The following is a 57,482-nucleotide window of genomic DNA, read 5'->3' as shown; positions in this document are numbered from 1 at the left end:
CTGAACTTCATCGACACCTATTTCCGCAGTGGCCTGTATGCCCCACCAGCACTGCCGTCCGGCCTCGGCGCCGAAGGCGCCGGGGTGGTGGAAGCGGTGGGCAGCGCTGTGACGCGCTTCAAGGTAGGTGATCGCGTGGCCTATGGCAGCGGCCCACTGGGCGCCTACAGCGATGTGCATGTACTGCCGGAAGCCAATCTGGTGCATCTGCCAGAGGCCATCAGCTTCGAGCAAGCCGCCGGGGTGATGCTCAAGGGCCTGACCGTGCAGTACCTGCTGCGTCAGACCTATGAACTCAAGGGTGGCGAAACCGTACTGTTTCACGCCGCAGCGGGGGGCGTCGGTTCCCTGGCCTGCCAATGGGCCAAGGCCCTTGGGGTAAAACTGATCGGTACCGTCAGCTCGCCGGAGAAGGCCGCCATTGCCAAAGCCCTCGGCGCCTGGGAAACCATCGACTACAGCCATGAAGACGTCGCCAAGCGCGTGCTGGAACTGACGGATGGCAAGAAGTGCCCGGTGGTGTATGACGGTGTCGGCAAAGACACCTGGCTGACCTCCCTGGATTGCCTGGCACCGCGCGGGCTGATGGTCAGCTTCGGCAATGCCTCGGGAGCGGTGGACGGGGTGAACCTGGGGATTCTCTCGGCCAAGGGCTCGCTGTACGTGACCCGGCCGACCCTGGCCAGCTACGCCAACAATGCCGAGAACCTGCAGCTCATGGCCGACGACCTGTTCGGCATGATTGCCAGCGGCAAGCTGAAGATCGAGATTGGCCAGCGCTTCGCTCTGGCGGACGCGGCCAAGGCCCATATCGAGTTGTCGGCCCGGCGTACTACCGGCTCGACCGTGTTGTTGCCTTAAGCGCTTTCGCCGGCAAGCCGGCTCCTACGGATGTTCATAGGAGACGGCTTGCCGGCGAAGCGGTTCAGGAAGGCCGCACCACCTTGCCGGTGGCCAGATCCCGAATCAGGCTCGGGTTCTTGCGCCCGCCCAGGCTACCGGTGAGCACCAGGTCCAGTTGCCCACGGAAGTACTGCTCGATGCGCAGCCGCGTACGCGCCGCCGGCCGCCCCTGGGGATTGGCCGAAGTGGAAATCAACGGCCCCACCAAGGCACAGAGTTCACGGACCAGCGGATGGTCGCTGACCCGCAACGCCACCGTGTCATGCACCCCGGTCACCCACTGCGGCAGCAGGTTCTGATGGGGTACCAGCCAGGTGTTGGGACCCGGCCAGGTGCTGGACATGCGCTCGATCCAGGTATCCGGGAAATCCTCGAAGAGGAAGTCGAACTGGTGGATGTTGTCGGCGATCAGGATCAGGCCCTTGTCCACCGACCGTGACTTGATTGCCAGCAGGCGATCCACCGCCTCTTCATTCCACGGATCGCACCCCAGGCCCCAGACCGCTTCGGTTGGATAGGCAATCACCGCCCCTGCGCGAATCTCTCGTGCGGCTTGCTGCACACGCCAACTGCTGACCATTGCCGAATCTCCAGATAAAAGCTGTGCGCAGTTTACCGATCCTGCCTATAAAACCTAGCTCAGACGCGCAAACCAGCGGCCGTTTTCATTGACGGCCCGCGCCTCGATTTCCAGCTCGGTCAGCGCCGCCAGCACCCGGGGCAGGGACCAGCCGCTGGCAAGCGCCAGGGCCTCGCTGCTGTGGGGGGCCGCCTGAAGCAGCGCCAACAGCGGATGCTCGCTGGCCTCCAGCGGCGCGGCGGCAGGCGGCGGCAGGTGTTGCCAACCTCTCAGGGTTTCCAGGATGTGCTGCACGCTTTCCACCAGCACCGCGCCGTCACGGATCAGTTGATGACAACCCCGGGCACCGGGGTGATGAATCGAACCGGGGATCGCGTACACCTCGCGACCTTGCTCGGCCGCCAGGCGGGCGGTGATCAGCGAGCCACTGGCGACACTGGCTTCCACCACCAGTACCCCCAGGGACAAGCCACTGATGATCCGGTTGCGCCGGGGGAAGTGCTCCGGACGTGGGCCAGTGTCCAGGGGGAACTCGGAAATCACTGCGCTGCCCTGCTCGATCATCGCCCTGGCCAAGGCCCGATGTCGCTGTGGATAACATTTTTCCAGGCCCGTGCCCAACACCCCCACGGTACGCCCACCCACATCCAGGGCCGCCTGGTGCGCAGCGCCATCAATCCCCAAGGCCAGGCCGCTGGTGATCACGAATCCGGCGGCGGCCAGACTCCGGGAAAACGCCGCGGCCGTGTCCAGTCCCGGACGCGAAGCCCGACGGCTGCCCACCAGCGCCAGCTGCGGCCGTTGAAGAATCGACGGATCGCCGGCCACGAACAACAGCGGTGGCGCATCCTCCAATTGCGCCAGCAGCGGGGGATAGTCGGGCTGGTCCCACATCAGCAAATGCTGGGCCTGGTTGTCTATCCAGGCCAGTGCGCGGCGGGCGCCTTCCCGAACTTCGACACTGCGCCGGGCATCGGTACAGGCCGTCGGCAGACCCAGGGAGTGCCAGGCGCTGGCCGGAGCACTGAGGGCCTTGGAGGCTGAACCGAAGGCCTGGAGCAAACGCCCAAAGCGCATGGCGCCCAGGGCGGGCAGGCCATGCAAACGTAAACGGGCTTCCAGTTCCGCGGGGGAAATGGCGGCACTGATCGAGTGCGACATGGATCATCCTTGATCGTCATCGGTCCGGCGAAAGCCGGAACAAGCTGTGGATAAGTCTGTTGGTAACTTGTTGAGGAAAGGTTTCCTGCTGCGCCAGGGAGATGCCCTGCCGAGGTCGGTCTTGCTCTGCCCAACCACCCGTGCAGCCAACCGCAAGCACGCCAATCAAGCCTGGCGCAGCCGCTTGCAGGTCCGACCGATGGCGGTCCAGCCCAATAGCAGCAGGGCGAACAGACATTTCCTCAGGGGCTGAATCCCTTTATTATGTGCGTTCGCGTAAAACGCCAGAGCCTGCGCGGCTCGCTCCTTTGCAGAGCACGTTTTGCATCGGCGGCCCAGGTCCAGGACCTGCCAGGACGCCGACTCCGCCCTTACTTCACACGTGTAGCAATTACGCTTATGGCCATTTTAAACATCCTCGAATTCCCCGATTCGCGCCTGCGCACTATCGCCAAACCCGTGGCCGTAGTGGACGACGAAGTGCGTCAGTTGGTCGATGACATGTTTGAAACAATGTATGAGGCCCCAGGCATTGGTCTGGCGGCGACCCAGGTCAACGTGCACAAACGCGTCGTGGTCATGGACCTGTCCGAAGATCGCAGCGAGCCCCGGGTATTCATCAACCCCGAGTTCGAAGCCCTGACCGACGAGATGGACCAGTATCAGGAAGGCTGCCTTTCGGTGCCGGGTTTCTACGAGAACGTCGACCGTCCGCAGCGCGTCAAGATCAAGGCCCTGGACCGCGACGGCCAGCCCTATGAGCTGATCGCCGAAGGTTTGCTGGCGGTGTGCATCCAGCACGAATGCGACCACCTCAACGGCAAGCTGTTCGTCGACTACCTGTCCACGCTCAAGCGTGACCGGATCAAGAAGAAGCTGGAAAAGCAGCATCGCCAGCAGGCTTGATGACCGTCTTGCAAAGGCTTGCCACGGCAAGCCTTTTTCTTTTCCGCATGTTTAACATCGAGAATTCCCATGACTGAGCCACTGCGCATCGTCTTTGCCGGCACCCCCGAATTCGCCGCCGAACACCTCAAGGCCCTGCTCGACAGCCCTCACCAGATTGTCGCGGTCTACACCCAGCCGGACCGTCCGGCGGGGCGCGGGCAGAAGCTGATGCCAAGCCCGGTCAAACAGCTGGCCCTGGAGCACCAGATCCCGGTGTTGCAACCGCCCACCCTGCGCAATGCCGAGGCCCAGGCCGAACTGACGGCGCTCAAGCCGGACCTGATGGTGGTGGTGGCCTACGGCCTGATCCTGCCTCAAGTGGTGCTGGATATTCCGCGCCTGGGCTGCATCAACAGTCACGCCTCCCTGCTGCCGCGCTGGCGCGGTGCCGCGCCGATCCAGCGCGCCGTAGAAGCCGGTGACGACGCCAGCGGCGTGACCGTGATGCGCATGGAAGCCGGCCTGGACACCGGGCCGATGCTGCTCAAGGTCAGCACACCGATCAGCGCCCAGGACACCGGCGGCAGTCTGCACGACCGCCTGGCCGAGCTGGGCCCGTCGGCAGTGCTGCAAGCCATCGAAGGCCTCGCCGCCGGCACCCTGGAAGGCGAAATCCAGGACGACAGCCTGGCCACCTACGCCCACAAGCTGAACAAGGATGAAGCGCGCATCGACTGGAATCGCCCGGCCGTGGAGCTGGAGCGCCTGGTCCGGGCCTTCAATCCCTGGCCGATCTGCCACAGCACCCTCAATGGCGAAGCCCTGAAAGTCCTGGCAGCCACCCTGGCCGAAGGCCGTGGCGCCCCGGGCGAGATCCTCGGCGCCAGCAAGGACGGCCTGATCGTCGCCTGCGGTGAACAGGCGCTGTGCCTGACCCGCCTGCAACTGCCCGGGGGCAAGGCGCTGAACTTCAGCGACCTGTTCAACAGCCGCCGCGAGAAATTCGCCATCGGCACCGTCCTCGGCCAGACGGCGGACGCCCAATGAACCCGCGCCTGGCCGCCGCCAAGGCCCTGACCGCGGTCCTAAACGGCAAGGCCTCGCTCAACAGCTCGCTGCCGGTCCAACTGGACAAGGTCGAGGTCCGTGATCGCGGCTTCACCCAGGACCTGGCGTTCGGCACCGCGCGCTGGCAGCCGCGGTTGTCGGCGCTGGCGGCCAAGCTGCTGCAGAAGCCGTTCAAGGCCGCCGATGCCGATGTCGAGGCGCTGCTGCTGGTGGGTCTCTATCAGTTGCTCTACACCCGTGTGCCGGCCCACGCCGCCATCGGCGAAACCGTGGGCTGCGCCGACAAGTTGAAAAAGCCCTGGGCCAAGGCTCTGCTCAACGCCGTGCTGCGCCGCGCCCAGCGTGAAAGCGAGGCCCTGTTGGCCGAGCTGGAACATGATCCGGTGGTGCGCACCGCCCACCCACGCTGGCTGCAGAAGTCCCTCAAGGCCTTCTGGCCCGAGCAATGGGAAGCCATCTGCGCCGCCAACAACGCTCACCCGCCGATGATCCTGCGGGTCAATCGCCGTCATCACTCCCGGGATGCCTACCTGAAGCTGTTGAGCCAAGCGGGGGTCGCGGCCAAGGCCTGCGTCTACAGCCAGGACGGCATCGTCCTCGACGAAGCCGGTGATGTGCGCAGCCTGCCGGGCTTTGCCGAAGGCTGGGTCAGCGTCCAGGACGAAGCCGCGCAACTGGCTGCCGATCTGCTGGAACTGGCCCCGGGGCAACGGGTGCTGGATGCCTGCTGCGCCCCGGGCGGCAAGACCTGCCACATCCTCGAAGTGCAGCCGCAATTGGCTGGCGTGGTGGCGGTGGACCTGGAAGCCAAGCGCCTGGTGCGAGTGCGAGAAAACCTCGACCGCCTGGGGCTCGATGCCCAGCTGATTGCCGCCGACGGCCGGGATACCCAGGCCTGGTGGGACGGCCAGCCGTTCCAGCGCATCCTGCTGGACGCTCCCTGCTCGGCCACCGGGGTGATTCGTCGCCACCCGGATATCAAACTCACTCGCCAAGCCGAAGACATCGCCGCCCTGGCGCAATTGCAAGGCGAACTGCTGGACGCCCTGTGGCAGACCCTGGAAGTGGGCGGCATCCTGCTCTACGCCACCTGCTCGACCCTGCCCACCGAGAACACCGAAGTGATCGAGGCCTTCCTGTCCCGCACCCCGGGAGCTCGTGAGTTGGACATCGGCGGCCAACTGGGGCAGCCTGCGGCCGGCCTCAAGCAGCCCCACGGACGCCAGTTGCTGGCGCAAGAGGGCGGCCACGACGGCTTCTATTACGCCAAACTGATCAAGATCGCCGCAGCTCGCGGCTAAACGGTTTTAAGGGAGTGACTGGATGAAAATCATCATCCTCGGCGCCGGGCAAGTGGGTGGCACGCTGGCGGAACACCTGGCCAGCGAAGCCAACGACATCACCGTGGTCGACACCGACGGCGAACGCCTGCGCGACCTCGGCGACCGCCTGGACATCCGCACCGTGCAGGGCCGCGCCTCGTTCCCGACGGTATTGCGCCAGGCCGGCGCCGACGACGCCGACATGCTGGTGGCGGTGACCAACAGCGACGAAACCAACATGGTTGCCTGCCAGGTCGCCCACACCCTGTTCCACACCCCGACCAAGATCGCCCGGGTACGCGAAGCCGCCTACCTGACCCGCGCCGGGCTGTTCGACAACGACGCGATCCCGGTGGACGTGCTGATCAGCCCCGAGCAGGTGGTGACCAACTACATCAAGCGTTTGATCGAACACCCCGGCGCCCTGCAGGTGATCGACTTCGCCGAAGGCAAGGCACAACTGGTGGCGGTCAAGGCCTATTACGGCGGTCCGCTGGTGGGCCAGCAACTGCGCCAGTTGCGCGAGCACATGCCCAATGTCGATACCCGGGTGGCGGCGATCTTCCGTCGCGACCGGCCGATCATGCCCAAGGGCGATACGGTGATCGAGGCCGACGACGAAGTGTTCTTCATCGCTGCCAAGGCCCACATCCGCGCGGTGATGAGCGAGATGCGCCGCCTGGAAGAGTCCTACAAGCGCATCGTCATCGCCGGTGGCGGGCAGATCGGCGAGCGCCTGGCCGAGGCCATCGAAAGCCGCTATCAGGTGAAGATCATCGAGATGAACCCGGCCCGCTGCCGCTACCTGTCCGACACCCTGGACAGCACCGTGGTGCTGCAGGGCAGCGCCTCGGACCGCGATCTGCTGCTGGAAGAGAACATCGCCGACGCCGATATCTTCCTGGCCCTGACCAACGACGACGAGGCCAACATCATGTCCTCGCTGCTGGCCAAGCGCCTGGGAGCGAAGAAGGTCATGACCATCATCAACAACCCGGCCTATGTCGACCTGATCCAGGGCGGCGATATCGACATTGCCATCAGCCCGCAACTGGCCACCATCGGCACCCTGCTGGCCCACGTGCGCCGCGGCGATATCGTCAGCGTGCACTCCCTGCGCCGTGGCGCGGCGGAAGCCATCGAAGCCATCGCCCACGGCGACGCCAAGTCGAGCAAGGTGATCGGCCGCGCCATCGAGAGTATCGGCTTGCCGCCGGGCACCACCATCGGCGCGATCATTCGCGATGAAGAAGTGCTGATCGCCCACGACGACACGGTGATCGAAGCCGGCGACCACGTGATCCTGTTCCTTGTGGATAAAAAGCACATTCGCGACGTGGAGAAACTGTTCCACGTCGGCCTGAGCTTCTTCTGATCAACCACTGTGTAGCCGCTGCCGCAGGCTGCGATCGACTGCACCGCAGGCGCTGACCTTGCGCAGCCTGCGGCAGCGGCTACATGAGCCCACAGGAGTGACGACGATGCTTGAATCGCTGGAAAAAATGCTCGCCAAGGGTGTGGATAACGCCTTGCTGCGCTTTGGCCTGGGCAAGGGCTATCTGGACCAGGGCGATTTCGCCAAGGCCGCCGAGCACCTGCAGCACTGCGTGAGTTTCGATCCCAAGTATTCGGCGGCCTGGAAGCTGCTGGGCAAGGCTTGCCAGGGACAGGGCGACCTGGCGGCGGCGCGTCAGGCCTGGGAACAGGGCCTGGAAGCGGCCCGGGGGCATGGCGACAAACAGGCAGAAAAGGAAATGACCGTGTTCCTGAAAAAACTCGACCGCCAGTCTCAAGGCTGACCTCTATCCCCTGTAGCCGCTGCCGAAGGCTGCGAACGGCCCGCAGGGACGCAAATATCTTGAGACGACACAGGTTCGGCTGGAGATCGCCAAGCAAGGCCCTTCGGTCCTTTTCCCAGCCTCGCGGGCTCGGCAGCGGCTACAGGACGATTTCACAGGTAGCGCAGGGCGATCCCTTCCGCGTCCGCCTGGACCACTTCCATGCGCACCCTGGGCGCCGCCGCCGGCAAGCCCTGCACCTGGCCATAGACCACCGCGCCCTTGGGCAACTGCGCCAGGACCGGGCTTTGCACATAGACGCCACTGGCAGACAGGTTGCGAGTCTGCCCCAGGCATTCGCCAATGCTCTCGTGGGAAATCTTGATGCGAAACGACTTGCGGTGCTCGGACATCTTCTGCGCCCTTGTTGTGTGTGCTGTGGATAACGCCCTACGCGAAGTTATCCACAGATCGTGCCAGCTCGGTCAGTACCAGCGTGCCTCACCCGGCGGGCGCTTCTTGAAGCGTTTCATGCTCCACATGTACTGGCTCGGGTAAGCCCCGACATAGCGTTCGACCACCTTGCTCATGGCCGCACAGGAGGTTTCGGTGTCGGTGCTGTACATGTCGTCCGGGGCCGCTTCGAGGATCACCTTGTAGCCCGAACCATCCGGCAGGCGCAGGGCGTGAAGGAAGACCCCCACGGCCTTGCCGCCGGCCAGCATGTTCGGCACGAACTTGCTGGTCAGCGCCTGGGTGGCGAAGAAGGGCACGAAGATCCCGGCGGATTCGGCCGGTTCCGGGTCGGCGGGAATGCCCACCGCACCGCCTTTGCGCACTTCCTTGATGACGCTGAGGATGCCTTCCTTGGTGGAGGCGGCCACGCGGTTGCCCAGTTGCACCCGCTGCTTGCGCAGCAGCTCGTCCACGGCCTTGAGCTTGGGCGGACGATAGAAAATGATCGGTTTGCACTGGCTGCAATAGAAGTGGTTGAGCACTTCCCAGTTGCCCAGGTGGCTGGTGATGCCGACCACGCCCTTGCCCGAGGCCAGGGCGTCCTTGAGTACGTCCAGGCCCTCGACCTCCCGCACCAGAGCAATGGAGCGCTCCGCCGGCCAGATCCAGGCGCAAGCGCTTTCGGTCAGGGACTTGCCGATGTCTTTCAGGCTCTGTCCCACCAGACGCTCGCGCTCGGCGGGGTCCATCTGTGGAAAACATTTGGCCAGGTTGATGCGCACCACGTCGCGGGAGCGATTGGGGGTCTTCCACATGATCCAGCCGATGGCCGCGCCGACCGCCTGCACCGCGCGCCAGGGCAGCAGGGCAAACAACCGCAGAGCGCCCACCAGCAGGGCGCCTTTGAACTTATCCACAAATGACTCCTGATCTGTCGGTCTGAAGCGTGTCGCGAGCCGGCTATTCTAACCGCGCGTTGGAGAGGATGGCGTAACGATCACAGTCGCGGGTGTGATCCATGACCATGCCCGAAGCCTGCATCAGCGCGTAGCAGATGGTCGGGCCGACGAAGGTGAAACCGGCTTTCTGCAGGCCGCGGCTCATGGCTTCGGCCTCCGGGGTCACCGCCGGCACTTCGCTGCGGTCCCGGAAATGATTGATCTTGGGCACACCACCGACGAAGGACCAGAGAAAGGCCACCGGGTCTTCCAGCTCCAGCCAGGCCTGGGCATTGCGCCGGGCGGCGTTGAGCTTGAGGCGGTTGCGGATGATGCCGGGGTCCTGCATCAGGTCCTCGATCTCGGCGTCGCTCATCTGCGCCACGCGCTGCACATCGAAGCCGAACAGCACCTGGCGATAGCGCTCGCGCTTCTTCAGCACGGTGATCCAGGACAGCCCGGCCTGGAACCCTTCGAGCAATAACAACTCGAACAGACGCTGCCCATCGCGCAGCGGCACGCCCCACTCCTGATCGTGATAAGCCATGTACAGCGGATCGTCGGAACACCAAAAGCAGCGTGGCATAAGGCTCCAGGGGGCGTGCGCAGGACTGAATCGGGTATACTCCCGCTCCTTAAATCGCAGCCCAAGTAACAGGTGAATTTCGTGAGCCAGCCTACGCCAGCCGTGCGTACCTTCCAAGACTTGATCCTCGCCCTCCAGCAGTACTGGGCCGAGCAAGGTTGTGTGGTACTTCAGCCCTACGATATGGAAGTAGGCGCCGGCACTTTCCACACCGCCACATTCCTGCGGGCCATTGGCCCGGAAACCTGGAACGCCGCTTATGTGCAGCCCAGTCGTCGCCCGACTGACGGCCGCTACGGCGAAAACCCCAACCGCCTGCAGCACTACTATCAGTTCCAGGTGGTCTTGAAGCCCAACCCGGAGAACTTCCAGGAGCTGTACCTGGGTTCCCTGAAGCACGTGGGCCTGGACCCGCTGGTGCACGACATCCGTTTCGTCGAGGACAACTGGGAATCGCCGACCCTGGGCGCCTGGGGCCTGGGCTGGGAAGTCTGGCTCAACGGCATGGAAGTGACTCAGTTCACCTACTTCCAGCAGGCCGGTGGCATCGAGTGCTACCCGGTGACCGGCGAGATCACCTACGGCCTGGAACGCCTGGCCATGTACCTGCAGGGCGTGGACTCGGTGTACGACCTGGTCTGGGCCGACGGCCCGTTCGGCAAGGTCACCTATGGCGACGTGTTCCACCAGAACGAAGTGGAGCAGTCGACCTACAACTTCGAACACGCCAACGTCGAGAAGCTGTTCGAACTGTTCGATTTCTACGAAAGCGAGGCCAAGCGCCTGATCGAGCTGGATCAGCCGCTGCCGCTGCCGAGCTATGAAATGGTCCTCAAGGCCTCGCACACCTTCAACCTGCTGGATGCACGCCGGGCGATCTCGGTGACTGCGCGTCAGCAGTACATCCTGCGTGTGCGCACCCTGGCGCGTTCCGTGGCGCAAGCCTACCTGCTGGCTCGCGCCAAGCTGGGCTTCCCCATGGCGACCCCGGACCTGCGTGATGAAGTGTTGGCTAAGTTGGAGGCGGCACAATGAGTGCGCAAGATTTTCTGGTTGAACTGGGCACTGAAGAACTGCCACCCAAAGCCCTGAACACCCTGGCCGAAGCCTTCCTGGCCGGCATCGAGAAAGGCCTGCAGAGCGCCGGCCTGAGCTTTCAGGCCAAGCACGTATACGCCGCGCCACGGCGCCTGGCGGTACTGATCACCCAGCTGGACACCCAGCAGCCGGATCGCAGCATCAACCTCGACGGCCCACCACGCCAGGCGGCCTTCGATGCTGAAGGCAACCCGACCCAGGCGGCCCTGGGTTTTGCCAAGAAGTGCGGCGTCGAACTCAGCGAGATCGACCAGAGCGGCCCGAAACTGCGCTACAGCCAGAGCATCAAGGGCAAGCCGACCGCCAGCCTGCTGCCGACCATCGTCGAAGATTCCCTGAACGACCTGCCGATTCCCAAGCGCATGCGCTGGGCGGCGCGCAAGGAAGAGTTCGTGCGTCCGACCCAATGGCTGGTGATGCTGCTGGGTGACGACGTCATCGACTGCACCATCCTGGCCCAGAAGGCCGGTCGCGATTCCCGTGGTCACCGCTTCCACCACCCGCAAAGCGTGCGCATCACCTCGCCGGCCAACTACCTGGCCGACCTGCGTGCCGCCTACGTGCTGGCCGACACCAACGAGCGTCGCGAGCTGATCAGCAAGCGCACCGCGGAACTGGCGACCCTGCAGGAAGGCACGGCGATCGTCCCGGCGGACCTGCTGGACGAAGTGACCGCCCTGGTGGAATGGCCAGTGCCACTGGTGTGCTCGTTCGAGGAACGTTTCCTTGAAGTGCCCCAGGAAGCCCTGATCACCACCATGCAGGACAACCAGAAGTACTTCTGCCTGCTGGACGTGGACGGCAAGCTGCTGCCGCGCTTCATCACCGTGGCCAACATCGAGAGCAAGGACCCGCGCCAGATCATCGAGGGCAACGAGAAAGTCGTGCGCCCACGCCTGACCGACGCCGAGTTCTTCTTCAAGCAGGACAAGAAGCAGAAGCTCGAAGACTTCAACCTGCGCCTGCAGAACGTGGTGTTCCAGGAAAAACTCGGCAGCGTCTACGACAAGGCCGAGCGGATTTCCAAGCTGGCCGCCTTCATTGCCCCGCGCATTGGCGGCGACGCCCAGCGCGCCGCCCGTGCCGGCCTGCTGTCCAAGTGCGACCTGGCCACCGAAATGGTCGGCGAGTTCCCGGAGATGCAAGGCATCGCCGGCTACTACTACGCCCTCAATGACGGCGAGCCGGAAGACGTGGCCCTGGCCCTCAACGAGCAGTACATGCCGCGTGGCGCCGGCGCCGAGCTGCCAAGCACCGTGACCGGTGCCGCCGTGGCCATCGCCGACAAGCTGGACACCCTGGTGGGGATCTTCGGCATCGGCATGCTGCCCACCGGCAGCAAGGACCCCTACGCCCTGCGTCGCGCTGCCCTGGGCGTGCTGCGTATCCTCATCGAGAAGAAGTTCGACCTCGACCTGAACGACGCCGTGGCCTTCGCCGTCAGCGCCTTCGGCAGCAAGGTCAAGGCCGCCGGCCTGGCCGACCAGGTGCTGGAGTTCATCTTCGACCGTCTGCGTGCCCGTTACGAAGACGAAGGCGTGGATGTGGCCACCTACCTGTCGGTACGTGCCCTGAAGCCGGGCTCGGCCCTGGACTTCGACCAGCGCGTGCAAGCCGTGCAGGCCTTCCGCAAGTTGCCGGAAGCCGCCGCCCTGGCCGCGGTGAACAAGCGCGTGTCGAACCTGCTAAGCAAGATCGAAGGCAATGTGCCGACCACCGTCGAAGCCAAGTACTTCGACAACGCCAACGAGTTCTCCCTGTACTCGGCGATCCAGCAGGCGGACCAGGCTGTACAGCCGATGGCCGCAGCGCGTCAGTACAGCGAGACCCTGGCCCGCCTGGCCGCCCTGCGCGAGCCGGTGGACGCCTTCTTCGAGGCGGTGATGGTCAATGCCGAGGACGCCAAGGTGCGGGCCAACCGCTATGCGCTGCTGGCGCGTCTGCGGGGCCTGTTCCTGGGTGTGGCGGACATTTCGGTACTGAGCTGATCAGGTAAGGAACTGCTGTGAAACTGCTGATACTCGACCGTGACGGCGTGATCAATCACGACTCCGATGCCTACATCAAATCGGTGCAGGAGTGGATTCCAATCCCCGGCTCGATCGAAGCCATTGCGCAGTTGAGCAAGGCCGGCTGGACGGTGGCGGTCGCCACCAACCAGTCCGGCATCGCTCGCGGCTACTACGACCTGGCCATCCTCGACGCCATGCATGCGCGCCTGCGCGAGCTGGTGGCGGAGCAGGGCGGCGAGATCGGGCTGATCGTCTATTGTCCCCACGGCCCCGACGAAGGGTGCGCCTGTCGCAAACCGAAACCGGGCATGCTGCGGACCATTGCCGAGCATTACCAGGCAGAACTGACAGGTCTATGGTTTGTCGGTGACAGTCTCGGTGACCTGGAGGCCGCAAAAGCCGTCGACTCTCAGCCAGTATTGGTAAAGACCGGGAAAGGCGAAAAGACCCTGGGGAAAACCCTGCCGGTAGGCACCTTGATTTTTGACGACCTGGCGGCCGTTGCCGCTGAACTTATCCACAATTAGGCCCCTTCTGGCATCCTGACCAAGGACTGTTCGGGAGAGCGCTTTTTAACAGGCGGGCATGCCCGCAATGGTAAATGCCGCTATGTCGATCCTGCAGGCCATCAGAACCTTCTTCTTTTACCTGCTGTTGGGCACCAGTTCCTTGCTGTGGTGCTCCCTGAGCTTTTTTATCGCGCCGTTCCTGCCCTTCAAGGCGCGCTACCGCTTTATCAACGTCTACTGGTGTCGCTGCGCGCTGTGGCTGACCAAGGTATTTCTGAACATTCGCGTGGAAGTGAAGGGCGCTGAAAACGTCCCCGAGCGGCCCTGCGTGATCGTCTCCAATCACCAGAGCACCTGGGAGACCTTCTTCCTCTCGGCCTACTTCGAGCCTCTGAGCCAGGTCCTCAAGCGTGAGTTGCTGTATGTGCCGTTCTTCGGCTGGGCCATGGCCATGCTGCGCCCCATCGCCATCGACCGCGACAACCCCAAGGCGGCCCTCAAGCAAGTGGCGAGCAAGGGCGACGAACTGCTCAAGGACAATGTCTGGGTGCTGATCTTTCCGGAAGGCACTCGCGTGCCCTATGGCACCGTCGGCAAGTTCTCCCGCAGTGGCAGTGCCCTGGCGGTAAACGCCGACCTGCCGGTGCTGCCAGTGGCCCACAACGCCGGCAAGTTCTGGCCGAAGACCGGTTGGGCCAAGCGGCCCGGTACCATCACCGTGACCATTGGCGCGCCGATGTACGCCGAAGGCAGCGGCCCACGCGCCATCGCCGAGCTCAACGACCGGGTTGCCGCCTGGAATGAACAGGCCCAGCGAGATATGGGCTCATTGCCACCATTGGCGACTTCCACGGATAAGGTTGCTGTATGAGCTTCTGTGGATAACCTGTGTACGACTATTCGTACAACGGCTGAAATCGACGCATAAATCACTGATTTATATATATATTTCCCAAGCTCATAAAATGTGGAAAAACGTGCATAAGTTTTACCGCAGCCAAAAAAACCGGCCTTGATGCCGGTTTTTTTTCGCCTGGAATATCCCCGCGCCCTTATTCCTCCAACACGGGCAGCTCAAGGATGAAACAGGAACCCTGGCCCACCTCGCTGCGGCAGCTGATCCGCCCTTGATGCCGGTCCACCACCGCCTTGACCATGGACAGTCCCAGGCCCAGGCCATCGATGCCCTTGGCCGAGGCAAACCGTTGGTACTGACCAAACAACAGGGGCAGTTCCTGGGCCGCAATGCCCCGGCCCTGGTCGATGATTTCGCAACGCAGCCAGCCCTCGGCACAGCTCACCCGAACATTAACGGTGGAATTCGCCGGGCTGTACTTGATGGCGTTTTCCAGCAGATTGAACAGGGCCCGGGTCAGCAGCGGCTGATCCGCCAGGATCATGCTCTCGCCATCCTCATCCAGGTCGTGCACCAGGTGGATATGCTTCAACTGGGCCAGGGTCGTGGCCTGGTCGAAGGCGTCCAGGACCAGCATGGCAAACATGCTCGGCGCAAACTGATAGGCCTCCGACTCGGCCTTGGCCAATTGCACGAATGCCTCGGTCAGCCCCAGGGCTCGACGCACCTGCTGCTCGATCTGGCTGTAGACCTGCCTGGGCGGCGATGGCTGGCGGCTCTGCACGTCCAGCAGCGCAAGGATCGCCGAATGGGGCGCGCGCAGGTCATGGGAAAGAAAACGCAGCAATACGCCCCGTTGCTGTTCGGCGTCCCGCTCGACGCTGAGGTCGGTGAGGCTCAACAACCAACCGATGGCGTTGTCACTGTCCACCGGCAGCAGCGGCGCCAGTTCCATGCGCAGGCTGCGTTGCTGAATGTCGCGAAACTCCAGCGCCGTCAGTTGCTCAAGCCTGGGATACAGCGCAGGTTCCGTCAGGCCCGGATAGCCCAGGGCGGCCAATTGCGCGATCAAGGGCTGCCCGACCAGTGAGTGGGCGAACACTTCCCGGGCATTGCGATTGGCCAGCAGAATCTTGCCGTCCGGGTCGCTGATCAGGGTCGCCACCGGCAAGTACTCCAAGCCGTCGGCGATAAAGCGCCGGGTATCCCGGGTCCGGCTCAGGGCCTGTTCCAGGGCAACGATCTGCCCTTGCAGCACATCACCGGCGGGGGTCTGGCCACGACGGCGCTCCGGCAACACCTTGGGCTCGTTGTCCAGGCGCTCCAGCTCCCAACCGAAATAGGCCAGGATCACGCTGAGCCGACGCCAGTTCCAGATCAGGTACGCCAGCAGCATGCCCAGCAGGCTGGCCACCGGCGACCACCAGTAGCCCAAGCGCAGCATCAGCACCGATCCCAACAGGGCCAGGCCCATGCAGCCCAGGGTTATCCACAAGGCGTGGCGCGGACGCCACAGCAACAATCCGAGCAAGGCTGCGGTCAGGGCCATGGACCACAGCATCCCCGGCCACTGGCCCAGGGCGACGATGCTGCGATGCTGCAACAGGCCATTGAGCAGGTTGGCCTGGATCTCCACGCCCGGGGTGGTGCCCTGGCTGCCGGATTGCGGGGTGACATAACGGTCGCCCAGCCCCGGGGCGGTGGACCCCACCAGGATCAGCCGGTCACGCAGCAACTCTGCAGGCACCTCGCCACGCAGCACGCTGACATAGGGCACGCTGGGAAAGCCCGCCGCCTTGTCGATAAAGGCAATACGTACCGGGTTGGCTCGCAGCCAGCCCCTGCTGATCTGCGCAGTCGCGGGGCCCGGCATCAGCGACGACAGCGGGTCGGCTTCGGTGAGCTGGTAGAGCAACCAGGTCAGTTGCGCCCGCGGCGCCTGCTGCGGACCTTCGCGCAGGTAGACACTGCGCACGGTGCCGTCGGCATCCGCTTCTGCGTTGATATGCCCGAGCCCCCGAGCACAGTGGCGCAGCACCGGCACCGGAGGGATCTCCTCCAGGTCCTGGCCATAGCGAGCAACCCCCTCGCGCAGCACCGGCAGGAACACCGTGCCGGAGCGACACAGGGCGGCGGCCAACTGCGTGTCGTTTTCTACAGTGCTGCCGGGTTCGCTGAGGATCACATCGAACAGCACGCCCTTGACCTTGGCGTCCGTCAGCCGGTCCAGCAACTGTCCATGGAGCGCCCGTGGCCAGGGCCAGCGTCCCAGTTGCTGCAGGCTGTAGTCGTCGATGGTCACCAACAGAATGCGCGGGTCTACCGGCAGCGGGGTAAAACGTCGCAGGTTGTCATAGAACAGGTTGTTCAAAGCCAGGCCGTGGCTCAGGGACAGTAAGGCAGTCAGGGGCAGAAGAATCAGGCCAACCCACAACCATTCACGTACCAGGCGGCGAAACAGGCGCTGGGCCTGGGTCGGTTCACGGCCGTTGGCCCTTTGCTTCCAGAGACTCATCGGCGGCCCGCCGACGGGTTATTGAACACGAGTGGTCCTGGGGTAGTAGAAGATGTCATAGACCCCGGTTTCTCCTTCCAGGCCATGCTCGTCGAACGCCGAGAGCCGTACATGATAGAAAAACGCCTTCAGGCCAGTGAAGTTCACTTCCGGGGTGCTGGAGAACTGTTCTTGCTTGATGTTGAGGAAACCCTTGTCGGTTGCCACCTGTGCCCGATAGCGACGGGCACCCGGCAAAGGTTGCAGGATCAGCTGCCAGACGGGCAGGGCGCCGGTTTGTCCGGCCTGCCCCAGCAGCCGGGGCGCGGCCAGCAGTTCCACTGGTTTGAGCTCGCCCTGCTTCTGAATGCGCAAACCCTGGCGCGCCATGACCTGGACTTCCCCTGGCCGCGGACCTGCAGGTTTATCCACAACGCGCTTGCCGGAACGTCGAGCAGCCTTGCTCGGCGGCTCGTCTTCGCGGCTCACCGCCACCTGGCCGTTGAGCACCTCCACCAGGGATTGCTGATCGTCATTACGCACCCGGAAATGAGTCCCTCGTACCCCCAACACGCCCACGGGGGTCACGATCTGGAAGCGGTCGTGGTCGCTGTTGCGCTTGATCACATAGGACTCGATCTGGCCCTGTTCCAGGACCACCTGAGGAATGCTGTATTGCGTATTGAGTTGCAGGGTGATCTGGGAACTGGAGGGCAACACCACTCGCGAACCATCTCCAAGGGACAGGCTGACGAAAGCCGATGGCGAAGTTTTCACCCCTTCTTTCTCATCGATGCTCATGCCTTCTTCCAGGGTCACCTCGCGGCCCTTGGCATCCAGCTTCCAGGCGTCACCCGTCAGATGCTCGACGGTAGCCGGCAAGGGCTGGCTACGGCATTGCTGGTTGTCATCTATATAGGGAAGGCGTTGCGGGGCAGCCTGCACGGCGCACGATGGCAGGATCAGACCCGCTAGCAGCAATGCGGCGCACGCCACCTGCAACCGGCCAACGGACGGAGAAGGGCAGAGGTCATTCATGAATATGCTTTGAGCCTTTGGGAAAACCACGGCGAAATCCTACGCACCATACCTGAGGCAGCGCGTGGGCAGAAAGCCGGACGCTGCGCGGCGTCGCCCAGAGGAGAGAGGACGAGTCGGAACCGGGAGGGAAGCGCACAGGGAGCGAAGAAAGTGACACGTCCCTGTGTCGGAACCGAGGCGACAGGTCGCCCGGCCCAAAGTCCTGAGGAGGCACTCCCTGTATTCCCCTTCAACGACGCACGCAAGCGCGCGTTGTGCCGCCAGCCTGGCGGTTGACACTCCCTGTGTCGGAGCACTTCCAGGTGCCCCCGTGTGCCACTCAGCGAGGAGCAATGTAACGCTGGCCGAGAGGCTGCGACGGATTTGCAATATTTGTTCAGAATCATCGCCCCGCCTGCTAAAAGACCCAGCGTGGTGCAGGTGCCTGCCAATCCGCAGGCAGGGCTGTTCTGCCCAGTACCGGTTCGGCATCCAGGGTCAGGCGGGTTTCATGGCTGTCGGGCGAGGCCAGTGTCGAGTAAACCTCGGCCTTGGCCGCCTCACAGCAGGAAGCGGATGGCGACGGCAAGACGCTGGCACTGATCCCCAGATAAGCCGCCAGCATCAAACTGACCAGGCGCAGCGGATCATCGCCGCTGAACATTCTGACCAACGCGACCTGGCCTTTGCTGAACATGTTCCCCATGGTTCTTTTCCTTGCTTGAGCGAGCCGGTATCGTGCTGCTGCGATAGCCCCCCAGGCACCCGTGCTCCAGGTGCCTTACCGGCTATTTGATATCAGCGTACCGAGGGAGCAGGGGCTCAAGAGCAATTCGCCACAATTGTTCAGAATCAGCCAAGACACCTAAACTTCCCCCAGCCTGAAGCCGCTGGATCTGCGTCTCAGGTGCTCTTCGAACCATAAGGAACTGCCTGGCATGCGTGTCGCGATACTGGATGACGAACCCGCAGAACTGGCACGGGTGGAACAGACACTGCGAGAAATTCCCGGCCCCGGTGAAGCCGCCTGGTCCCTGCATCGCTTCGAACGGGGCGAAGACCTGCTACGCCAACTGCGGCGGGAAACCTTCGACCTGCTGATTCTCGACTGGCAAGTGCCAGACCTCAGCGGCCTGTCGTTGCTGCGCTGGACCCGGGAGCACATGGACTCGCCTCCGGCGGCCATCATGCTCACCAGCCGTGATGCCGAGAGCGATATCGTCCAGGCCCTGAACACCGGCGCCGATGACTACCTGAGCAAGCCTTTTCGTCCCAACGAACTCAAGGCCCGGGTCAATGCGGTGCTGCGCCGCCACGGCTTGCAGCGCAGCAATAGCGAGGAGGTCCTGACCTTCAATGACTTGAGTTTCGATGACGCCGAACTGACCGTCACCCGCGCCGGTGCCCCCATCAGCCTGACCGAGCGCGAGTACCGCCTGGCCCGCTGCCTGTTCGCCAACCTGGGCCGGCCGCTGTCCCGGGAGTACCTGTACGAACGGTTCTGGACCCACGAGGAAATCATTTCCTCGCGGCCCCTGGATACCCACATCTACCGTCTGCGCAACAAGCTCGGACTGACCGCGGACCGTGGCTGGCAGTTGCTGACGATCTACGGTTACGGCTACCGGCTGGAAAGTGTCGCGTCGCCTGACGAGCAGGGCAACTGACTGCTTGCCGTCAAAAGCGGCTTGAAATCACTGCGGGTCCTGCCAGACATCTTCATAGCCGGCGCGGTCGATGATGAAACGCGTCCCGCTTGGCAGATACAGGTAATCGATCACCTCCGGCAACAGCTCGGGCAGGTGCTCGACGCACAGCGGCTGGTAGAAATCCACGGCTGTGGAATGTTCGCCGCAGTGGATAAACCAACTGATCGTGCCGTTCTCCGGCAACTCGACCCGGGTGCCATAGATGGGTGACTGCGCCAGGGAACCGGTGGCCAGTGCGATCATCGGCTCCGGTGCCTGGGGAGCTAGATCGTAGCGCTCACAGATAAGCTGCTGTCTTTCGTTCATTGCTCCAGCCACCAATTGAGCAAGGTCTCGTCATCGGTGTCATCGAGGTTTTTATAGATGTTGGCGTAGTACCACTCGATGCCCGTGGTCTCGCAGAAGCGGTTGAAGAACCGGGCGATGTTGTCCATGCCGTTTCGCGCCGGCACCGACAATGTCAGATTGCCCTTATAGCGCCCGTCGAGCATGCCGCCCAATTCGCTCGCCACATCCGCCGCCAGGGCAACGATGTGTTCTTCAGGAATGTGATCCGCATAAATGTGGATACAGAAGTTGCCGCCTCGCTTGAGCACCACGGCGGGGGCCAGGGGGTCCTTGATCGAAATGATGTCGCCCTTGGCCAGGTTCAGTGTCAGCCCCGGTGAGTAGAGAATCTCGTAACTGTCCTCATCGATCCGCCGTACATGCAGCGGCTCATAGACCGGGCCGTGGCTGTTCTGCCCCGCAACAACCCGGATCGATATTTCCTGGTTTTCATCATCCATAACAAATTTCCGAGCGATTGCTGTTATAAAAAAGAGTGAAAAGAGCCTGGCCGGGCCCAGCCGCCGCTCGAAGAACAATGACGACTCACAGCGCTGGGCAAAATCCAGCGTGGTTTTTTCATGGCATTAAGACAGGTTGGGCACCGGTCCCACAGCACCTGTGACTCTGCCTGATCAAACAGCACAACGCGCTGTTTGTCGTCAGCACTCAGACCACAATCTGCGGCATTGAAACGCCAGGCGATGGGGAAGCGTACTTCATCGCATAGGTGGCTGCTTGTACCTGCCAAGGTCAACGTCCTTACTGTCCAGTTAGCCTTCCACTTCCCAGGCCAGATCGGGATCAGCCGAGCCATAGGCCGAGAAATAAGCCAGGGCCTGTCTCGCTCGCTCTTTAACCACACACTGATACCGAGGGTAACTGCCGGACTGGCCGCCCGCGACCAATTCAATCCGCTGATCGTCAGGACTGTCTGCGCTGAGCAGGGTCTGCAACGATTGGTCGACGTCCTGGGCAATAAAGACCACATACTGATCGGCCGCACCGCCCCCGATATGCATCAGGGTCTCGTCGCTGAAGAAAAAAACCGTCGAGCTGAAAGCCTTTCCGTCCAGGCGGTTGAGCGCGGACAGCACCTGCGTCGAGTCGGGGTTCAACCACTCATGGGTGTGGCAACGATTACCGGCATATTCATCTTCAATGATTTTCTTGAGCATTCGCCATGACTGCCTTGTCCGGATAAAAACGTAAATCGTTATGGATGAGGGATTGAACAATCTGCCAATAAAAAAGGCCAACGCAAGCGTCGGCCTTTTTATTTTCAGCTGTGTCCCTGGATCAGAAGTCCAGGTTGGACACCGCCAGGGCGTTGCTTTCGATGAAGTCGCGACGTGGCTCGACCGCATCACCCATCAGGGTGTTGAAGATCTGGTCGGCGCCGATGGCGTCTTCGATGGTCACCTTGAGCATGCGGCGCATGCTTGGGTCCATGGTGGTTTCCCACAGCTGGTCAGGGTTCATCTCACCCAGACCTTTGTATCGCTGGATGGTGTGGCGCTTGGTGCTTTCCGCCATCAGCCAGTCCAGGGCTTCCTTGAACTCGGTGACAGCTTTCTTGCGCTCGCCACGCTGCACATACGCGCCTTCGTCCAGCAGGGTGCTCAGTTGAGCGCCCAGGGAGACGACGGTCTTGTAGTCGTTGCTGCCGAAGAAGTCGCGGTTGAAGGTGACGTAGTTGGACAGGCCGTGGGAGATCAGCTCGACCTCTGGCAGCCAGACATTACGCTCACGGTCTTCCCGCAGGCTGGCCTTGTAGACCAGGCCGGACTTCTCGGAGGTGCGCAGGCGGGCGTCGTACTTGGCCAGCCAATCCTGCATGGCGGCGTGGTCGGACAGTTGCTCCATGGTCACGGCCGGCAGGTAGATGAAGTGCTCGGTCAGTTCCTGCGGGTACAGACGCGACAGGCGCTTGAGGGTCTTCATCACCATGCGGAAATCGTTGACCAGGCGCTCCAGCGCCTCGCCGGAGATCCCTGGAGCTTCGTCGTTCAGGTGCAGGCTGGCATCTTCCAGAGCCGACTGGGTCATGTAGTCTTCCATGGCCTCGTCGTCTTTGATGTATTGCTCTTGCTTGCCTTTCTTGACCTTGTACAGCGGCGGCTGGGCGATGTAGATGTAGCCGCGCTCGATCAGCTCCGGCAACTGACGGAAGAAGAAGGTCAGCAGCAGGGTACGGATGTGCGAACCGTCAACGTCAGCATCGGTCATGATGATGATGTTGTGATAACGCAGCTTGTCGATGTTGTACTCTTCGCGGCCGATGCCGCAGCCCAATGCAGTGATCAAGGTGCCGACCTCTTGCGAGGAGATCATCTTGTCGAAACGGGCTTTCTCTACGTTGAGGATCTTGCCCTTGAGCGGCAGGATCGCCTGGGTCTTGCGGTTGCGTCCCTGCTTGGCGGAACCGCCAGCAGAGTCACCTTCCACCAGGTAGAGTTCGGACAGGGCAGGGTCCTTTTCCTGGCAGTCCGCCAGTTTGCCCGGCAGGCCGGCGATATCCAGCGCGCCTTTACGACGGGTCATTTCACGGGCTTTACGCGCCGCTTCACGAGCACGAGCAGCGTCGATCATCTTGCCCACCACCAACTTGGCTTCGTTGGGGTTTTCCAGCAGGAAGTCGGAGAAGTACTTGCCCATTTCCTGTTCGACCGCGGTCTTCACTTCGGAAGACACCAGCTTGTCCTTGGTCTGGGAACTGAACTTAGGGTCCGGCACCTTCACCGAGATGATCGCGGTCAGGCCTTCACGAGCGTCGTCACCGGTGGTGGCAACCTTGTGCTTCTTGGCCAGGCCTTCAGCTTCGATGTAGGTATTCAGGTTACGCGTCAGGGCCGAACGGAAGCCCACCAGGTGGGTGCCGCCGTCGCGCTGAGGAATGTTGTTGGTGAAGCACAACAGGTTCTCGTTGAAGCTGTCGTTCCACTGCAGGGCGATTTCCACGCCAATGCCGTCTTCACGCTGGACGTTGAAGTGGAACACCTGGTTGACCGCTGTCTTGTTGGTGTTCAGGTATTCAACGAACGCCCGCAGGCCACCTTCGTACTTGAACAGCTCTTCCTTACCGCTGCGCTCATCCTTGAGGATGATGCCGACACCGGAGTTGAGGAAGGACAGTTCACGAATCCGCTTGGCCAGGACGTCCCAGCTGAAGTGGATGTTCTTGAAGGTTTCAGCCGAAGGCTTGAAGTGGATCTGGGTACCGGTGGTTTCGCTGTCGCCAACGATCTTCATCCGCTCTTGCGGAACACCGTGGACATAGGTCTGTTCCCAGATCTTGCCGCTGCGGCGCACAGTGAGGATCAGCTCTTCGGACAGGGCGTTCACTACCGATACACCTACGCCGTGCAGACCGCCGGATACCTTGTAGGAGTTATCGTCGAACTTACCGCCGGCGTGGAGCACGGTCATGATGACCTCTGCCGCCGAGACGCCTTCTTCTTTATGCACATCTACCGGGATACCGCGACCGTTGTCGCGAACGGTGATGGATTCATCCGGGTGGATGATGATGCTGATGTCGTCGCAATGGCCGGCCAGCGCTTCGTCGATGGAGTTGTCGACCACCTCGAACACCATGTGGTGCAGACCGCTGCCGTCATCGGTGTCGCCAATGTACATACCGGGACGTTTGCGTACGGCATCCAAACCTTTCAGCACCTTGATGCTGGTCGAGTCGTACGTATTTTCTTCGCTCATGCCTTCACTCCCGATGGTCGTGGGTCTGGGTGATACGGCCTTGTTCCACGTGGAACAAAGCGACTGGCGTTTCCGTCTGCCAGCCTTCCCTCAATAATTCGTGGTCTACACAGGTGATAAACACCTGGCAGCGTAAGTCTTCCAACAAGCGACAAAGTGCGCGGCGATGCTGCTCGTCCAACTCGGACGGCAAGTCATCCACTAGATAAATACACTGACCGCGACGGGCCTGGCTCACCAGGTGCCCTTGGGCAATGCGCAAGGCACAGACCACCAACTTCTGCTGGCCACGGGACAAGATGTCCGCGGCGTTGTGTCCGCCTAAGCGCAGACGCAAATCAGCACGTTGTGGACCGGCCTGGGTATGACCCATTTGCTGATCACGGTGCAGGGCGGCCGCGAGCACTTCACTGAGCTCTCGGTCCTTGTCCCAACCACGGTAATAGCTAAGCGTCAGGCCCTCGAGCTGCAACAACTCGCCCAAGGTCCGCTCAAAGACTGGTTTCAAGGCTTTGATGTATGCGCGGCGGTATTCATCGATTTCAGCGCTGGCCTGACACAGTTCCCGGTCCCAGGCCGCTTGCGAAGCGGCGTCAAGTGTACCATGCCGCAGCCATGAGTTCCGCTGCCGCAGGGCCTTCTGCAAGCGCTGCCAGGTGGACATGAAGCGAGGTTCCACATGGAACACTCCCCAGTCCAGGAACTGTCGGCGGATCTTTGGAGCGCCTTCCAGCAGACGAAAGCTGTCCGGATTGATCAGTTGCAGCGGCAGGATTTCCGCCAGCTGCGCCGCGCTGCGGGCATTCTGACCGTCGATGCGGATCTGGAACTCCCCCTGACGATCCCGGGATATCCCCAGGCTGCTGTGCCCACCCTGGGCCAACTCCACCTGGCCAAAGACCGTACAAGCCAGCTGTTCATACTGGATCACCGGCAACAGGCGGGCACTGCGAAACGAGCGGGCAAGCCCCAGCAGGTGGATGGCTTCCAGCACGCTGGTCTTGCCACTGCCGTTGGCGCCGTAGAGAAGGTTGATGCGGGGAGAGGGGGAGAAGGTCACCGGGTGCAGATTGCGCACCGCGGTGACCGAGACGCGACTGAGGGACATCTAGCTTCTGCTGAGCATGATTACAGGCGCATCGGCATGACAACGTAAGCCGAGTCGTCGTTGTCGGATTCCTGCACCAGCGCACTGCTGTTGGAATCGGACAGGATCAGGCGCACCTGTTCGGTGGTCATCACGCCCAGCACGTCCAGCAGGTAGCTGACGTTGAAGCCGATTTCCAGCGAGCCGCCGTTGTATTCCACACCCACTTCTTCTTCCGCTTCTTCCTGCTCCGGGTTGTTGGCCTGGATCTTCAACTGACCATTGGCCAGCTGCAGACGGATACCGCGGTACTTCTCGTTGGACAGGATCGCGGTACGGCTGAAAGCTTCACGCAGGGCCTGACGGTCACCCAGTACCAGCTTGTCACCGCCTTTTGGCAGCACGCGCTCGTAGTCAGGGAACTTGCCGTCCACCAGCTTGGAGGTGAAGGTGAACTCGCCGGTAGTGGCGCGAATGTGGTGCTGACCCAGGACGATGCTGACGTTGCCATCCGGCTCGGTGAGCAGACGGGCCAGCTCCAGGATGCCTTTACGCGGCACGATCACCTGGTGGCGATCGGGCTGGCCGATATCCGCCTGCATCGAGCACATGGCCAGACGGTGACCGTCGGTGGCCACGGCGCGGATGATCCCGGCGGACACTTCCAGCAGCATGCCGTTGAGGTAGTAGCGCACGTCCTGCTGGGCCATGGCGAAGCTGGTGCGTTCGATCAGGCGACGCAGGCGGCTCTGCTCCAGCTGACAGGTCAGCGAGCCCGGGCCTTCTTCCACGGTAGGAAAATCGTTGGCCGGCAGGGTCGACAGGGTGAAGCGGCTACGACCGGCCTTCACCACCAGTTTCTGCTCGTCGACCTTGATATCGATCAGCGCGTCGTTGGGCAGGCTCTTGCAGATGTCCATCAGCTTGCGCGCGGGAACGGTGATTTCCCCCGGCTCTGCGGGCTCTTCAAGTTGCACACGACCGACCAGCTCGACTTCCAGGTCGGTACCGGTCAGCGACAGTTGCTGGCCTTCGACAACCAGCAGCACGTTGGAAAGTACCGGCAAGGTCTGACGGCGTTCGACGACGCCGGCGACCAGTTGCAGGGGTTTCAACAGGGCTTCGCGTTGAATGGTGAAATGCATGGTCTAGTCCCTTGCCTTAATAAGCTGCGTTGGAGTCATCAAGTGGTCAGAGTACGCAGCAGGTTCTTGTAGTCCTCGCGGATGTCCGCGTCGGATTCCTTAAGTTCATTGATCTTGCGGCAGGCGTGCAGCACCGTAGTGTGGTCGCGGCCACCGAACACATCGCCGATTTCCGGCAGGCTGTGGTTGGTCAGTTCCTTGGACAGGGCCATGGCCACCTGACGGGGGCGGGCTACCGAACGTGAACGTCGCTTGGACAGCAGATCAGAAATCTTGATCTTGTAGTACTCGGCGACGGTGCGCTGGATGTTATCCACAGACACCAGCTTGTCCTGCAGCGCCAGCAGGTCCTTCAACGATTCGCGAATCAGCTCGATGGTGATGTCGCGCCCCATGAAGTGCGAGTGGGCGATGACTCGCTTGAGTGCGCCTTCCAGTTCACGGACGTTGGAACGAATTCGCTGAGCAATGAAGAACGCCGCATCGTGGGGCAGTTCGACTTTGGCCTGGTCGGCCTTCTTCATCAGGATCGCCACCCGGGTTTCCAGTTCCGGCGGTTCGACCGCTACCGTCAGGCCCCAGCCGAAGCGGGACTTGAGGCGTTCTTCCAGGCCTTCGATTTCCTTCGGATAACGGTCGCTGGTGAGAATCACCTGCTGGCCGCCTTCGAGGAGGGCATTGAAGGTGTGGAAGAACTCTTCCTGGGAACGCTCCTTGCGAGCGAAGAACTGGATATCGTCGATCAGCAATGCGTCGACCGAACGATAGAAGCGCTTGAATTCGTTAATGGCGTTGAGCTGCAACGCCTTGACCATGTCCGCAACGAAACGCTCGGAATGCAGGTACACGACCTTGGCATTCGGGTTCTTCTTTAATAAGTGGTTACCCACGGCATGCATCAAGTGGGTCTTACCCAGACCGACGCCGCCATAAAGGAAGAGCGGGTTATAGCCATGCTTGGGGTTGTCCGCCACCTGCCAGGCCGCTGCCCGAGCCAGTTGGTTGGACTTACCCTCGACGAAGTTTTCAAAGGTGAAGGTGCGGTTCAGGTAGCTGGTGTGCTTGAGCGCACCTTCTACCTGGACAGTACGCTGCTCAGCGCGTACGGGTGCCTGCTGCGAGCTGGCGCCCGCCATCGGGTCGAAGCTGTCACGAGAGGGTTCTTCGCTGACCTCGGCACTCTTCTGCGCCGCGGCTTTCTTGGCCGGAGCTGAAGTGGGTGCCGGAGTTGGCGCAGGAGCCGCCGCCGGGGTGGCATTGGCTGCTGCCGCTTGCAGCGCTTGCGAGGCAGCGGCGGCCAGTGGCGCATTAGGTGCAGCGCGAGGCGCCGAACTGCGTTTGCTGCCTATTAATAAGGAAAGAACCGGCGCACTGCCGTTGCCGTGTTCATCCAGCAGCTCGAGCACACGGCCCAGGTACTTTTCGTTGACCCAATCGAGAACAAAACGATTCGGTGCGTAGACACGCAACTCGTCGCCTTCGGCTTCGACCTGTAGCGGACGGATCCAAGTGTTGAATTGCTGGGCAGGCAGCTCATCACGCAGAAGCTCCACGCACTGCTGCCAAAGTTCCACTGACACGGATATCCCCTAAGTTGAAAGCCGGTGAGGCAAAAACAAGCGGCCATTGTAGCGATCAGCCGTCCACTTATCCACATGTAGCGTGCCCTCAGGACACTAAGAATCAACGCCTTACCCCGAATAAACACGACCAATGGTATGTGCATAAGCTCTGTGGATAACCCCGCCTGAGGTCATTGCACAACTCGGGTCAAAACTCTGTGGGTAACTCGCCTGTGGATAACCTCTCGTTCCACACACAGGTTTTCCGATAGCGCAGCACAGGCAGGACACCGTTTCTCAACCGTGTTGTCATCCTCTGTACAGTACGGACTATAAGGGCTTAAGCCACTTATCCACAGAAGGTGCCGTCCCTAGCCTTTATAAGCTTTACAGAAAAGCTTTAAATACTTTCCTTCTTTATTTTTATATCTAGCCAAGACTGACTCACAACCCAGGACCCGGACATACATAGATAAAGGAAAAGCTGGTTGGAAATTGACCTAGAGGCTTGCTTTCTCTAGAATCGCCGATCTCTTAAAACGGGGGCCATTCCGGCCCGTTGTGGACGAACCAGGTAACACGACATGAAACGTACTTTCCAACCAAGCACTATCAAACGCGCTCGTACCCACGGTTTCCGTGCTCGCATGGCTACCAAGAACGGTCGTGCCGTCCTGTCGCGTCGTCGCGCCAAAGGTCGTGCGCGTCTGGCAGTTTGATAATCCGGCACTGGAGGTGAGTCAGGACTTCAGTCGGGAAAAGCGTCTGCTTACCCCCCGGCACTTCAAGGCGGTCTTTGACTCCCCTACCGGCAAGGTTCCGGGGAAAAATCTCCTGCTCCTTGCGCGCAACAACGACCTGGATCATCCCCGTCTGGGGCTCGTGATCGGGAAAAAGAGCGTAAAGCTCTCCGTTGAGCGCAATCGCCTCAAGCGTCTGATGCGCGAATCGTTTCGTCTCCACCAGGACTCACTGGTCGGATGGGATATCGTTATCGTCGCGCGCAAAGGTTTGGGCGATGTAGAAAACCCCGAATTGATTCAGCATTTCGGCAAACTCTGGAAACGTCTGGCGCGCAACAAGCCGGAACCAGCAGTCAAATCCGAAACTGTAGGGGTAGACAGTCCCGATGCGTAAACTGGCACTCGTTCCGATCCAGTTTTACCGCTATGCCATTAGTCCTCTGATGGCCAATCACTGTCGTTTCTACCCCAGTTGTTCCTGCTACGCGTTAGAAGCCATCGAAAATCATGGCCTTCTGCGCGGTGGCTGGCTGACCTTTCGTCGTTTAGGTCGCTGTCATCCGTGGAATCCCGGTGGTTATGACCCGGTTCCACCTATCCCTACCTCCCGTTCTTCTTCGATGGCCGAGTAATCATGGATATCAAACGCACGATCCTGATCGTCGCCCTGGCAATCGTGTCCTATGTCATGGTTCTTAAATGGAACCAGGATTATGGCCAGGCTGCCCTGCCGACTCAGAATGTTGCTTCCAGCACGACCGCTCCGGGCTTGCCGGATACGCCAACTGGCACTTCCGCTGCCAACGACGACATTCCACGCGCCGCAAGCGATACCACTGCACCCGCAGAAGCGCCGGTTGCTGCAAGCAAAGATCTCATTCAGATCAAAACGGATGTGCTCGACCTGGCTGTCGATCCACAAGGTGGGGATATCGCGCAACTGCGTTTGCCACTGTATCCACGTCGTCAGGACCACCCGGAAATTCCTTTCCAGCTGTTCGATAACGGCAACGAACGGACTTACCTGGCACAAAGTGGCCTGATTGGCAGCAGCGGCCCGGACGCCAACCCGGCCGGTCGCCCGATCTACTCGGCAGAGAAGAAAAGTTATCAACTGGCTGACGGTCAGGACCAATTGGTGGTCGACCTGAAGTTCAGCAAGGACGGCGTCAACTACATCAAACGCTTCACCCTGAAGCGTGGCCTGTACGACATCACCGTTTCCTACCTGATCGATAACGAAAGCGCGCAACCTTGGACCGGTGCGATGTTCGCCCAGCTCAAGCGCGACGCCAGTTCCGATCCATCCTCCAGCACCGCCACCGGCACTGCGACTTACCTGGGCGCCGCCCTGTGGACAAGTTCCGAGCCGTACAAAAAAGTGTCCATGAAAGACATGGACAAGGTGAACGAGGACAAAACCAAGGCGCCCATCACTGAAAATGTTCAGGGTGGCTGGGTAGCCTGGCTGCAGCACTACTTCGTGACCGCCTGGATTCCGCCAAAAGGCGAAAATAACCAGGTTCTGGCGCGCAAAGACAGCAAAGGCAACTACATCATTGGCTACACCGGCCCTTCGATGACCGTTGCTCCAGGCGCCAAGGCTGAAACCAGTGCCATTCTGTACGCCGGCCCGAAAAGCCAGGCGGTGCTGAAAGAGTTGTCCCCAGGTCTGGAACTGACTGTCGACTACGGCTTCCTGTGGTTCATTGCCCAGCCGATCTTCTGGCTGCTGCAACATATCCACAGCCTGGTGGGTAACTGGGGCTGGTCGATCATTTTCCTGACCATGCTGATCAAGGGGATCTTCTTCCCACTGTCGGCTGCCAGCTACAAGTCGATGGCGCGCATGCGTGCTGTGGCTCCTAAACTGGCCGCGCTGAAGGAAAAATTCGGCGACGATCGTCAGAAAATGTCCCAGGCGATGATGGAGCTGTACAAGAAAGAGAAGATCAATCCGCTGGGCGGCTGCTTGCCGATCCTGGTGCAGATGCCGGTCTTCCTGTCCTTGTACTGGGTACTCCTGGAAAGCGTGGAAATGCGCCAGGCACCGTTCATGCTGTGGATTACCGACCTGTCGATCAAGGATCCGTTCTTCATCCTGCCGATCATCATGGGCGCCACCATGTTCATCCAGCAGCAGTTGAACCCGACGCCTCCGGATCCGATGCAGGCCAAGGTGATGAAAATGATGCCGATCATCTTCACCTTCTTCTTCCTGTGGTTCCCTGCAGGTCTGGTTCTGTACTGGGTAGTGAACAACTGCCTGTCGATCGCACAACAGTGGTACATCACTCGTAAGATCGAAGCGGCTACCAAGAAAGCTGAAGCCTGACCTACGCTGTGGATAACCACACAAGACGCCCCCTAGTGGGGCGTTTTGCTATCTGTCACTTTTGTCTGGATGTCGGGTTATGAATGTCCCTCGTGAAACCATCGCCGCTGTCGCCACTGCCCAAGGTCGCGGTGGCGTGGGCATCGTACGGATTTCCGGGCCCCTGGCGAGCCTGGCCGCCAAGGCCATCAGCGGCCGCGAATTGAAACCGCGGTTTGCGCATTACGGCCCCTTTCTCAGTGAACAGGGAGAGGTGCTGGATGAAGGCATTGCCCTGTATTTCCCGGGGCCGAACTCCTTTACCGGCGAAGATGTGCTGGAGCTGCAGGGCCATGGCGGCCCCATCGTTCTCGACATGTTGCTGCAGCGCTGCCTCGAGCTGGGTTGCCGGCTGGCCCGACCTGGAGAGTTCAGCGAGCGCGCCTTTCTCAATGACAAGCTCGATCTGGCACAAGCCGAAGCCATTGCCGACCTGATCGAGGCCAGTTCTGCACAGGCCGCGCGCAACGCATTGCGCTCGCTGCAGGGCGCATTCTCCCAGCGTGTGCATAACTTGACCGAACAGCTGATTGCCCTGCGGATCTATGTCGAAGCGGCGATTGATTTTCCCGAGGAGGAAATCGACTTCCTCGCCGATGGCCACGTGTTGAGCATGCTCGATGCGGTCCGCGACGAGTTATCCACAGTACTGAGGGAAGCCGGGCAGGGCGCCTTGCTCCGTGACGGCATGACGGTGGTGATCGCTGGCCGTCCGAACGCCGGCAAGTCTAGCCTGCTCAATGCCCTGGCCGGGCGCGAGGCGGCCATCGTCACTGATATCGCCGGCACTACTCGGGACATTCTCAAGGAACATATCCACATCGACGGCATGCCGTTGCACGTGGTGGATACCGCCGGCCTCAGGGACACCGAGGATCAAGTGGAAAAAATCGGCGTCGAACGTGCGCTCAAGGCCATCGGTGAAGCCGACCGGGTATTGCTGGTGGTGGACGCCACTGCAGCAGAAGCGGCTGATCCCTTCGCCCTGTGGCCGGAATTTCTTGAGCAGCGTCCGGACCCGGCCAAGGTGACCTTGATCCGCAACAAGGCCGATCTGACTGGCGAGCCTATCGCTCTTGAAACCTGTGAGGATGGCCATGTGACCATCAGCCTCAGTGCCATGTCTGCCGGTGTCGGGCTGGATTTGCTACGTGAGCATCTCAAGGCTTGCATGGGTTATGAACAGACGTCGGAAAGCAGCTTCAGTGCCCGCCGCCGGCACCTCGAAGCGTTGCGCTACGCCAGTGCCGCACTGGAGCATGGCCGTGCCCAGCTGACCTTGGCCGGCGCCGGTGAGCTACTGGCCGAGGATCTGCGGCAGGCCCAGCAGTCGCTGGGAGAAATCACCGGGGCCTTCAGTTCCGATGACCTGTTGGGACGGATCTTTTCCAGCTTCTGCATCGGCAAGTAGAGCCGCCCCCGGTGCGCTCCGGCAGAGGTTATCCACACCCCTGCCGGTAGCGGACAGCGTTTATTCCACCGACAGGTAGATGCGTGTCTGCAACTGTGCGGGTGGGGTGACGCGTGGATCGTTCACATAGTGTTCGAACATCGGAAAATCCCCTGGTGTCAGCCCACTGTCAGGCAGCCACTCGGAGAACATCCAGGCATAGGCTTTATCCATCTCGTTGTAGGGGCCCACGTAATTCAGGATTGCGTAGCGCCCTGGAGGAATGTCGAACCTTTCCAGCTGTTCGCCCAGGTCTGCATCGGGCGCGACCGCGACTCCGGCTAGCGAGCGCAATTGCTCAGTCGGGACCTGCTCGGGGTCGTTGAAGTAGACACCGAATCCGCTGGTGTCCGAATGCATGAGCCCCCGGCTGGCGGCCAGCATGAAAGCGCGGGTGAACACCGGACCGATTTCCTGGTAGGAGCCCTGATGAGGCAGGGCTGCCAGAACAACGCCGGGGAAGGTTTCGATTGTGATGGAGTACATATTTGACACCTCAGGGTCGAAAGGACGGGAACGGGTTGCGCGATAACGCCCAGGCGGCAACCCGAAAACGCCAGAGAATGCCCGGTTGAACGCCGCCCCCGACTCGTAGCCAGCACGCAGAGCCACCTCGGCCAGATCCGCGTCAGTGCCTGCCAGCGCTGCGGCTGCCAGGTGCATGCGAATGCGTTGCACCGTGGCGTTCAGCGTTTCTCCCATCATTGCGCGGTAGATGCGATGAAAGTGGTAAGCCGACATACAGGCCAGGTCCGCCAGGTGGTACAGGTCCGGATCGCTGTGTGGATGGCTTGCCAGCCAACGCAGCACCGGCTCCATGCGCTGGCCGTACTGGATTCGGGTTGCAGGTTTCATAAGGCCTCCTTGGTACTCCACTGTAGCGACGGCAGATTTGCAGATTTTGCGATTTTTACCGGCCCCGAGGACAACGACGTTACCTTTACCCCCTTTCCCGATTCCAGCCGATGAACCTGCGGTCTTGAGTAACAGGCCCATTTCGTAAATGGGCTCAAGTTTCCGCCATTTATCCGCACTAGCCGACGCGTTCGGCACTTTTATCCTTCATTCCCCAAGTGGTACCTGATTTGCATCCTGGCAGATGTACAGGTTTGTACACCTGAGGAAATAGTCCGGCTATTGCCCCTGGGTCGGCCGATGGACGCCGACGGGGTCGACAGTCCGGCATTTAAGGAACAGAAATGGCTAGCACGACTGCGTTAAACCGTGGCTTGAGCACCCGGCACATTCGTTTCATTGCGCTGGGTTCAGCCATCGGCACCGGGTTGTTCTACGGTTCGGCGGCCGCCATCAAGCAGGCCGGTCCTTCGGTACTGCTGGCGTACCTGATCGGCGGAGCGGCGATCTACCTGACCATGCGCGCCTTGGGGGAAATGGCTGTCAGAAACCCGGTATCGGGTTCCTTCGGGCATTACGCCAGTTGTTATCTTGGACGCTTTCCGGGGTTTCTCACCGGCTGGAGTTATGCTTTTTCGATGCTCATGGTGTGCCTGGCGGACGTCACCGCCTTTGGTGTCTACATGAGCCTGTGGTTCCCCGATACGCCCCGCTGGATCTGGGTGCTGAGCATCGTGCTGGGGATCGGCGCCTTGAACCTGTGCAGTGTGCGGATCTTTGGCGAAATGGAGTTCTGGCTATCGCTGCTCAAGGTCGCGGCGATCATCGCAATGATCGGCGGAGGCTTTGCGGTGCTGCTCTTCGGTATCCAGCTGGGTGACGGACAGCATTCTGTGGGCCTGAGCAACCTGTGGGCCTATGGTGGTTTTTTCCCCAATGGCCTGGAGGGCATGATCGCCTCGTTCACCATTGTCATGTTCGCCTTTGGCGGGATCGAGGTCATTGGCATCACGGCGGGCGAAGCCAAGGACCCGCAACGCATGATTCCCAAAGCGATCAACTCCGTGCCACTGCGGATTCTGATCTTCTACATCCTGACCCTGCTGGTGTTGCTGATGCTGTTTCCCTGGTCAGGTATCGGCAGTCAGGGCAGTCCCTTCGTGCAGATCTTCAGCGGCCTGGGGATAAATTCGGCGGCAACGGTACTGAACCTGGTGGTGATCTCCGCGGTGTTCTCGGCGATCAACAGCGACATTTTCAGTGCCGGCCGCATGATGTACGGCATGGCGGCGATCGGTCAGGCCCCTGCGGCGTTTGCCAGCACCTCGCGCTTCGGAGTCCCCTGGATGACGGTGCTGGTGATGTCGGTGGCTCTGCTGTTCGGTGTTTTGCTCAACTACTTGGTACCCGAAGAATTGTTCCTGGTGTTTGCTTCGCTGGTGACTTTCTCGGTGGTCTGGGTCTGGCTGATGATCCTGCTCTCGCAGATGGCCATGCGCCGTAGCATGAGCCCGGAGGAAATCGCCGCCCTGGGCTTTCCTGTGCCTTTCGGCGCCGCTGGCCAGGTCTGCGCGGTGCTCTTCATGCTGTTCATCTTTGTGGTGCTCGGCGCCTTTGCGCAAACCCGCCTGGCGCTTTATGTCGGTGTCGGCTGGCTGGCATTGCTGTCACTGGCCTACTGGATATGGATCAGGCCGAACACCGCCCTCACTGATGTGCTCCTCCCGGACTGAGGATCTCGGCCGTTGTGCTGCCCTCCATTGGATGAAAAGGAAAACACCATGCAAGCGTTCCACCTGCCCCCCTCAACCATCGAGGCGTTTCAGCGTGATGGTGCCGTGTGTATTCGCCAGCTGTTCAGTGCCGACGAAGTGGCGCTGCTGGAGCGGGGGATCGAACACAACCTGGCCAGCCCCAGCGAGCGGGCCAAGGTCGCTAGCCAGGCGGATGATCCTGGCTGGTTCTTCGAGGACTTCTGCAACTGGCAGGACAACCCCGACTACAGGCGCTTCATCTTCAACAGCCGGGTAGGCCATGTCGCCAGCCAGCTGATGCAAAGCAACAACGTGCGGCTCTATCACGATCACCTGCTGGTCAAGGAGCCCAACACTCGGCAGGCCACGCCCTGGCATCAGGATCAGCCGTACTACAACGTCGAGGGCCAACAAAACTGCAGCATGTGGATGCCCGTGGACCCGGTGGCGCGGGCATCCACACTGGAGTTTGTCGCCGGTTCCCACCGTGGTCCCTGGCTGATGCCGCGAACCTTCCTGGACAATCAGGCCAAATGGTTTCCCGAAGGCAGTCTGGCGGACCTGCCGGACATCGAAGCCAATCGCTCGGCCTTCAATATCCTCGGCTGGGCCCTGGAACCCGGGGACGCGGTGTTCTTCCACATGCTCACCCTGCATGCCTCTGGCGGTGTGGGGGGAGATCGCCGGCGTCGGGCATTTTCGCTGCGTTTTCTGGGAGATGACATGCGTCATGCCCCCAGACCCTGGCGCACCTCGCCCGAGTTTCCAGGGCTGGCCACGGCTCTGCCTGCCGGGGCGCCGATGGAACATGAATTTTTCCCTTACTTGTGGACATGCCAGGGCAAATGAAGCCTGTTCAGAAACCAGCGGATCAGCGGCTTGAGGCCGTCAGAAGAATCGGAATCAGCTGATATTCATTCGTTCAAGCCCCGGCCAGCATCCGCGGTCGCTGCTATCAAATGGATGGAAGGGTGTTTATGCGCTTTTGTAGCTATCTCGCGGTACTGGGTCTGGCCCTTGTCTGCCAAGGCAGTTGGGCTCAACTTCCCTCGGATCAGGCGCCTGTGGCGGAGGGTGTCGCCGCCTTCGAGTCCTCCGCCGTTTCGGCCCAGAACTCCCCAGAGGTTGAAGCTGAAAGCTTGAACGACGGGATCTCGACGAACCCATCTCTGGCGGGCAATGACATGACCAGCGCCTCGATACTCGATAGCGCCAAGGCTGGCTTGAAGAAGTACTGGCTGGTCCTGGTCATTGTCACGCTGGCGTTGAGTTGGTGGATACAAGGTCGCCTGGTCAAGCGCCCCGAGTGACCGCTGCAATCATCACCTGGTGTTATCCACAGACAGGCTCGCGCAGCCTGTCTGTTTCTCCCTCTTCCTCTGATCGATCCGTTGTAGCCGTTGAGGCCACAACAAGGTCGACCTGTGCCTGAGTTTCCCTGGACGCGGATGTTTTCTGTGGATTAAGCCCTGTGAATAACTGCCCTTCAGCTCGGTTGATAACCAGGCTTCAAAACTGAGGAAAACCACGCCTGTGGATAACCACCCCATTCATCCACAGGTTTAAACCGCTTATCCAAGGGCCTCCTGGCCACCTAACCACAGAGTTTAAAACCTCTGTACATATTGAATATAAAGGCCTGTAGCAATCTATCCACAGAAAGGCATGTGCATAAGAATAAACATAAAAACAAGGATTTAATAAATTTCTCTCTTTTAATTTCTATTGACCGTGATCCATCCACAGCTGGTTAAATTTTGTGCAAAGGGTTCTTTAGGAAGGGCTAAGTCCCTATACTTGCCGCCTTGGTCCAAAAACCAACCCGACAACTACTCCTAATTACTCCTACTTGAAGCAGGCACGAGGTGCGTGGTGGATTTCCCTTCCCGTTTTGAAGTGATCGTCATCGGCGGCGGTCATGCCGGTACCGAGGCAGCACTTGCATCAGCACGAATGGGGGCCAAAACCCTGTTGCTGACGCATAACGTGGAAACCCTCGGAGCAATGAGCTGCAACCCCGCAATTGGTGGGATCGGCAAGAGCCATCTGGTCAAGGAAATCGATGCCCTAGGTGGTGCGATGGCCATGGCGACCGATAAAGGCGGTATTCAGTTTCGTGTGTTGAACAGCCGCAAAGGCCCAGCCGTGCGCGCTACCCGCGCCCAGGCCGACCGTGTTCTGTACAAGGCGGCGGTGCGCGAGATCCTCGAGAACCAGCCGAACCTGTGGATATTTCAACAAGCCGCAGATGACCTGATCGTTGAACAGGATCAGGTACGCGGTGTCGTGACCCAGATGGGTCTGCGTTTCTTCGCGGAATCCGTGGTGCTTACCACCGGAACCTTCCTCGGTGGACTTATCCACATCGGAATGCAGAACTATTCCGGTGGTCGTGCCGGTGACCCGCCCTCGATTGCCCTGGCGCAACGACTGCGAGAACTGCCACTGCGGGTTGGCCGCTTGAAAACCGGTACTCCGCCACGCATCGATGGCCGTTCTGTGGATTTCTCGGTCATGACCGAACAGCCTGGGGATACACCGATTCCGGTGATGTCGTTCCTGGGCTCGAAAGAACAGCATCCACAACAGGTCAGTTGCTGGATTACTCACACCAACGCCCGCACCCACGAGATCATCGCCTCGAACCTCGATCGTTCGCCGATGTATTCCGGGGTGATCGAAGGCATTGGCCCGCGTTACTGCCCGTCGATCGAAGACAAGATCCATCGCTTTGCCGACAAGGAAAGCCATCAGGTGTTTATCGAACCTGAAGGCCTGACCACTCACGAGCTGTACCCGAACGGTATATCCACATCCTTGCCGTTCGACGTGCAGTTGCAGATCGTGCAATCGATCCGCGGCATGGAAAACGCACACATCGTGCGCCCGGGTTATGCCATTGAGTACGACTACTTCGATCCGCGGGATTTGAAATACAGCCTGGAAACCAAGGTCATCGGCGGCCTGTTCTTCGCCGGTCAGATCAACGGCACCACCGGGTACGAAGAAGCCGGCGCCCAGGGTTTGCTGGCCGGGGCCAACGCCGCACTGCGTGCCCAGGGCAAAGACAGCTGGTGCCCGCGCCGCGATGAAGCCTATATCGGTGTGCTGGTGGATGACCTGATTACCCTGGGTACCCAGGAACCGTACCGGATGTTCACTTCCCGAGCGGAATACCGCCTGATTCTGCGCGAAGACAATGCCGACCTGCGTCTGACCGAAAAAGGTCGCGAGCTGGGTCTGGTGGATGACGTGCGCTGGGCCGCTTTCTGCAAGAAACGCGAAGGCATTGCCCAGGAAGAGCAACGCCTGAAGTCCACTTGGGTCCGTCCGGGCACCGAGCAGGGCGATGCCATTGCTCAGAAATTCGGCACCCCGCTGACCCACGAGTACAACCTGCTGAACCTGCTGAGCCGTCCGGAAATCGACTACGCTGGTCTGGTCGAAGTGACCGGACACGGCGCAGAAGATCCACAGGTCGCGGAACAGGTCGAGATCAAGACCAAATACGCAGGCTATATCGATCGCCAGCAGGACGAAATTGCTCGTCTGCGGGCCAGCGAAGACACCAAGCTGCCTGTGGATATCGATTACACCGGCATTTCTGGCCTGTCGAAGGAAATCCAGAGCAAGCTCGGCGCAACCCGTCCGGAAACCCTGGGCCAGGCTTCGCGGATTCCCGGCGTGACCCCCGCGGCGATTTCCCTGTTGATGATTCACTTGAAAAAACGCGGCGCGGGCCGTCAGTTGGAGCAAAGCGCTTGAGTTCTATGGTCACCCCACAACACGCGGATGAGTTATCCACAGGCGCTCGCCAGCTCGGTGTCAATCTGAGCGCAGCCCAGCACGAATTGCTGCTGGGTTACCTGGCCCTGTTGATCAAGTGGAACAAGGCTTACAACCTGACGGCGGTGCGCGACCCGGATGAAATGGTCTCCCGCCATCTGCTCGATAGCCTGAGCGTAATGTCGTTCATCGAAAACGGCCGCTGGCTGGATGTTGGCAGTGGCGGCGGGATGCCCGGTATCCCTCTGGCAATCCTGTTTCCCGAGTCGCAAGTCACCTGCCTGGACAGCAACGGCAAGAAAACCCGCTTCCTGACACAGGTCAAACTCGAACTCAAGCTGGATAACCTGCAAGTTATCCACAGCCGGGTCGAAGCCTTCACGCCTGAACAGCCTTTCAACGGGATCATTTCCCGGGCGTTCAGCAGCATGGAGAACTTCACCAACTGGACCCGCCACCTGGGCGACCGCGATACACGCTGGCTGGCAATGAAGGGCGTCCATCCCTCGGATGAGCTGTTAGCATTGCCGGCAGACTTCCACCTCGATAGCGAACACGCCTTGGCCGTACCCGGTTGCCAAGGCCAACGCCATCTGCTGATACTGCGCCGCACGGCATGATTGGGAACACAAGCAAGAATGGCTAAGGTATTCGCGATAGCGAACCAGAAAGGTGGTGTGGGCAAGACCACCACCTGCATCAACCTCGCAGCATCCCTGGTAGCGACCAAGCGCCGGGTGCTGTTGATCGATCTCGATCCACAGGGCAACGCCACCATGGGTAGCGGTGTGGATAAACACGGTTTGGAAAACTCGGTCTATGACCTGCTGATTGGTGAATGCGACCTGGCCCAGGCCATGCACTTCTCCGAACACGGTGGTTATCAATTGCTGCCGGCCAACCGCGACCTGACGGCCGCGGAAGTGGTGCTGCTGGAAATGCAGATGAAGGAAAGCCGTCTGCGCAGCGCCCTGGCGCCGATTCGTGAAAACTACGACTACATCCTGATCGACTGCCCGCCGTCGCTGTCGATGCTCACCCTCAACGCCCTGGTGGCCGCCGATGGGGTGATTATCCCCATGCAGTGCGAGTACTACGCGCTGGAAGGCTTGAGCGACCTTGTGGATAACATCAAGCGTATCGCTGAACTGCTCAACCCCGAGCTGAAGATCGAAGGCTTGCTGCGTACCATGTTCGACCCGCGCCTGAGCCTGATGAACGATGTTTCCGCGCAGCTCAAGGAACACTTCGGCGAGCAGCTGTACGACACCGTGATTCCGCGCAACATCCGTTTGGCCGAGGCGCCGAGCTACGGCATGCCGGCATTGGCGTACGACAAACAATCCCGTGGCGCGCTGGCCTACCTGGCCCTGGCGGGCGAGATGGTTCGCCGGCAACGTAAACAATCGCGCGTCGCAGCCGCCCAGCCAACTTAAGGAATCCCCATGGCCGTCAAGAAACGAGGTCTCGGACGTGGACTGGATGCACTGTTGAGTGGTCCGACTGTCAGCGCACTGGAAGAACAAGCGGTGCAGGCCGACCAGCGTGAGCTGCAGCACCTGCCCCTGGACCTGATCCAGCGTGGCAAGTACCAGCCACGCCGGGACATGGACCCACAGGCACTGGAAGAACTGGCCAACTCGATCAAGAGCCAGGGTGTGATGCAGCCGATCGTGGTCCGTCCCATTGGTGGTGGTCGTTTCGAGATCATCGCCGGTGAACGCCGCTGGCGCGCCAGCCAGCAGGCCGGCCAGGAAACCATCCCGGCGATGGTCCGCGATGTACCGGATGAAACCGCTATCGCCATGGCGCTGATCGAGAATATCCAGCGCGAAGACCTCAATCCCATCGAGGAAGCGGTGGCCCTGCAGCGCCTGCAGCAGGAATTTCAGCTGACTCAGCAACAGGTCGCCGAAGCGGTGGGCAAGTCCCGCGTCAGTGTGGCCAACCTGCTGCGCCTGATTGCCTTGCCTGAGGTAATCAAGACCATGCTGTCCCACGGCGACCTGGAAATGGGTCATGCCCGTGCCTTGCTCGGATTGCCGGAAAATCAACAGGTTGAAGGGGCGCGACACGTTGTCGCACGAGGTCTCACTGTACGTCAGACCGAGGCGCTGGTTCGCCAGTGGCTGAGCGGCAAACAGGAGCCTGCTGAACCGGTCAAGCCAGACCCGGATATCGCCCGTCTCGAGCAGCGCCTGGCCGAGCGCCTAGGCTCTGCGGTGCAGATTCGTCATGGGAAGAAGGGCAAGGGACAGCTGGTGATCGGCTATAACTCCCTGGATGAGCTGCAAGGCGTCCTCGCTCACATTCGCTGAAACATTTCCTCATGTAGCGCGCAGTCGGAAATCACTACCCGGCAGTTGAATAGGGGCTGAACCGCCCCTATACTCTGCGCGCATTTTGTCGGCACAAATTATGCCAAGTTATTGAATTCTGGCGGCCGACCCTTGAGGAGCAAGAGCGATGGAAACCCGCACGCCAAACCGCTTGCCGTTTCATCGCTTGGCGGTTTTTCCGGTTTTATTGGCTCAGTTGGTCATTCTGCTGATAGCCGCTCTGGCGCTTTGGCAATGGCGTGGAGTCGTTGCCGGGTACTCAGGCCTTTGCGGAGGACTGATAGCCTTGCTACCCAATGTGTATTTCGCTCACAGGGCATTTCGGTTTTCCGGCGCTCGAGCGGCCCAAGCCATAGTCCGGTCTTTTTATGCCGGTGAGGCGGGCAAACTGATTTTGACGGCGGTGCTGTTTGCACTGACGTTCGCAGGTGTGAAGCCATTGGCGCCGCTGGCTGTATTCGGCGTCTTCGTGCTGACCCAACTGGTCAGCTGGTTCGCTCCCCTGCTAATGAGAACAAGACTTTCGAGACCTTAGGGCGTTTGAGGCAACCATGTCAGCAGAAACAACCGCTTCGGGCTATATCCAGCACCACTTGCAGAACCTGACCTTCGGTCAGCTACCCAATGGGAGCTGGGGCTTTGCCCACTCCGCAGCAGAAGCCAAGGAAATGGGCTTCTGGGCATTCCACGTCGATACCCTCGGCTGGTCTGTCGCACTGGGTGTGATCTTCATTCTTCTGTTCCGCATGGCGGCCAAGAAGGCGACTTCCGGCGTGCCGGGCGCTTTGCAGAACTTCGTTGAAGTCATGGTTGGCTTCGTCGATGGCAGCGTGAAGGACAGCTTCCACGGCCGCAGCCCGGTGATCGCACCGCTGGCGCTGACCATTTTCGTCTGGGTGTTCCTGATGAACGCCATCGACCTGGTACCGGTGGACTGGATTCCACAACTGGCCATGTTGATCTCGGGCGATCCGCACATTCCATTCCGTGCCGTATCCACCACTGACCCGAACGCCACCCTGGGCATGGCCCTGTCGGTATTCGCGCTGATCATTTTCTACAGCATCAAGATCAAGGGCATCGGCGGCTTCATCGGCGAGTTGACCCTGCATCCGTTCGGCAGCAAGAACATCTTCGTTCAAGCGCTGCTGATTCCGGTGAACTTCCTGCTGGAATTCGTGACCCTGATTGCCAAGCCGATTTCTCTGGCACTGCGTCTGTTCGGCAACATGTATGCCGGCGAACTGGTGTTCATCCTGATCGCTGTGATGTTCGGCAGCGGTCTGCTGTGGCTCAGCGGCATGGGTGTGGTTCTGCAATGGGCGTGGGCTGTGTTCCACATCCTGATCATTACCCTGCAGGCCTTTATCTTCATGATGCTGACCATCGTCTACCTGTCGATGGCGCACGAAGAGAACCATTAAGACCAGTCTCGACTAGTCTGATGTCCCTCTCGTTGCGGCGAGAGGGGGCCCGTCTCGGGCTCGATGAAACGATTTGTTTTACCGCTTTAATCTAAAAAACCTAAACCATACGACGTAAAAGTCGGGAGGAAAGATGGAAACTGTAGTTGGTCTAACCGCTATCGCTGTTGCACTGTTGATCGGCCTGGGCGCACTGGGTACCGCAATTGGTTTCGGCCTGCTGGGCGGCAAGTTCCTGGAAGGCGCTGCGCGTCAACCAGAAATGGTTCCAATGCTGCAAGTTAAAATGTTCATCGTTGCCGGTCTGCTCGACGCCGTAACCATGATCGGTGTTGGTATCGCTCTGTTCTTCACCTTCGCAAACCCCTTCGTTGGTCAACTCGCTGGCTAATCACTCGAGTATTCGAGTTGATTGGTGTGACGGACAACGAACGAGCGAGGTGTTGGCGTGAACATTAATGCAACCCTGATTGGCCAGTCCGTTGCGTTCTTAATTTTTGTATTGTTCTGCATGAAGTTCATTTGGCCTCCGGTCATTGCTGCTTTGCACGAACGTCAAAAGAAGATCGCGGATGGACTGGACGCTGCCAGCCGAGCAGCTCGTGACCTGGAACTGGCCCAAGATAAAGCGGGTCAGCAACTGCGCGAAGCTAAAGCTCAGGCAGCTGAAATCATTGAGCAAGCCAAGAAGCGCGGTTCTCAGATCGTCGACGAAGCCCGTGAACAGGCTCGTGTCGAAGCTGAACGTGTGAAGGCTCAGGCTCAGGCCGAGATCGAACAGGAACTGAACGGTGTCAAAGACGCGCTGCGTGCCCAACTGGGTAGCCTGGCAGTCAATGGCGCAGAGAAGATCCTGGGTGCCACAATCGATCAAAACGCGCACGCAGAGCTGGTTAACAAACTGGCTGCTGAAATTTAAGCGAGGGCGATCATGGCAGAACTGACCACGTTGGCCCGACCTTACGCTAAGGCGGCCTTCGAGCACGCTCAGGCCCACCAGCAGCTGGCCTCTTGGTCAGCCATGCTCGGCCTGGCTGCAGCGGTGTCACAAGATGACACCATGCAGCGCGTGCTTAAGGCCCCGCGACTGACGAGCGCAGAAAAGGCCAACACTTTTATCGAAGTGTGTGGCGACAAGTTTGATGCACAGGCACAGAATTTCATTCACGTTGCCGCCGAGAACGACCGTCTCCTGCTGTTGCCGGAGATCGCCGCTCTGTTCGACCTGTACAAGGCCGAGCAAGAGAAATCGGTGGATGTGGATGTAACCAGTGCGTTCGCATTGAACCAAGAACAGCAAGACAAACTCGCCAAGGTTCTCAGTGCACGGCTCGGCCGGGAAGTGCGACTGCACGCTGCGGAGGATGCCAGCCTTATTGGTGGCGTCGTAATCCGCGCCGGCGACCTGGTTATCGATGGCTCGATTCGCGGCAAACTCGCGAACCTTGCCGAAGCATTGAAATCTTGAGTTTGAAGGGGCAGCAGAGCAATGCAGCAACTCAATCCTTCCGAAATAAGTGAAATTATCAAGGGCCGCATCGACAAGCTCGATGTGACCTCCCAAGCCCGTAACGAAGGCACTGTCGTCAGCGTATCTGACGGCATCGTGCGGATTCACGGTCTGGCCGACGTCATGTACGGCGAGATGATCGAGTTTCCGGGCGGCGTCTACGGTATGGCCCTCAACCTGGAGCAAGACTCCGTAGGTGCCGTTGTATTGGGCGCGTACACCAGTCTGGCTGAAGGCATGAGCGCCAAGTGCACCGGCCGCATCCTCGAAGTTCCGGTTGGTAAGGAACTGCTGGGTCGCGTAGTCGACGCACTGGGTAACCCAGTTGACGGCAAAGGTCCGCTGAACAACACCGAGACCGATGCGGTCGAGAAAGTTGCTCCAGGCGTGATCTGGCGTAAGTCGGTAGACCAGCCTGTACAGACTGGCTACAAGGCTGTCGATGCCATGATCCCAGTCGGCCGTGGCCAGCGTGAGCTGATCATCGGTGACCGTCAGATCGGTAAAACCGCTCTGGCGATCGACGCGATCATCAACCAGAAAGACAGCGGCATTTTCTGCGTCTACGTAGCGATCGGTCAGAAGCAATCGACCATCGCCAACGTGGTTCGCAAGCTGGAAGAAAACGGTGCCCTGGCTAACACCATCATCGTTGCAGCGAGCGCTTCGGAATCTGCAGCACTGCAATTCCTGGCTCCGTACTCCGGTTGCACCATGGGCGAATACTTCCGCGACCGCGGTGAAGACGCGCTGATCGTTTATGACGATCTGTCCAAGCAAGCAGTGGCTTACCGCCAGATTTCCCTGCTGCTGCGCCGTCCACCAGGCCGTGAAGCCTACCCAGGTGACGTGTTCTATCTCCACTCCCGTCTGCTGGAGCGCGCTTCCCGCGTTTCCGAAGAGTACGTAGAGAAGTTCACCAACGGCGCAGTGACTGGCAAGACCGGTTCCCTGACCGCTCTGCCGATCATCGAAACCCAGGCTGGCGACGTTTCCGCGTTCGTTCCGACCAACGTGATTTCCATCACCGACGGTCAGATCTTCCTGGAATCGGCCATGTTCAACTCCGGCATCCGTCCGGCTGTGAACGCCGGTGTTTCGGTATCCCGTGTGGGTGGTGCCGCTCAGACCAAGATCATCAAGAAGCTGTCCGGTGGTATCCGTACCGCTCTGGCTCAGTACCGTGAACTGGCGGCATTCGCCCAGTTCGCTTCTGACCTGGACGAAGCGACCCGTAAGCAACTTGAGCATGGTCAGCGCGTTACCGAGCTGATGAAGCAGAAGCAATATGCGCCGATGTCCATCGCCGACATGTCCTTGTCCCTGTACGCCGCTGAACGTGGCTTCCTGACGGACGTCGAGATTGCCAAAGTTGGTAGCTTCGAACAGGCCATGATTGCTTACTTCAACCGCGATCACGCCGACCTGATGGCGAAGATCAACGTGAAGGGTGACTTCAATGACGAAATCGACGCTGGCCTGAAAGCCGGTATCGAGAAGTTCAAAGCCACCCAAACCTGGTAAGCCGCAGCGGGAGCCGCAAGGCTCCCGCTTGCTAACCTGATAGGTGTTACATGGCAGGCGCAAAAGAGATTCGCAGTAAGATTGCGAGCATCAAAAGCACGCAAAAAATTACCAGCGCCATGGAAAAAGTGGCGGTCAGCAAAATGCGCAAGGCACAAATGCGCATGGCTGCTAGCCGTCCTTATGCGGAGCGCATCCGCCAGGTTATTGGTCATCTGGCCAACGCCAACCCGGAATATCGTCACCCATTCATGATCGACCGTGCTATCAAGCGCGTCGGTTACGTTGTGGTGAGCAGTGACCGTGGTCTGTGTGGTGGCTTGAACACCAACCTGTTCAAGGCCCTGGTCAAGGACATGGCGGTAAACCGCGAACAAGGCGTCGAGATCGATCTGTGTGTGGTCGGTAGCAAGGGTGCGGCCTTCTTCCGCAACTTCGGCGGTAACGTCGTTGCAGCTATCAGCCATCTGGGTGAAGAGCCGTCGATCAATGATCTGATCGGCAGCGTCAAGGTGATGCTGGATGCGTACCTGGAAGGCCGGATTGACCGCCTGTCCGTGGTATCCAACAAGTTCATCAACACCATGACTCAGCAGCCGACCGTGGAGCAGTTGATTCCACTGGAGGCAACCCCGGATCAAGAACTCAAGCACCACTGGGACTATCTCTACGAACCGGATGCCAAGGAGCTGCTGGACGGCTTGATGGTCCGTTACGTGGAGTCGCAGGTCTACCAGGCGGTGGTCGAGAACAACGCAGCTGAACAAGCGGCGCGGATGATCGCAATGAAAAACGCTACCGACAACGCCGGTGATTTGATCAGCGATTTGCAGCTGATCTACAACAAGGCGCGTCAGGCTGCGATCACCCAAGAGATCTCGGAAATCGTCGGCGGCGCTGCCGCGGTTTAACGGTTCAAATATTCAGAGGATCCAGCTATGAGTAGCGGACGTATCGTTCAAATCATCGGCGCCGTTATCGACGTGGAATTTCCACGCGACAGCGTACCGAGCATCTACGACGCCTTGAAGGTTCAAGGCGCCGAAACCACTCTGGAAGTTCAGCAGCAGCTGGGCGACGGCGTGGTGCGTACCATTGCGATGGGCTCCACCGAAGGCTTGAAGCGCGGTCTGGACGTCAACAACACTGGCGCAGCCATCTCCGTACCGGTCGGTAAAGCGACCCTGGGCCGGATCATGGACGTACTGGGCAACCCAATCGACGAAGCCGGTCCTATCGGTGAAGAAGAGCGTTGGGGCATCCACCGTCCAGCTCCTTCCTTCGCAGAACAGGCAGGCGGCAACGACCTGCTGGAAACCGGGATCAAGGTAATTGACCTGGTTTGCCCGTTCGCCAAGGGCGGTAAAGTCGGTCTGTTCGGTGGTGCCGGTGTAGGCAAGACCGTAAACATGATGGAACTGATCCGTAACATCGCCATCGAGCACAGCGGTTATTCCGTGTTCGCCGGTGTGGGTGAGCGTACTCGTGAGGGTAACGACTTCTACCACGAGATGAAGGATTCCAACGTTCTGGACAAGGTTGCTCTGGTCTACGGCCAGATGAACGAGCCACCAGGAAACCGTCTGCGCGTAGCGCTGACCGGCCTGACCATGGCCGAGAAGTTCCGTGACGAAGGTAACGACGTTCTGCTGTTCGTCGACAACATCTATCGTTACACCCTGGCCGGTACCGAAGTATCCGCACTGCTGGGCCGTATGCCTTCCGCAGTAGGCTACCAGCCGACCCTGGCCGAAGAGATGGGCGTTCTGCAAGAACGTATCACTTCGACCAAGCAAGGCTCGATCACCTCGATCCAAGCGGTATACGTACCTGCGGACGACTTGACCGACCCGTCGCCAGCGACCACCTTCGCCCACTTGGACGCCACCGTCGTTCTGTCCCGTGACATCGCTTCCCTGGGTATCTACCCAGCGGTAGACCCACTGGACTCGACTTCCCGTCAGCTGGACCCGAACGTGATCGGCAACGAACACTACGAGACCGCTCGCGGCGTTCAGTACGTACTGCAGCGTTACAAAGAGCTGAAGGACATCATCGCGATCCTGGGTATGGACGAACTGTCGGAAGCCGACAAGCAGTTGGTATCCCGCGCTCGTAAGATCCAGCGCTTCTTGTCGCAGCCGTTCTTCGTGGCTGAAGTCTTCACTGGTTCTCCAGGCAAATACGTTTCCCTGAAAGACACCATCGCTGGCTTCAAAGGCATCCTCAACGGTGACTACGACCACCTGCCAGAACAAGCGTTCTACATGGTCGGCGGCATCGAAGAAGCGATCGAGAAAGCCAAGAAACTGTAATCCCGGCGCCCGGCAACGGGCGCTAATTTAGGTTGAGGCAAGCAGATGGCTATGACAGTCCATTGCGATATCGTCAGCGCGGAAGGGGAAATCTTCTCCGGTCTGGTGGAGATGGTGGTTGCGCACGGTGAACTGGGTGATCTTGGTATCGCTCTGGGTCACGCACCGCTGATCACCAACCTGAAGCCAGGTCCGATCCGCTTGATCAAGCAGGGCGGGGAAGCCGAGGTGTTCTACATCTCCGGTGGTTTCCTCGAGGTTCAGCCGAACATGGTCAAGGTTCTTGCCGATACCGTGCAACGCGCTGCCGACCTGGACGAAGCCTCCGCTCAGGAAGCCGTCAAGGCTGCTGAGAAGGCCCTGAATGAAAAAGGCGCAGATTTCGACTACGGTTCTGCTGCTGCACGTCTGGCCGAGGCCGCAGCTCAGCTGCGTACCGTCCAGCAGATCCGCAAGAAGTTCGGCGGCTAAGTCGCAGGCTTTCTGTGTGATTGATTAAAAAGGGTAGCCTCGGCTACCCTTTTTATTTTCCGCCATTCACCCCCCTTGGTCGCAGTCGCCGGCCCCCCAGGATTGGTAGCCAGTCATGTCTCTCGAAATCGTTATCCTCGCCGCGGGTCAAGGCACTCGTATGCGCTCGGCGCTGCCGAAGGTGCTTCACCCGGTCGCCGGCAACTCCATGCTCGGGCATGTTATCCACAGCGCCCGGCAACTCGACCCACAGCGCATCCACGTGGTGATCGGCCACGGCGCGGACGCGGTGCGTGAGCGCCTGGCGGCCGATGACCTGAATTTCGTGTTGCAGGACAAGCAACTGGGCACCGGCCACGCGGTGGCCCAGGCTGTACCTTTCATTACCGCCGACACGGTGCTGATCCTCTATGGTGATGTGCCACTGATCGAAGTCGAGACCCTGCAGCGCCTGCTCAAGCAAGTGGGACCGGAACAACTGGGCCTGCTCACCGTCGAGCTGGATGACCCGACCGGCTACGGGCGCATCGTCCGTGACGCCAGTGGCAAGGTCACCGCCATCGTCGAGCAGAAGGATGCCAATGAAGCCCAGCGCGCGATCACCGAAGGCAACACTGGGATTCTCGCGGTGCCCGGCAAACGCCTCGGCGACTGGACCGGCCGCCTGTCCAACAACAACGCCCAGGGCGAGTACTACCTCACCGACGTGATTGCCATGGCAGTCAGCGACGGCCTGATTGTCGCCACCGAACAGCCCCACGACGCCATGGAAGTGCAGGGCGCCAACGACCGCAAGCAGTTGGCGGAACTGGAGCGTCACTACCAGCTGCGCGCGGCGCGCCGGCTGATGGCCCAGGGCGTGACCCTGCGCGACCCGGCACGCTTCGACGTGCGCGGCGAAGTCACTGTCGGCCGCGACGTGCTGATCGACATCAACGTGATTCTCGAAGGCCGAGTGGTGATCGAGGACGACGTGATCATTGGCCCCAACTGCGTGATCAAGGACAGCACCTTGCGCAAGGGTGTGGTGATCAAGGCCAACAGTCACCTCGACGGCGCGGTCATGGGCGAGGGCAGCGATGCCGGCCCGTTCGCCCGTCTGCGCCCCGGCACCGTGCTGGAGGCCCGTGCCCATGTGGGTAACTTCGTCGAACTGAAGAATGCCCACCTGGGCCAGGGCGCCAAGGCCGGTCACCTGACTTACCTGGGTGACGCGGTGATCGGTGCTCGCAGCAACATCGGCGCTGGCACCATCACCTGCAACTATGACGGGGTGAACAAGCACAAGACTGTCATGGGCGAAGACGTGTTCATCGGGTCCAACAACTCCCTGGTGGCACCTGTGGATATCTTGTCCGGTGCTACCACGGCCGCCGGCTCCACCATCACCCAGAATGTCGCGCCTGCCCAACTGGCAGTGGGTCGGGCCCGGCAGAAGAACATCGACGGCTGGAAGCGGCCGGAGAAGATCAAGAAAGACTGAGGTTATCCACAACCGTGGAACCCTGTTCGCCGGCAAGCCGGCTCCTACTGATCGGTGTAGGAGCCGGCTTGCCGGCGAATTTTTTCACCTCCCCCGCTTGACGAAGTTTCGATCATAGGTTTTTATTGCGCCTGTTATCTTTCGAATCGAAACTTAAGCCACCATGTCGAAGCGCAATACCCCTCAACGCCGCCACAATATCCTTGCCTTGCTCAATGAACAGGGCGAAGTGAGTGTTGATGCTTTGGCCAAGCGTTTCGAAACCTCTGAAGTTACGATTCGAAAGGATCTGGCCGCTCTGGAAAGCAATGGCTTGCTGCTGCGTCGTTACGGCGGCGCCATCACCATGCCTCAGGAACTGGTCAGCGACCTTGGCCAGCCGGTGTCCCTCTACAAGCAGGCGATTGCCCGGGCCGCGGTACAGCGCATCCGGGAACACGCACGAATCATCATCGACAGTGGCAGCACCACCGCCGCCATGATTCCCGAACTGGGCCAGCAACCCGGCCTGGTGGTGATGACCAACTCGCTGAATGTGGCCAACGCCCTGAGCGAGCTGGAGCACGAACCCGTGCTGTTGATGACTGGCGGCACCTGGGACCCCCATTCCGAGTCCTTTCAGGGCCAGGTGGCTGAACAGGTTCTACGCTCATACGACTTCGACCAGCTGTTTATCGGTGCCGACGGCATCGATCTGGCCCGCGGCACCACCACTTTCAACGAATTGCTGGGGTTGAGTCGGGTCATGGCCGAAGTGGCTCGTGAAGTGGTGGTGATGGTCGAATCCGACAAGATCGGCCGCAAGATTCCCAACCTGGAGCTGCCATGGAGCAGCGTCCATACCCTTATTACCGATGATCGCCTGCCCTTTGAGGTCCGCGACCAAATCCAGGCCCGCGGCATAACTCTGATTTGCGCGGCTGTCAGCTAGGAGAAAAACCATGTGTGGAATTGTTGGCGCCGTTGCTGAACGCAATATCACCGCCATTTTGCTGGAAGGCCTCAAGCGTCTCGAATACCGCGGCTACGACAGCGCCGGTGTGGCGGTCTACACCAACGCCGGCAAGCTTGAGCGTATGCGCCGCCCGGGCAAGGTCAGCGAACTGGAACAGGCCCTGGCCAGCGAGCCGCTGGTCGGCCGCCTGGGCATCGCCCACACCCGCTGGGCCACCCACGGCGCGCCGTGCGAGCGTAATGCCCACCCGCATTTCTCCGGCGACCTGGCGATCGTGCACAACGGCATCATCGAGAACCACGAAGCCCTGCGCGCGCAGCTCAGCGCCCTGGGCTACGCGTTCACCTCGGACACCGACACCGAAGTCATCGCCCACCTGCTGAACCACAAGCTCAAGGACCTGGGTGACCTCACCGTGGCCCTCAAGGCCACCGTCAAGGAACTGCACGGCGCCTACGGCCTGGCGGTGATCAGCGCCAGCCAACCGGACCGACTGGTGGCAGCCCGCAGCGGCAGCCCGCTGGTGATCGGCCTGGGCCTGGGGGAAAACTTCCTCGCCTCCGACCAACTGGCCTTGCGCCAGGTCACCGACCGCTTCATGTACCTGGAAGAAGGCGACATTGCCGAGATCCGCCGCGACAGCGTGCAGATCTGGGACATCGACGGCAAAGCGGTTGAGCGCGAAGCAGTGCAGTACCGCGATGGCGCCGAAGCGGCGGAGAAGGGCGAGTTTCGTCACTTCATGCTCAAGGAAATCCACGAGCAGCCATCCGTGGTGCAGCGCACCCTGGAAGGTCGCCTGAGCGCCAATCAGGTGCTGGTGCAGGCCTTCGGTCCACAAGCCGCCGAGCTGTTCGCCAAGGTGCGCAATGTGCAGATCGTTGCCTGCGGCACCAGCTACCATGCCGGCATGGTGGCCCGTTACTGGCTGGAAGAACTGGCCGGCATCCCCTGCCAGGTGGAAGTGGCCAGCGAGTTCCGCTACCGCAAGGTGGTGGTGCAGCCCGACACCCTGTTCGTGACCATCTCCCAGTCCGGCGAAACCGCCGACACCCTGGCGGCCTTGCGCAATGCCAAAGAGCTGGGCTTCCTGGCCAGCCTGGCCATCTGCAACGTCGGCATCAGCTCCCTGGTGCGCGAGTCCGACCTGACCCTGCTGACCCAGGCCGGTCGCGAAATCGGCGTGGCCTCGACCAAGGCCTTCACCACCCAACTGGTGGGCCTGCTATTGCTGACCCTGTCCCTGGGCCAGGTACGTGGCACCCTGGCCGCCGGCGTCGAAGCCGAGCTGGTAGAAGAACTGCGCCGCCTGCCGATCCGCCTGGGCGAAGCCCTGGCCATGGACGGCGTAGTGGAGAAGACCGCCGAGCTGTTCGCCGACAAGCACCACACCCTGTTCCTCGGCCGTGGCGCCCAGTACCCAGTAGCGATGGAAGGTTCGCTCAAGCTCAAGGAGATTTCCTACATCCACGCCGAAGCCTACCCGGCCGGCGAGCTCAAGCACGGTCCCCTGGCCCTTGTGGATAACGACATGCCTGTGGTCACTGTGGCGCCGAACAACGAGCTGTTGGAAAAACTCAAATCCAACCTGCAGGAAGTGCGTGCCCGTGGCGGCGAGCTGATCGTGTTTGCCGACGAACAAGCCGGCATGACCAATGGCGAAGGCACCCACGTGATCCAGATGCCGCACATCCACGACATCCTCTCGCCGATCCTCTACACCATCCCGCTGCAACTGCTGTCCTACTACGTTGCCGTGCTCAAGGGCACCGACGTCGACCAGCCGCGCAACCTGGCCAAGTCGGTGACCGTGGAGTGAGTTATCCACAGCTGCCTGCCAGGCGTGGTTTTTGACAATATATTTTGACAACAGACAAAATATTCTGACACCAAGCAATATATTTTGACACAATCCTCAAGCCCCTGATTTCAGGGGCTTTTCTTTTTTGATCTCCTCCACCATATGTCTGATTTTGGGATGTGAGCTCGCTGGAGGGGTAGTCTGGTAGAGGTTTCAGACTTATTCACAGTGATGTTTTTTTCCTAGGACTTTTTGTACACATTCCATTTCTGGGGATATGTGGAGGCTGCAGAAGGTATGGGAGGTTGGCTTGCGTGGTCGTAGCTTCAAAACGCAGTCCGATATTGATCGGCATATCGAAAAAGGCTTTGGGCAAGGAAGTCAGGAGCTTTACGTGCCCTGGCTAAGGGTTCAGGACGTTCCCTCCCATGGCCGGTCGCGTAAGGTACAGGGAGTAAAGGTCAACCGGCTCCATCACCTGCTGTCTGATCTTGAGTATGGGTACCTACTCGTAACTGAGTTCTCCCCTGAGGTTTTGGACATCCGTGAGCAGTATCCAATCCTTCCACAATCAACAGCCCAGTCGATTGCTCATTCGCTGAATATTCGCTATCCCACATACCCAGGTACCAAGCTGCCTTATGTGATGACGACCGATTTCTTGCTCACCATTCGCCAGCCTGACGGAAGTACACGGTTGGCTGCTCGGACGCTCAAATACACTGATTCACTTAAGAGCGGGAAAGGGCTGAAAGGTACCTTGGAAAAATTTCAGATTGAGCGAGCCTACTGGAACGACAGGGGGGTGGATTGGAACATCGTCACCGAGAAAAACGTTCCCGCCACTCTTATCCAGAATCTTGATTGGTTTCGAAAATCAGCTTTCCTCCAGCGGCATCTCCAACAGCGCCCGCTCATTGAGTCTTTCTTGGAGGAGCTTTCTCGAATCCAAGCGTACCAATGGCCTTTGGATCGTGTCCTACGTCACATCGCAGGGGCTCTGTTTCTTCCTTACACCGACGCCAAAGCCATGTTTATGCACCTAGTCTGGCACAAATACGTCCTATTGGATCTCACAGCTGAGCGGCTTTCGATGAAAAGCACGCTGCCGACGATCAAGATCGTTTGGCCTTCCAGCAATCAAGATCACGAATTGAAGGTGGGCTGAAATAGTGGATCTATCCAGGAACGACATCCTTGAGGCATTGACTGAGCCCCATCTCTTGAAGGGAATGGTGAGAGTCCTTTGGATTGATAAGCGCAGCGATCAGATCGTATTGATGACTATTGAGCGCACGCCCAAACGCCCATGGGTAATGCACTTGTCGGAGCTGAAAAACTGGCTGAATTCTGGTGATATCAAGACAGTCTCAGTAGCTACTCCGACTTATATGATGAAGGTCGAAGAGGATCTTTCAGATAAGGAGAAGGTTTTTCGGGATAACAACTGGGCTCGCATCCAAGCTCTGGTCGACACTGATCCTCCTGACGAGATTTTTCAGCCCGACGCCATGGGGCAAATGGTTAAAGCTCAAGGCTTACGACTCGATACTCCCAAAAAGACCATTTACCGATTGCTGTACCGATACTGGATGGGGGGGCAGGTACGCAACGCTCTGCTCGCAGATCGAGTGAATGCCGGCGCCCCCGGTAAACCTCGGCAGTACCGTGAGGGGCAGAAACCAGGACGGCCAGCGCTATTCCACGGAGTGAAAGCTTCAGTTCAATCGAAAGTTCTCACTGAAGCCGACAAAGGCTGCATCAAGATTGGCTTTGCACTGTTTGCAAAAGGTACCGTCGGAACCATTGCGGATGCTTACGTGAAAATGCTCCGGCGCTTTTATAAGATCAAGACAATGCCGGACGATGGAGACGACAATGCTCCGTTGCTTCCTGCCAGTGAGCTACCCACCGCCAAGCAGTTTGCTTACTGGGGCCATAAAGCTTTCGACGATATTGCCGTTTTGAGAGGTCGCATTGGCGAGCGCAACTGGCAAAAAGATCATCGACCTTTGAGTGGTACGGTTCGAGAAGGCTTGAGAGGACCAGGTCATCTGTTTGAAATCGATGCCACTATCGCAGATGTCTATCTCGTCAGTCGTTACAACCGTAACTGGATCATCGGCCGTCCGGTCGTGTACGTCGTCATCGATACTTTTTCGGGAATGATCGTTGGGTTGTTTGTGGGGTTGGAGGGGCCAAGTTGGAACGGTGCCCGCCAAGCCCTCTACAACGCGTTCACGTCGAAGGTGGATTTCTGTGCGGCCAATGGTGTTGAAATTGAAGCCGCCGATTGGCCTTGTCATCACTTGCCACACGAGGTTTTTGCTGACCGTGGTGAAATGCTTAGCGTTGCAGCCGAGGGACTCGCGACTGGGCTACGCATTAATCTGGGCATTGCTCCTCCCTATCGCCCAGACTGGAAGGCGATCGTGGAAAGCTCGTTCAAGGTTCTAAATACTACAACGCAAATTCACTGGATTGCTGGGGCTGTGCGTAGCCGTATTAGAGAAAGGGGGGAGCGCGATAACCGTCTTGATGCCACGCTGAACTTGGCGGAGTTTACGAAGATCATTATTGAAGGGGTTCTTCATTACAACCGCTATAACCGTCAGCCAGATCGGCTCACTAAAGAGATGATTGCCGATCAGATCGAGCCTACACCGCTAGACATATGGAATTGGGCATTGAGAAATGACCGAATTGAAGCCAATACCCAGTCGGAGGAGCTGATCTATCTTCACCTACTGCCCCGAGACAATGGCTCCGTCCAAAAGGGTGGAGTCAAGTTTAAGGGGATGTTCTACGTGTGTGACTGGGCAATTGAGCAGAACTGGTTTGCTCGTGCCCGCCACAGAGGAGTCAGCAGCGTTACTTGTTGGTACGACCCGAATTGCACGGAACATATCTGGATTCAGGGGCCCGATCGCCATTTCATACGCTGTGATCTGCGAAATTCTGAAGAGCGATATCGTGGCGTTCGCTTGGAGGAAGTGATCGATATGCTGGCGATTGTTAAGCAAGAGTCTCCAGAGAAAAAATACTCCAAACTGGCCAGTCGCGTTGCGCTTGATGCAACAATTTCGGGCGTTGTGGCGAACGCAGCGAAAGAAAAAAAATCGACGTTGGAGCCGGGGTCGAAGGCGGAGAAGCTTGGCAACATTCGGAACAATAGGTCTCATGAGCGCATGCAGGAGCGATCTGAGTCGTATGTGCCTGAAAATTTGAGAGCTGCCAACACAAGTCAGGGTGACCTAACATCGAAAGAAGGCGTAGGCGCTGCTGATGATTATGCCGGCAGCCGGGGTGGTGAGGTAATTGATCTGCTAAGTCGGCTTCGACCTGGAGGTAGAAAGTGATTCAGAGTTCTCAGAATTTTGCAGAATATATCGATTCTCCAGTTCTGGAGTTTCAAGGAAATCCGTTGATCGAAGCGCTACCACCAATACTCTGTGAGAGTGATGCTGCTTCACGGATCTCCCACTTCCCGCCGTTGATCGACGAAGAGAAGCAGCTCGACAAATCTGTCCGGCTTCATTGCATCGACCGCATTCGCTCGATTGTTCAGCCTCTCCCAATTCATCTTGAACTTGAGTCAGCGTTTTCCTCTCTGCTTCGTAGTGGATATGTCGGGCGTAACCCGATGTCGACGAGCACAGTCAGGCACTTACACTCACTTTCAACGGGAAGAGGTTCGGAGGGATTTCGCTCAACCGCGAACACGTTCAGTCTTGTTGGTCTGAGTGGAATCGGAAAGTCTACTGCGCTTGAGTCGATTCTTCGGTTGTACCCGCAAACAATCATTCATCAACGCTATGCCGGACGGTCGTTCGTGCAGATGCAGATCACATGGTTGAAACTGGACTGTCCATTTGATGGTTCACTGAGTGGTCTGTGTCGGGCATTTTTTCGCGCGATCGACCACGCCATTGGCCAAGATCGGTATGCCAATAGCTATCGCGCGCGAGATGGCTTACCTGACCTCATCCAACGTATGGAGCAGGTCGCGAGCACCTACTTTGTCGGTGCTTTGCTGATCGATGAAATTCAGCATCTACGTTCTGCCCGCACTGGCGGCAAAGACAACATGCTCAACTTCTTCGTCAACTTGATCAACTCCATTGGCATCCCAGTAGTGTTCATTGGCACCAATTCGATGATCAGTCTCTTTTCTGACGTACTTCGAAACGCCAGGCGAGGATGTGGTCTCGGTGCTGTCGAATTCAAGAGGTTCGAGAAAGATGATCCGCTTTGGAGAATGATGGTGGAGTCTCTCTGGGCGTATCAGTGGTGTCGTGAAGATAGCCCGCTGACAGATGAGCTGTTTGATACGCTCTATGATTTGACCCAGGGTGTTACTGACTTCTTAGTGAAGCTACTTATTCTAGGGCAGCGTTTTGCGATTCAGAGTGGCGAGGAGCGGCTTACACCAAGTACATTCAGGCGAGTGTCTGACACGAAAATGCACATCCTGAAGCCGGCGCTTGCGGCACTGCGTAGCCGAGATCCTCGGCAGCTAAACCGCTTCGAGGACTTGCTGCCGATCGACGATCAGCTTCAAGTCATGATGACACTGGACGTGAATGATGCGCAGGATCGACTGGCACTGTTGCGTAGTATTACGCCCATGCCCCGGCCAGGAATTTCATCGGAGAAGATGGAGAACACATCAAGGGCCAAACCAATAGGGGTGGAAAAGTCGAGGCAGTTAACAAAATCTGCTGAGATAGCTCAGGCTGAGAATCCACTGGAAAGGTTGAGCGAAGAAGGTTGGCTGAATACTGATGTGTTCGAGTTTTCTCCTCCGCATCGAAAGGTGTGATCTGTGAGGCTGAAATGGAACATGCATTTCATTTCTTTCCTGCGGCCTGCCCTGACGAGACGCTACACAGCCTTCTTTCGAGGTACGTTCGTTTATCTGGACTAGGATCTTGGGCAGCGGTGTTCGATGCTGCCACAGGCGACGGAAGTTTCGCTCGTAATCTCCCACTTCCGTGCCATTTGGGTGAACTCCTGCGGGCATTGCCCACAGGGGTAAATCTTGATCAGTACACAATCATTTCCCGGCATACGTTACTGCCGTATTACCAACCGTTTCTGACCGAGCGTCAACTCATCGGCGCTCAAACTCAAATGCTCAATCAAGGAGGGAATGGGCTCAAACTCAGGCTTGGCCTCATTGCCAGTCGTTTGGAAAGCACGTCGAGAACGCGGTTCTGCCCTACCTGTGTGAGTAAAGACCTCAAACACTACGGCACGGCGTATTGGCACCGTGTGCATCAGTTACCGGGAGTCTGGATTTGCCCACATGACCAGAGCCCTTTGTTGGCCGTTGATCACCATTGGTTAGCCAGAGGCCTCAGAAAGCTCTATTTACCGTTAGACGAGGAAGTACAAAGACACTCGTTTCCCTTACAGTTCGATAGTCGCCAGCGGCGTAGCATGCTTTCTCTTGCCCAGAGCTCACTGAGGTTGCTTCAAG

At 59.6% G+C, this 57,482-nt stretch carries 54 protein-coding genes and 1 pseudogene (2 of these 55 only partly in view); 39 read left to right on the top strand and 16 right to left on the bottom strand.

What is annotated here, in order from left to right:
• On the top strand, positions 1-861 hold the 3' portion of the coding sequence (locus PFZ56_RS06035) for an NADPH:quinone reductase (protein WP_102881414.1). The gene continues 117 nt to the left of window position 1, outside the view; 861 of the gene's 978 nt are visible here — the last part of the coding sequence; its start codon lies beyond the left edge, outside the window; it ends in the stop codon at positions 859-861.
• A 64-nt stretch (positions 862-925) separates the two neighbouring features.
• Here PFZ56_RS06035 and PFZ56_RS06030 read toward each other — a convergent pair whose 3' ends face one another.
• Together PFZ56_RS06030 and dprA are read right to left on the bottom strand one after the other, a co-directional pair.
• Positions 926-1,483, bottom strand: coding sequence for an L-threonylcarbamoyladenylate synthase (locus tag PFZ56_RS06030; protein ID WP_110652515.1), 558 nt, complete (start codon positions 1,481-1,483; stop codon positions 926-928).
• A gap of 54 nt (positions 1,484-1,537) precedes the next feature.
• Positions 1,538-2,644 carry a DNA-processing protein DprA gene (gene dprA / locus PFZ56_RS06025; protein ID WP_102881413.1) on the bottom strand — a complete coding sequence of 369 codons (1,107 nt, stop codon included), beginning with the start codon at positions 2,642-2,644 and terminating at the stop codon, positions 1,538-1,540.
• A gap of 399 nt (positions 2,645-3,043) precedes the next feature.
• Between dprA and def the strand changes: the two genes are divergently transcribed.
• From def to PFZ56_RS06000, 5 genes are all read left to right on the top strand, one after another.
• The gene (gene def / locus PFZ56_RS06020; RefSeq protein WP_102862442.1) at positions 3,044-3,550 is read left to right on the top strand and encodes a peptide deformylase; all 507 of its coding nucleotides are present in this window, start codon (positions 3,044-3,046) and stop codon (positions 3,548-3,550) included.
• Positions 3,551-3,619: 69 nt separating this feature from the next.
• On the top strand, positions 3,620-4,579 hold the full coding sequence (fmt, locus tag PFZ56_RS06015; protein WP_170001369.1) for a methionyl-tRNA formyltransferase: 960 nt from the start codon (positions 3,620-3,622) through the stop codon (positions 4,577-4,579).
• Positions 4,576-5,901, top strand: a complete 1,326-nt coding sequence (gene rsmB / locus PFZ56_RS06010; RefSeq protein WP_110594144.1) for a 16S rRNA (cytosine(967)-C(5))-methyltransferase RsmB — start codon at positions 4,576-4,578, stop codon at positions 5,899-5,901. Before fmt ends, rsmB begins: the two co-directional genes overlap by 4 nt.
• Positions 5,902-5,923: 22 nt before the next feature.
• A complete protein-coding gene (gene trkA, locus PFZ56_RS06005) occupies positions 5,924-7,297 on the top strand; it encodes a Trk system potassium transporter TrkA (RefSeq protein WP_102862439.1) in 1,374 nt (457 codons plus the stop codon).
• A gap of 106 nt (positions 7,298-7,403) precedes the next feature.
• A complete protein-coding gene (locus PFZ56_RS06000; protein WP_170001370.1) occupies positions 7,404-7,721 on the top strand; it encodes a tetratricopeptide repeat protein in 318 nt (105 codons plus the stop codon).
• 152 nt (positions 7,722-7,873) lie between these two features.
• Here the strand turns inward: PFZ56_RS06000 and PFZ56_RS05995 are convergent, their stop codons facing one another.
• The 3 genes from PFZ56_RS05995 to tag all read right to left on the bottom strand — a co-directional run bounded on the left by PFZ56_RS05995 (position 7,874) and on the right by tag (position 9,680).
• The gene (locus tag PFZ56_RS05995) at positions 7,874-8,113 is read right to left on the bottom strand and encodes a PilZ domain-containing protein (RefSeq protein WP_092318073.1); all 240 of its coding nucleotides are present in this window, start codon (positions 8,111-8,113) and stop codon (positions 7,874-7,876) included.
• 72 nt (positions 8,114-8,185) lie between these two features.
• Positions 8,186-9,073: a lysophospholipid acyltransferase gene (locus PFZ56_RS05990; protein ID WP_102881409.1), complete on the bottom strand. Its 888-nt coding sequence runs from the start codon at positions 9,071-9,073 to the stop codon at positions 8,186-8,188.
• Positions 9,074-9,116: 43 nt separating this feature from the next.
• The gene (tag, locus tag PFZ56_RS05985) at positions 9,117-9,680 is read right to left on the bottom strand and encodes a DNA-3-methyladenine glycosylase I (RefSeq protein ID WP_102881408.1); all 564 of its coding nucleotides are present in this window, start codon (positions 9,678-9,680) and stop codon (positions 9,117-9,119) included.
• 81 nt (positions 9,681-9,761) lie between these two features.
• On the opposite strand from tag, the gene glyQ reads away from it, so the two are divergent.
• The 4 genes from glyQ to PFZ56_RS05965 all read left to right on the top strand — a co-directional run bounded on the left by glyQ (position 9,762) and on the right by PFZ56_RS05965 (position 14,170).
• On the top strand, positions 9,762-10,715 hold the full coding sequence (gene glyQ / locus PFZ56_RS05980; protein WP_003177094.1) for a glycine--tRNA ligase subunit alpha: 954 nt from the start codon (positions 9,762-9,764) through the stop codon (positions 10,713-10,715).
• The gene (gene glyS, locus PFZ56_RS05975; protein WP_123390197.1) at positions 10,712-12,766 is read left to right on the top strand and encodes a glycine--tRNA ligase subunit beta; all 2,055 of its coding nucleotides are present in this window, start codon (positions 10,712-10,714) and stop codon (positions 12,764-12,766) included. Before glyQ ends, glyS begins: the two co-directional genes overlap by 4 nt.
• A gap of 17 nt (positions 12,767-12,783) precedes the next feature.
• Entirely contained in the window at positions 12,784-13,317 is a 534-nt protein-coding gene (gene gmhB, locus PFZ56_RS05970) for a D-glycero-beta-D-manno-heptose 1,7-bisphosphate 7-phosphatase (protein ID WP_170001371.1), read from the top strand.
• A gap of 82 nt (positions 13,318-13,399) precedes the next feature.
• Positions 13,400-14,170, top strand: coding sequence for a 1-acyl-sn-glycerol-3-phosphate acyltransferase (locus PFZ56_RS05965; protein ID WP_102881406.1), 771 nt, complete (start codon positions 13,400-13,402; stop codon positions 14,168-14,170).
• Between the two features lie 181 nt (positions 14,171-14,351).
• Here PFZ56_RS05965 and PFZ56_RS05960 read toward each other — a convergent pair whose 3' ends face one another.
• The 3 genes from PFZ56_RS05960 to PFZ56_RS05950 form a co-directional block, all read right to left on the bottom strand.
• Positions 14,352-16,670 carry a CHASE2 domain-containing protein gene (locus tag PFZ56_RS05960; RefSeq protein WP_170001372.1) on the bottom strand — a complete coding sequence of 773 codons (2,319 nt, stop codon included), beginning with the start codon at positions 16,668-16,670 and terminating at the stop codon, positions 14,352-14,354.
• Positions 16,671-16,688: 18 nt separating this feature from the next.
• The gene (locus PFZ56_RS05955) at positions 16,689-17,687 is read right to left on the bottom strand and encodes a FecR domain-containing protein (RefSeq protein ID WP_170001373.1); all 999 of its coding nucleotides are present in this window, start codon (positions 17,685-17,687) and stop codon (positions 16,689-16,691) included.
• A gap of 400 nt (positions 17,688-18,087) precedes the next feature.
• On the bottom strand, positions 18,088-18,375 hold the full coding sequence (locus PFZ56_RS05950; protein WP_102881403.1) for a hypothetical protein: 288 nt from the start codon (positions 18,373-18,375) through the stop codon (positions 18,088-18,090).
• Positions 18,376-18,607: 232 nt separating this feature from the next.
• Here PFZ56_RS05950 and PFZ56_RS05945 point away from each other — a divergent pair, with 232 nt between their 5' ends.
• Positions 18,608-19,336, top strand: coding sequence for a response regulator transcription factor (locus PFZ56_RS05945; RefSeq protein ID WP_102881402.1), 729 nt, complete (start codon positions 18,608-18,610; stop codon positions 19,334-19,336).
• A gap of 27 nt (positions 19,337-19,363) precedes the next feature.
• Here PFZ56_RS05945 and PFZ56_RS05940 read toward each other — a convergent pair whose 3' ends face one another.
• From PFZ56_RS05940 to dnaA, 7 genes are all read right to left on the bottom strand, one after another.
• Entirely contained in the window at positions 19,364-19,684 is a 321-nt protein-coding gene (locus tag PFZ56_RS05940; RefSeq protein ID WP_170001374.1) for a hypothetical protein, read from the bottom strand.
• Complete coding sequence (locus tag PFZ56_RS05935; RefSeq protein WP_170001375.1) at positions 19,681-20,166, bottom strand: DUF4265 domain-containing protein; 486 nt, start codon at positions 20,164-20,166, stop codon at positions 19,681-19,683. Before PFZ56_RS05935 ends, PFZ56_RS05940 begins: the two co-directional genes overlap by 4 nt.
• A gap of 312 nt (positions 20,167-20,478) precedes the next feature.
• On the bottom strand, positions 20,479-20,883 hold the full coding sequence (locus PFZ56_RS05930) for an Imm1 family immunity protein (RefSeq protein WP_170001376.1): 405 nt from the start codon (positions 20,881-20,883) through the stop codon (positions 20,479-20,481).
• Between the two features lie 121 nt (positions 20,884-21,004).
• Entirely contained in the window at positions 21,005-23,422 is a 2,418-nt protein-coding gene (gene gyrB, locus PFZ56_RS05925) for a DNA topoisomerase (ATP-hydrolyzing) subunit B (protein WP_110594153.1), read from the bottom strand.
• A gap of 4 nt (positions 23,423-23,426) precedes the next feature.
• Positions 23,427-24,530: a DNA replication/repair protein RecF gene (recF, locus tag PFZ56_RS05920; protein ID WP_102862424.1), complete on the bottom strand. Its 1,104-nt coding sequence runs from the start codon at positions 24,528-24,530 to the stop codon at positions 23,427-23,429.
• Positions 24,531-24,550: 20 nt separating this feature from the next.
• Positions 24,551-25,654 (bottom strand): DNA polymerase III subunit beta, encoded by a 1,104-nt coding sequence (gene dnaN, locus PFZ56_RS05915; RefSeq protein WP_011058392.1) that lies wholly within the window; start codon positions 25,652-25,654, stop codon positions 24,551-24,553.
• A gap of 38 nt (positions 25,655-25,692) precedes the next feature.
• A complete protein-coding gene (gene dnaA / locus PFZ56_RS05910) occupies positions 25,693-27,234 on the bottom strand; it encodes a chromosomal replication initiator protein DnaA (RefSeq protein WP_060842037.1) in 1,542 nt (513 codons plus the stop codon).
• Positions 27,235-27,800: 566 nt separating this feature from the next.
• Between dnaA and rpmH the strand changes: the two genes are divergently transcribed.
• The 5 genes from rpmH to mnmE all read left to right on the top strand — a co-directional run bounded on the left by rpmH (position 27,801) and on the right by mnmE (position 31,744).
• Positions 27,801-27,935 carry a 50S ribosomal protein L34 gene (gene rpmH, locus PFZ56_RS05905; protein ID WP_003213577.1) on the top strand — a complete coding sequence of 45 codons (135 nt, stop codon included), beginning with the start codon at positions 27,801-27,803 and terminating at the stop codon, positions 27,933-27,935.
• A gap of 16 nt (positions 27,936-27,951) precedes the next feature.
• Positions 27,952-28,353, top strand: a complete 402-nt coding sequence (gene rnpA, locus PFZ56_RS05900) for a ribonuclease P protein component (RefSeq protein WP_197662869.1) — start codon at positions 27,952-27,954, stop codon at positions 28,351-28,353.
• On the top strand, positions 28,346-28,591 hold the full coding sequence (gene yidD, locus PFZ56_RS05895; protein ID WP_003213574.1) for a membrane protein insertion efficiency factor YidD: 246 nt from the start codon (positions 28,346-28,348) through the stop codon (positions 28,589-28,591). The genes rnpA and yidD overlap by 8 nt, the downstream gene beginning before the upstream one ends.
• A 2-nt stretch (positions 28,592-28,593) precedes the next feature.
• Positions 28,594-30,294 carry a membrane protein insertase YidC gene (yidC, locus tag PFZ56_RS05890; protein ID WP_110652498.1) on the top strand — a complete coding sequence of 567 codons (1,701 nt, stop codon included), beginning with the start codon at positions 28,594-28,596 and terminating at the stop codon, positions 30,292-30,294.
• A gap of 79 nt (positions 30,295-30,373) precedes the next feature.
• On the top strand, positions 30,374-31,744 hold the full coding sequence (mnmE, locus tag PFZ56_RS05885) for a tRNA uridine-5-carboxymethylaminomethyl(34) synthesis GTPase MnmE (protein ID WP_110652497.1): 1,371 nt from the start codon (positions 30,374-30,376) through the stop codon (positions 31,742-31,744).
• A gap of 60 nt (positions 31,745-31,804) precedes the next feature.
• Here the strand turns inward: mnmE and PFZ56_RS05880 are convergent, their stop codons facing one another.
• Positions 31,805-32,638 (bottom strand): GyrI-like domain-containing protein, encoded by an 834-nt coding sequence (locus PFZ56_RS05880; protein ID WP_170001377.1) that lies wholly within the window; start codon positions 32,636-32,638, stop codon positions 31,805-31,807.
• Positions 32,639-32,982: 344 nt separating this feature from the next.
• Between PFZ56_RS05880 and PFZ56_RS05875 the strand changes: the two genes are divergently transcribed.
• From PFZ56_RS05875 to PFZ56_RS05765, 23 genes and pseudogenes are all read left to right on the top strand, one after another.
• A complete protein-coding gene (locus PFZ56_RS05875) occupies positions 32,983-34,371 on the top strand; it encodes an amino acid permease (protein ID WP_170001378.1) in 1,389 nt (462 codons plus the stop codon).
• A gap of 48 nt (positions 34,372-34,419) precedes the next feature.
• Entirely contained in the window at positions 34,420-35,241 is an 822-nt protein-coding gene (locus PFZ56_RS05870; RefSeq protein ID WP_170001379.1) for a phytanoyl-CoA dioxygenase family protein, read from the top strand.
• 122 nt (positions 35,242-35,363) lie between these two features.
• On the top strand, positions 35,364-35,702 hold the full coding sequence (locus tag PFZ56_RS05865) for a hypothetical protein (RefSeq protein ID WP_170001380.1): 339 nt from the start codon (positions 35,364-35,366) through the stop codon (positions 35,700-35,702).
• 562 nt (positions 35,703-36,264) lie between these two features.
• Complete coding sequence (gene mnmG, locus PFZ56_RS05860; RefSeq protein WP_170001381.1) at positions 36,265-38,157, top strand: tRNA uridine-5-carboxymethylaminomethyl(34) synthesis enzyme MnmG; 1,893 nt, start codon at positions 36,265-36,267, stop codon at positions 38,155-38,157.
• Positions 38,158-38,162: 5 nt separating this feature from the next.
• The gene (rsmG, locus tag PFZ56_RS05855) at positions 38,163-38,798 is read left to right on the top strand and encodes a 16S rRNA (guanine(527)-N(7))-methyltransferase RsmG (protein WP_170001428.1); all 636 of its coding nucleotides are present in this window, start codon (positions 38,163-38,165) and stop codon (positions 38,796-38,798) included.
• Between the two features lie 18 nt (positions 38,799-38,816).
• Positions 38,817-39,614: a ParA family protein gene (locus PFZ56_RS05850; protein ID WP_170001382.1), complete on the top strand. Its 798-nt coding sequence runs from the start codon at positions 38,817-38,819 to the stop codon at positions 39,612-39,614.
• Positions 39,615-39,623: 9 nt separating this feature from the next.
• Positions 39,624-40,496 carry a ParB/RepB/Spo0J family partition protein gene (locus PFZ56_RS05845; RefSeq protein WP_011064387.1) on the top strand — a complete coding sequence of 291 codons (873 nt, stop codon included), beginning with the start codon at positions 39,624-39,626 and terminating at the stop codon, positions 40,494-40,496.
• Positions 40,497-40,644: 148 nt separating this feature from the next.
• Positions 40,645-41,052: a F0F1 ATP synthase subunit I gene (locus tag PFZ56_RS05840; RefSeq protein WP_016964883.1), complete on the top strand. Its 408-nt coding sequence runs from the start codon at positions 40,645-40,647 to the stop codon at positions 41,050-41,052.
• Between the two features lie 16 nt (positions 41,053-41,068).
• Entirely contained in the window at positions 41,069-41,941 is an 873-nt protein-coding gene (atpB, locus tag PFZ56_RS05835; RefSeq protein WP_102862414.1) for a F0F1 ATP synthase subunit A, read from the top strand.
• A 133-nt stretch (positions 41,942-42,074) separates the two neighbouring features.
• On the top strand, positions 42,075-42,332 hold the full coding sequence (gene atpE, locus PFZ56_RS05830; protein WP_002555987.1) for a F0F1 ATP synthase subunit C: 258 nt from the start codon (positions 42,075-42,077) through the stop codon (positions 42,330-42,332).
• 57 nt (positions 42,333-42,389) lie between these two features.
• Positions 42,390-42,860: a F0F1 ATP synthase subunit B gene (locus tag PFZ56_RS05825; RefSeq protein ID WP_011064385.1), complete on the top strand. Its 471-nt coding sequence runs from the start codon at positions 42,390-42,392 to the stop codon at positions 42,858-42,860.
• Positions 42,861-42,872: 12 nt separating this feature from the next.
• A complete protein-coding gene (locus PFZ56_RS05820; RefSeq protein ID WP_102862413.1) occupies positions 42,873-43,409 on the top strand; it encodes a F0F1 ATP synthase subunit delta in 537 nt (178 codons plus the stop codon).
• A 21-nt stretch (positions 43,410-43,430) separates the two neighbouring features.
• The gene (gene atpA / locus PFZ56_RS05815; protein ID WP_102862412.1) at positions 43,431-44,975 is read left to right on the top strand and encodes a F0F1 ATP synthase subunit alpha; all 1,545 of its coding nucleotides are present in this window, start codon (positions 43,431-43,433) and stop codon (positions 44,973-44,975) included.
• Positions 44,976-45,025: 50 nt separating this feature from the next.
• A complete protein-coding gene (gene atpG / locus PFZ56_RS05810; protein ID WP_011064382.1) occupies positions 45,026-45,886 on the top strand; it encodes a F0F1 ATP synthase subunit gamma in 861 nt (286 codons plus the stop codon).
• Between the two features lie 27 nt (positions 45,887-45,913).
• On the top strand, positions 45,914-47,290 hold the full coding sequence (gene atpD / locus PFZ56_RS05805; protein WP_007924510.1) for a F0F1 ATP synthase subunit beta: 1,377 nt from the start codon (positions 45,914-45,916) through the stop codon (positions 47,288-47,290).
• A gap of 45 nt (positions 47,291-47,335) precedes the next feature.
• On the top strand, positions 47,336-47,761 hold the full coding sequence (locus tag PFZ56_RS05800) for a F0F1 ATP synthase subunit epsilon (RefSeq protein WP_011064380.1): 426 nt from the start codon (positions 47,336-47,338) through the stop codon (positions 47,759-47,761).
• A 115-nt stretch (positions 47,762-47,876) separates the two neighbouring features.
• Positions 47,877-49,244, top strand: coding sequence for a bifunctional UDP-N-acetylglucosamine diphosphorylase/glucosamine-1-phosphate N-acetyltransferase GlmU (gene glmU / locus PFZ56_RS05795; RefSeq protein WP_170001383.1), 1,368 nt, complete (start codon positions 47,877-47,879; stop codon positions 49,242-49,244).
• 163 nt (positions 49,245-49,407) lie between these two features.
• Positions 49,408-50,175, top strand: a complete 768-nt coding sequence (locus PFZ56_RS05790; protein WP_102862410.1) for a DeoR/GlpR family DNA-binding transcription regulator — start codon at positions 49,408-49,410, stop codon at positions 50,173-50,175.
• 10 nt (positions 50,176-50,185) lie between these two features.
• A complete protein-coding gene (gene glmS / locus PFZ56_RS05785; RefSeq protein WP_110594160.1) occupies positions 50,186-52,018 on the top strand; it encodes a glutamine--fructose-6-phosphate transaminase (isomerizing) in 1,833 nt (610 codons plus the stop codon).
• Positions 52,019-52,310: 292 nt separating this feature from the next.
• Positions 52,311-53,168 carry a TnsA endonuclease N-terminal domain-containing protein gene (locus tag PFZ56_RS05780; RefSeq protein ID WP_394304626.1) on the top strand — a complete coding sequence of 286 codons (858 nt, stop codon included), beginning with the start codon at positions 52,311-52,313 and terminating at the stop codon, positions 53,166-53,168.
• 64 nt (positions 53,169-53,232) lie between these two features.
• Positions 53,233-55,359 (top strand): Mu transposase C-terminal domain-containing protein, encoded by a 2,127-nt coding sequence (locus tag PFZ56_RS05775; RefSeq protein WP_394304647.1) that lies wholly within the window; start codon positions 53,233-53,235, stop codon positions 55,357-55,359.
• Positions 55,359-56,822 carry an ATP-binding protein gene (locus tag PFZ56_RS05770; RefSeq protein WP_394304646.1) on the top strand — a complete coding sequence of 488 codons (1,464 nt, stop codon included), beginning with the start codon at positions 55,359-55,361 and terminating at the stop codon, positions 56,820-56,822. The genes PFZ56_RS05775 and PFZ56_RS05770 overlap by 1 nt, the downstream gene beginning before the upstream one ends.
• A 14-nt stretch (positions 56,823-56,836) precedes the next feature.
• Positions 56,837-57,482 (top strand): annotated as a pseudogene (locus PFZ56_RS05765) (TniQ family protein); its annotated part runs 239 nt beyond the window's last position; the annotation flags it as partial.

This window comes from Pseudomonas danubii (assembly GCF_042980055.1).
Lineage (GTDB): Bacteria > Pseudomonadota > Gammaproteobacteria > Pseudomonadales > Pseudomonadaceae > Aquipseudomonas > Aquipseudomonas danubii.
This window is presented reverse-complemented; position numbering and strand designations above follow the sequence as displayed.

Coding starts and splice junctions, on each gene's coding strand:
- PFZ56_RS06030 (WP_110652515.1), bottom strand. CDS start 1,483: ATGGTCAGCAGTTGGCGTGTGCAGCAAGCCGCACGAGAGATTCGCGCA.
- dprA (WP_102881413.1), bottom strand. CDS start 2,644: ATGTCGCACTCGATCAGTGCCGCCATTTCCCCCGCGGAACTGGAAGCC.
- def (WP_102862442.1), top strand. CDS start 3,044: ATGGCCATTTTAAACATCCTCGAATTCCCCGATTCGCGCCTGCGCACT.
- fmt (WP_170001369.1), top strand. CDS start 3,620: ATGACTGAGCCACTGCGCATCGTCTTTGCCGGCACCCCCGAATTCGCC.
- rsmB (WP_110594144.1), top strand. CDS start 4,576: ATGAACCCGCGCCTGGCCGCCGCCAAGGCCCTGACCGCGGTCCTAAAC.
- trkA (WP_102862439.1), top strand. CDS start 5,924: ATGAAAATCATCATCCTCGGCGCCGGGCAAGTGGGTGGCACGCTGGCG.
- PFZ56_RS06000 (WP_170001370.1), top strand. CDS start 7,404: ATGCTTGAATCGCTGGAAAAAATGCTCGCCAAGGGTGTGGATAACGCC.
- PFZ56_RS05995 (WP_092318073.1), bottom strand. CDS start 8,113: ATGTCCGAGCACCGCAAGTCGTTTCGCATCAAGATTTCCCACGAGAGC.
- tag (WP_102881408.1), bottom strand. CDS start 9,680: ATGCCACGCTGCTTTTGGTGTTCCGACGATCCGCTGTACATGGCTTAT.
- glyS (WP_123390197.1), top strand. CDS start 10,712: ATGAGTGCGCAAGATTTTCTGGTTGAACTGGGCACTGAAGAACTGCCA.
- PFZ56_RS05965 (WP_102881406.1), top strand. CDS start 13,400: ATGTCGATCCTGCAGGCCATCAGAACCTTCTTCTTTTACCTGCTGTTG.
- PFZ56_RS05960 (WP_170001372.1), bottom strand. CDS start 16,670: ATGAGTCTCTGGAAGCAAAGGGCCAACGGCCGTGAACCGACCCAGGCC.
- PFZ56_RS05955 (WP_170001373.1), bottom strand. CDS start 17,687: ATGAATGACCTCTGCCCTTCTCCGTCCGTTGGCCGGTTGCAGGTGGCG.
- PFZ56_RS05950 (WP_102881403.1), bottom strand. CDS start 18,375: ATGGGGAACATGTTCAGCAAAGGCCAGGTCGCGTTGGTCAGAATGTTC.
- PFZ56_RS05945 (WP_102881402.1), top strand. CDS start 18,608: ATGCGTGTCGCGATACTGGATGACGAACCCGCAGAACTGGCACGGGTG.
- PFZ56_RS05940 (WP_170001374.1), bottom strand. CDS start 19,684: ATGAACGAAAGACAGCAGCTTATCTGTGAGCGCTACGATCTAGCTCCC.
- PFZ56_RS05935 (WP_170001375.1), bottom strand. CDS start 20,166: ATGGATGATGAAAACCAGGAAATATCGATCCGGGTTGTTGCGGGGCAG.
- PFZ56_RS05930 (WP_170001376.1), bottom strand. CDS start 20,883: ATGCTCAAGAAAATCATTGAAGATGAATATGCCGGTAATCGTTGCCAC.
- gyrB (WP_110594153.1), bottom strand. CDS start 23,422: ATGAGCGAAGAAAATACGTACGACTCGACCAGCATCAAGGTGCTGAAA.
- recF (WP_102862424.1), bottom strand. CDS start 24,530: ATGTCCCTCAGTCGCGTCTCGGTCACCGCGGTGCGCAATCTGCACCCG.
- dnaN (WP_011058392.1), bottom strand. CDS start 25,654: ATGCATTTCACCATTCAACGCGAAGCCCTGTTGAAACCCCTGCAACTG.
- rpmH (WP_003213577.1), top strand. CDS start 27,801: ATGAAACGTACTTTCCAACCAAGCACTATCAAACGCGCTCGTACCCAC.
- yidD (WP_003213574.1), top strand. CDS start 28,346: ATGCGTAAACTGGCACTCGTTCCGATCCAGTTTTACCGCTATGCCATT.
- yidC (WP_110652498.1), top strand. CDS start 28,594: ATGGATATCAAACGCACGATCCTGATCGTCGCCCTGGCAATCGTGTCC.
- mnmE (WP_110652497.1), top strand. CDS start 30,374: ATGAATGTCCCTCGTGAAACCATCGCCGCTGTCGCCACTGCCCAAGGT.
- PFZ56_RS05880 (WP_170001377.1), bottom strand. CDS start 32,638: ATGAAACCTGCAACCCGAATCCAGTACGGCCAGCGCATGGAGCCGGTG.
- PFZ56_RS05875 (WP_170001378.1), top strand. CDS start 32,983: ATGGCTAGCACGACTGCGTTAAACCGTGGCTTGAGCACCCGGCACATT.
- PFZ56_RS05870 (WP_170001379.1), top strand. CDS start 34,420: ATGCAAGCGTTCCACCTGCCCCCCTCAACCATCGAGGCGTTTCAGCGT.
- rsmG (WP_170001428.1), top strand. CDS start 38,163: ATGGTCACCCCACAACACGCGGATGAGTTATCCACAGGCGCTCGCCAG.
- PFZ56_RS05850 (WP_170001382.1), top strand. CDS start 38,817: ATGGCTAAGGTATTCGCGATAGCGAACCAGAAAGGTGGTGTGGGCAAG.
- PFZ56_RS05845 (WP_011064387.1), top strand. CDS start 39,624: ATGGCCGTCAAGAAACGAGGTCTCGGACGTGGACTGGATGCACTGTTG.
- PFZ56_RS05840 (WP_016964883.1), top strand. CDS start 40,645: ATGGAAACCCGCACGCCAAACCGCTTGCCGTTTCATCGCTTGGCGGTT.
- atpB (WP_102862414.1), top strand. CDS start 41,069: ATGTCAGCAGAAACAACCGCTTCGGGCTATATCCAGCACCACTTGCAG.
- atpE (WP_002555987.1), top strand. CDS start 42,075: ATGGAAACTGTAGTTGGTCTAACCGCTATCGCTGTTGCACTGTTGATC.
- PFZ56_RS05820 (WP_102862413.1), top strand. CDS start 42,873: ATGGCAGAACTGACCACGTTGGCCCGACCTTACGCTAAGGCGGCCTTC.
- atpA (WP_102862412.1), top strand. CDS start 43,431: ATGCAGCAACTCAATCCTTCCGAAATAAGTGAAATTATCAAGGGCCGC.
- atpG (WP_011064382.1), top strand. CDS start 45,026: ATGGCAGGCGCAAAAGAGATTCGCAGTAAGATTGCGAGCATCAAAAGC.
- atpD (WP_007924510.1), top strand. CDS start 45,914: ATGAGTAGCGGACGTATCGTTCAAATCATCGGCGCCGTTATCGACGTG.
- PFZ56_RS05800 (WP_011064380.1), top strand. CDS start 47,336: ATGGCTATGACAGTCCATTGCGATATCGTCAGCGCGGAAGGGGAAATC.
- glmU (WP_170001383.1), top strand. CDS start 47,877: ATGTCTCTCGAAATCGTTATCCTCGCCGCGGGTCAAGGCACTCGTATG.
- PFZ56_RS05790 (WP_102862410.1), top strand. CDS start 49,408: ATGTCGAAGCGCAATACCCCTCAACGCCGCCACAATATCCTTGCCTTG.
- glmS (WP_110594160.1), top strand. CDS start 50,186: ATGTGTGGAATTGTTGGCGCCGTTGCTGAACGCAATATCACCGCCATT.
- PFZ56_RS05775 (WP_394304647.1), top strand. CDS start 53,233: ATGGTGAGAGTCCTTTGGATTGATAAGCGCAGCGATCAGATCGTATTG.